This is a genomic window from Pseudomonas sp. MF4836 (assembly GCF_002018875.1).
Lineage (GTDB): Bacteria > Pseudomonadota > Gammaproteobacteria > Pseudomonadales > Pseudomonadaceae > Aquipseudomonas.
In genome coordinates, this window is sequence record NZ_MVOL01000002.1 from 112,334 (window position 1) to 167,278 (window position 54,945).

Consider the following 54,945-nt stretch of genomic DNA (forward strand, 5'->3'; position numbering starts at 1 on the left):
GCTGCTCTGGAAGCTCATGCCGGTGGCTGCGCGGATCTCGCCCAGCAGCGGGCTGATGGAGCTGAGGATCGGCCGCAGGTTCAGGCCCAGGGCAACCAGCAGCGCCCAGCCGCCCAGCTGGTTCAGGCGCGGTTTAGTGAGGGTCATGGCGCGCTTTCCAGTCCTGATAAATACCGGCCATCGCGGCTTGTGGCAGGTGCTCGACGGGCAGGCGCTGCTCGCTCAAAGGCAGGGCCAGTTCGGCGTAGAGGGCGGCGGTGGACAGGCCAAATGCCTCGGCCTGCTCGTTGGCCGCTGCGAACACCGCCCGCGACACCCCGCACAGGTACATGGCGCTCAGGCACATAGGGCAGGGCTGGCCGCTGGCGTAGATCACGCATCCCTCCAGACGCGGGCCGAGCTGGCGGCTGGCGCTGCGGATGGCCAGGAGTTCGGCGTGGGCGGTGGGGTCCTGGTCGAGGTGGATCCGGTTCACCGTTTCTGCCAGTACCTGGCCGTCGCGCACCAGCACCGCGCCGAACGGCCGGCCGCCTTGTTCGACGTTGCGCCGAGCCAGTTCGACGGCGCGTTGCAGGTAGTGCTGATCGTTATTCATGGTTCGATTCCTTGTGCGGTTTCACGATGCGCCGGCGTCGCGCAGCAGTTTGACGATAGCGCTCTGGCCCCGTTGTTCGGCCAGGCGCAACGGGCGGATGCCGGAGCGGTCCGGCAGGTCGAGGTCGGCGCCGGCGGCGATCAATTGCGCGACGATGTCCTGGTGCGCCGGCCCGCCGTCGGCCAGCACGATGGCTTCGATCAGGCAGGTCCAGCCCAGGCGGTTGACGTGGTTGAGGTCGGTCCCGGCCTTGATCAGCAAGGCCACGGTGGCGGCATGCCCGCGCTCGCAGGCCGGGATCAGGGCGGTGCCGCCGTAGCGGTTGGTGCTCTGCAGGTCGGCGCCGTGGGCCAGGGTCAGTTGCAGGATTTCATTGCGGCCGCTGGCGCCGGCCAACAGGTAGGCGCTGTCCTGGATCAGGTTTTTCTGGTTCACGTCGGCCCCGGCTTCGATCAGGGCCCGGGCGATGTCGATCTGGTTGGCCTGGGTCGCCAGCAGCAGCGCATTGCTGCCGTCCAGTGCCCGGGCGTTGACGTTCACGCCTTGCTCGAGCAGGTCCTGCACAGCGTGCAGTTGCCCGCTGCGCACCGCGTCGAGCAGGGCCTGGTCGTTGCCCTGGGCATACCCGGCCAGCAACAGGCCGCCCGCCAGGATGCCGCGCTTGAGCGATACCTTGAGTGCCATGTGAACCTCCGTTGAAGGTCAATAGAGGGGGGAGTATGGTCAGCGCCCAAGGTATTCTGAAATTAAATATAACCATGCCAAGCAGTGGCATCAGGAATGGTTGGGCCAATGTTCGATCCCGTGTTGTTGCGCAGTTTTGTCGCGGTTGCCGATTGCCAGAACTTCACCCGCGCTGCCGAACGCCTGCACCTGACCCAGTCCACCGTCAGCCAGCAAGTACGGCGGCTGGAGGAGGGCCTGGGTTGCCAGCTGCTCGACCGTGACCAGCGCCGGGTGGTGGCGACTGCCGAAGGTGAGCGGCTGCTGGCCTACGCCCGGCGCATCCTGGCCCTGCATGCGGAAGCCGCCGATGTCTTGATCCATCAACAAAGCGAGGGCGTGTTGCGCCTCGGGGTGCCCGAGGATTTCGCCGCCGAACGCCTGATGCCGCTGTTGTCGAGCTTTGGCCGCGACTATCCGGGGGTGCGCCTGGAGGTGACCAGCGGCCTGGGCCCCGAGTTGCGCCGGCAATACCAGCGCGGCGAGTTCGACCTGTTGCTGGTCAAGCAGATGGGCCACAGCGACGACTGCCTGGCCTCGTGGCCGGAGCCTTTGTGCTGGGTCGACAGCCTCGCCAGCCCGGCGTTTGGTCGCGACCCGCTGCCGCTGGTGGCGTTTCCGGTGGGCGGTTTGTATCGCCAGGAAATGCTCCAGCACCTGGAAGCGGGCGGTTGGCGTTGGCGCATTGGTTATTCCAGCGCGAGCCTGGCCAGTGTCTGTGCGGCGGTGGCCGCCGGTCTTGGCATCAGCCTGCTGCCGGTACGGGTGGTGGGCGCCGGGCATCGGGTTCTGGAAGCGGCCAGCGGCTTGCCGAATATCCAGGGCGTGCGCCTGGCGCTGTATGGCAACAGCGGCCTGAGTCGCGCCGGCAAGGCCCTGCAAAGCCAGTTGCGGGACCTGTGCGAGAGCCACCAGTTGCAGCCCTGAAGGGCTTGGCGCGTCATTCTGGCGCGCGAAAACCATGCCTTTAGCGAATATTTTTCATGCCTGTAAAGCATCGAGTTTTTGCTCCTGGGCGCAAACCCTTGGTGCACGGGGCTTTGCCGAGGGTGGTCGGTTCTTATATTCCTGTTCGGTCTATTCATAACCTTAAAGATTACTTTAAGAGATAAGCCTCAAGCGCCAATCATTCAGCCCTCGACGCCGCCGCGCGGGGGAAACAAGGCGCGGCTGTCGGGTTATTCGCAAAAGACCGTAGGGAGTAAATCAATGGGCAATGTCCAGACCGCCGCCAGTGCTCAAGAGGTGCTTTGGCGCCAGGCACCGAGCGGTGAGTTGGTCGACCTCGGCCGGCCGCACCGCCTGCCCTTGGGCCAACTGCGTCTGCAGAAGACGCCCAAGGGTGTGCTGCGCCGGCGTGAGGCGATCCTGCTCGGGATCTTCGCCCTGGCGCTGCACGGTGCGGTGATCTACTGGGTGAGCCAGAAGCCGACCCCGGTGTTGCCGATCGTGCCGCCGGAAATTCCGCCGATGACCATCGAATTTTCACGCCCGGCACCGCCGGTGGTCGAGCCGCCGCCACCGCAGCCGGTGCAGCCCGTGGTTGAGCCACCGCCTCCGGTAGAGGACGAATTGGCGGTCAAGCCGCCACCGCCCAAGCCGGTGCCCAAACCCAAGCCGAAACCGGTGCCCAAGCCTGAACCCAAGCCGGCTCCGAAACCGGTCCAGCAACCGCCAGCGCCGGCCCAGCCTGCGGCCCCGGTTGCCGCTCCGGCACCGCCCGCGCCACCGGCTCCGGCCCCCGTGACTCCCGCGTCGGCCAACGCCGCGTACTTAAAGAACCCGGCGCCGGAATACCCGTCGCTGGCCCAGCGTCGCGGTTGGGAAGGCACGGTGTTGCTGCGAGTGCATGTACTGGCCAGCGGCAAGCCGGGGGAAATCCAGATTCAGAAAAGCAGCGGTCGCCAGCAACTCGACGATGCGGCGCTGACCGCGGTGAAGCGCTGGAGCTTCGTCCCGGCCAAGCAGGGTGATGTCGCCCAGGACGGCTGGGTCAGCGTGCCCATCGACTTCAAGATTCATTGATCCGGTGTGCCGCGCACACCGCTATCGCCGGCCAGCCGGCTCCAACATTCGCGCTAAACGCTTACACAGAGGGACTACATCATGACGTTACTGGCATCTCCACTCGAATCCATCGAAAGCGCGGTGATCTGGCTGTTGGTGGTTTTTTCCGTCGCCACCTGGGGCCTGGCTTTGCTCAAGGGCGTGCAGTTCGCCCGCCTCAAGGCCCAGGATCGCAAGTTCCACAAACAGTTCTGGGCCGCCTCCAGCCTGGACTCGGCGGCTGAACTGGCAGAAACCCAGCCCGGCGCGGCGGCCCGCGTGGCTCAGGCCGGTTATGCGGCGATCCAGGTGGGCGAGGCGCCACAGGCCACCGACCTGAGCCAGGCGATCAACCACCAGGACCGCCTGGAACGTGCCTTGCGCCAGCAGATCGTGCGTGAGCGCCGTTCCCTGGAAACCGGCCTGGCCGTGGTTGCCAGTATCGGCAGCACCTCGCCTTTCATCGGCTTGTTCGGCACCGTGTGGGGCATCATGGAAGCCCTCAAAGGCATCAGTGCCGCCGGCTCCGCCAGCCTGGAAACCGTGGCCGGCCCGATCGGCGCGGCACTGGTCGCCACCGGCGTTGGGATCGCGGTCGCGGTGCCTGCGGTGCTGGTCTACAACTACTTCCTGCGCCGCCTGAAACTGACCGCCGCCGACCTCGATGACTTCGCCCATGACTTCTACAGCCTGGCGCAGAAGAGCTCGTTCCGCGTGCTGATCCACCCGGCCGCGCACAAGTCCGTGGCCCAGGGCAGCGCGCAGAAAGTGAAGGAGGCGTCCTGATATGGCCTTTTCCACCCAAGACAGCGATGAGGTCCTGAGCGAGATCAACGTCACGCCGCTGGTCGACGTGATGCTGGTGCTGCTGGTGGTGTTTATCGTCACCGCGCCGCTGCTGACCAACGCTATCCCGATCAACCTGCCCAAGACCGAGGCCGTGGCCCCGGTCGAGCAGAAAGACCCGCTGGTGGTGAGCATCGACGGCAGCGGCAAACTCTTTATCAACAAGGATGAGATCCAGCCCGATCTGCTGGAATTCAACCTCCAGGCAGCCAAAGCCAAAGACCCGGAAGTGCGCGTGCAACTGCAGGCGGACGACGGGGTGAACTACGGCGAAGTGGCGCGAGCCATGGCCTCCATCGAGCGTGCGGGCATCACCAAGCTGTCGGTGATCACCGCGCGCTGAACCCGAGCAACACACCACGACTTTTCAGGCCGTCTCCTTGGCAGGGTGCGGCCTTTTTTTATGCCTGGGGGGTTTGGTTGTGAGTCTGGCAGATGCTGCGCGGCGTCCCTGCTGGCCAGCGTAGCCTGCGGCAGCGGCTACAACGCCGGTAGCCGCTGCCGAGCCTGCGCTGGCCCTGTACGGCACCCATCTTCCACCTGGCTACTGGCCATTCCCCACCCCACAACCCGCAGCAATGAATCGGATTTCTAATATTCTTTATAGGTCTTAATAAATAGCTTCTTATTCCTTAACGAATATAAAACTACTCCCTATACTCGTTCGGGAACAGACACGCAGCAGGAGAGTTCCCCATGCGCAACGAATCAATTCGCTACCTGATTGTGCCGGGCTGGCAAGGATCGCCAGAAGATCATTGGCAAAGCCATTGGCAGAACAGTCTGCCGAACAGTGCGCGGGTGGAGCAGGCCGATTGGCTGACGCCGCGCCGTGAAGATTGGGTCGCGGCCCTGGCCGAGGCGATTGCTGCCGACAGCACGCCGGTGATCCTGATTGCCCACAGCCTGGGTTGCATCACCGTGGCCCATTGGGCGGCCCATGCGCCGGTGGCGGCGCTGCGCCAGGTGCGTGGTGCGCTGCTGGTGGCGCCCGCGGATGTGGAGCGCCCGGCGTGCGCGCCGGCGCTGCGTAATTTTTCACCGATCCCGACCGACCTGCTGCCGTTCCCGAGCCAGGTGGTCAGCTCCGACAACGACAGCGCCGTAAGTGCCCCGCGTGCCCTCGAACTGGCCCGCAACTGGGGCGCCGAAGCCGGGATTCTGTCCGGTGCCGGGCATATCAACGTCAAGTCCGGTCATCTGCGCTGGGAGCAGGGTTTCGCTTACCTGTATCGCCTGCAAAACCGCATGGAACAGCACGCCCTGCGTCGCGCCTGAATTCTTTCTTTTTGTTAAACGCCCCCGCCCCATGGCGGTTTTGGGCGGGAGCCTGCCATGAGTTTGCATGAGTCTTTCGGTCAGCCCCTGCTGACCTTTCCCGACGCCGAAAAGAGCCCGCTGAGCATTCGCGCCAAGGCCCTGGTGTTTGTCGATCCGCGTTCGCGGCAATTGCGTCATGAGCTGGAGCAACTGGCGCCGCGTTCGGTCTCGGTGCTGATCCGGGGTGAAACCGGCAGCGGCAAGGAGCTGCTGGCCCGACACATCCACCGTGCCAGTGATCGCGGTGGCCTGTTTGTATCGGTCAACTGCGGCGCCATCAGCCCGACCTACGCCGATGCCGAGCTGTTCGGTTATGCCGGCGGCAGTTTCAGCGGATCGGCCAGCAGCCGCGCCGGCTGGTTCGGCTCGGCCAACGGCGGAACCCTGTACCTGGACGAGATCGGCGATTTGCCGCTGCCGATCCAGATCAAGCTGCTGGCGGCCCTGGAGAACCACGAGGTGACCCGGGTGGGCGCCCATCAACCGAGCCCGGTGGATGTTCGCCTGGTGGCGGCCACCAGCATCGACCTGGCCCAGGCAGTGGCGGCCGGCAAGTTCCACGAGCGGCTGTACCGCTACCTCGGCGAAGGCCAACTGGACCTGCCGGCGCTGCGGGATCGGGTCGGCGACATCGAATCCCTGGCCGAGTACTTTCTCGGCATCTACAGCCAGCGCCTGGACCTGCCGGTGCCACTGATCAGCGAGGCCGCCCAGCAGGTACTTGAGCAGCACAGTTGGCCGGGCAATACCCGCGAACTGGAGAACGTCATTCACTTTGCCCTGCTGGTGAGCAGTGGCGACGAGATCCTGCCGGAGCACCTGAACCTGCCGGCGGCGCCATCGCCCCTGGAGCAGGTGCGGCAGTTGGTGCAGCGCATCAGTGAGCGTGGCACGGCGGCTGATCGCGAGGCGCTGAAGAGTCTTCTGCCCCGGTAAAGCCGGCGCCTGCCAGGGTTTGCAGGCGCGCAAGCGTCTGCGCTGAGCCTTCCAGGCTGTATGAACGAAATGGAATAACAACGTGAATAAAAGATATTGTTAGGGAATAAAAAATCTCGGTATCTTCCGCTCCACGCCAGCGATAGCACTTCACTGGCACTCTCATTGAAGCCGTCGTTCACGACACATTAAGGACACTGCATGAAAAAGGTTCTGTTGTTCACCGCACTGGCGGCAGCTCTGACCGCGGGCCTGGCCCAGGCTGGCGAGAAACTGGTCGTCGCCGCAACGCCGGTGCCCCACGCCGAGATCCTCGAGCTGATCAAGCCGACACTGGCCAAAGAAGGCGTGGACCTGGAAATCAAGGTCTTCACCGACTATGTCCAGCCCAACGTCCAGGTTGACCAGAAGCGTCTGGATGCCAACTACTTCCAGACCCTGCCCTACCTGAAAAGCTTCAACGAAGGCAAAGGCACGAATCTGGTGACCGTGATCGGCGTGCACGTCGAACCGTTCGGCGGCTACTCGAAGAAAGTCAAAACCCTGGCCGAGCTCAAGGACGGCGCGACCATTGCCATCCCTAACGAAGGCAGCAACAGCGGCCGTGCCCTGATCCTGCTGCAGAAAGCCGGCCTGATCGAGCTCAAGGACCCGAAAAACGCCCTGGCCACGCCAAAAGACATCGCCAAGAACCCGCACAACTTCAAGTTCAAGGAACTGGAATCCGCCATGCTGCCGCGGGTGCTGGATCAGGTTGACCTGGACATGATCAACACCAACTACGCGCTGGAAGCTGGCCTGAACCCAGCCAAGGACGCGCTGGTGATTGAAGGCGCCGATTCGCCCTACGTGAACTTCCTGGTAGCGCGTCCGGACAACAAGGACAGTGTTGCGATCCAGAAGCTGGCCAAAGCCCTGACCAGCCCTGAAGTCAAAGCCTTCATCGAGAAGAAATACAGCGGCGCCGTATTGCCGGCGTTCTGATCGACTACGCTGATGGAGTAGCAAACCCCTTCAAGGTTTAAACGCCGACGGCTCCCACAGCGTCGGCGTTTTTTATTGCCCGCTGGAAGGCGTGGTCGCCATCACCGGCTGCGCGGCAAATGAAAGGGTCGGGCAACCGGCCTGCATCGCCCGGCGCAGGGCGGTCAGCCATTTCAGCAGGTCGTGGGGATCGAGGGGCTGCGGGGTGTTGGCATCGGCCATGGTCAACGTCCTTGTGCGGCTGATGGGCAGCCTGGGCTGCGTCTCCTTGAGGCGCACCGGGGCAAAAGACACCCCGGCGTCCACGGCGGAAACGGTAGACCCTCGGCGCCAGCCCGGCAAATTCGCGGGTTAGTTTTTTGGGTGATATCAATATGCTTTAACGGTATTTAAATTCTCGTTTTTATACCTTTAAAGTCGGTACTTGCCGGGTGGTTATCCACTGCCCATGGACCGCACCGCCGCCGCTGTACCCCAGCGGCGTTCAGGATTCTCAATGACTCTCGATTACGCCTTTATCCTCGGCACCCTGCCGGCGTTTCTCAAAGCCGTGGGCGTGACCTTGCAGGTCGGCCTGATTGCCATCTGCACGTCGCTGCTGGTGGCCTTGATCAACGCCACGATCCTGGTATTTCGCACCCCCTACCTGTGGCGCCTGGTGGCGTTGTATGTGGAGCTGGCGCGCAATACGCCGCTGCTGATTCAGCTGTTCTTCGTGTACTTCGCCTTGCCCGCCCTGGGGATCAAGATTTCCGGGTTTGCGGCGGCAATCATCACCATGACCTTTCTCGGCGGCGCCTACCTCACCGAAGTGCTGCGCGCCGGTGTTGAGGCCGTGCCCCAGGCGCAACTGGAATCGGGGCGCTCCATTGGCCTGTCCCATTGGCAACTGCTGCGCTACGTGATTCTGCCGCAAGCCGGGATCCTCAGCCTGCCGTCGCTGTTCGCCAATTTCATTTTCCTGCTCAAGGAAACCACCGTGGTCTCGGCGGTGGCGGTGCCGGAGATTCTCTACACCACCAAGAGTTACATCGCGCTGTACTACAAGACCTACGAAATGCTCGCCGTGCTGACGCTGATTTGCGTGTTGCTGTTCTTGCCCCTGTCGCTGCTGCTCAGCCGCCTGGAAAGGAGGCTCCAGCATGGCCAGTTCGGGTCTTGAGTTGCTGTGGGTGTCGTTGCCGCAACTGGGCAAGGGCGCGCTGCAAACCCTGTCGATTTCCTTTTTGAGCATCGCCTTCAGCACCCTGGGCGGCGTGTTGTATGGCGTGTTGCGCAACCTGCCGAGCAAGTGGCTGAACGCCGTGCTGCGGGTCTACCTGGAACTGTTCCGGGCGATTCCGGTGCTGGTCTGGCTGTACCTGCTGTTCTTCGGCTTTCCGATCTTTTTCGGCATCAGCATTCCCAGCTTCACCTGCGCGGTACTGGTGCTGTCGCTGTGGGGCGCCAGCGAAGTGGGCGAGGTGGTGCGCGGCGCCCTGCATTCGCTGCCCCGTGGCCAGCGTGAGGCGGGCTTGTCGATCGGGTTGTCCGGCCCGCAACTGTTCATCTATGTCTTGCTGCCCCAGGCCCTGAAACGCATGACGCCGCCGACCATCAATGTCTACACGCGGATCATCAAGACCAGCTCGCTGGCGGTGCTGATCGGCGTGGTGGATGTGATCAAGGTCGGCCAGCAGATCATCGAGCGCACCTATGAGTCGGTGTTGATCTACGGCGCGCTGTTTCTGTTTTTCTTTTTTATCTGCTACCCGCTGTCGGCCGCTTCCCGCGTGCTGGAGCGGCGCTGGACGCAAGCATGAGCGCACTGATCGAGTTCCGGAGTTTCAACAAGTTTTTCGGCGAGCAGCAGGTGCTCGACCAGGTCGACCTGCGGGTCGAGTCGGGTGAAGTGATCGTGATCCTCGGCCCCAGCGGCTGCGGCAAAAGCACCCTGTTGCGCTGCCTCAACGGGCTGGAAGTGGCCCACAGCGGCAGCCTGACCTTCAATGGCCGGGAACTGCTGGACAAGGGCACCGACTGGCGCGACGTGCGGCAGCAGATCGGCATGGTGTTCCAGAGCTATCACCTGTTCCCGCACATGAGCGTGCTCGACAACATTCTGCTCGGCCCGCTCAAGGTGCAAAAACGCGAGCGCCGCGAGGCCCGCGAACAAGCCGAAGCCTTGCTCGCCCGCGTCGGCCTGCTGGACAAGCGTGATGCCTTCCCGCGCCAGCTCTCCGGCGGCCAGCAGCAGCGCATCGCGATCGTTCGTTCGCTGTGCATGAACCCGCAAGTGATGTTGTTCGATGAAGTGACCGCCGCCCTCGACCCGGAAATGGTCAAGGAAGTGCTGCAAGTGATCCAGGGCCTGGCCCGGGACGGCATGACCCTGTTGATCGTGACCCACGAAATGGCCTTCGCCCGTGCCGTGGCCGACCGCGTGGTGTTTATGGACGCCGGGCGCATCGTCGAACAGAACCCTCCCGAGATTTTCTTTACGAACCCGCAGACCGCACGCGCGCAGCAGTTCCTGGAGAAGTTCTCCTTCGTTGAAACACTGCCTAAAAAAGCACCTGAAAAGGAACTGGAGCGCTTATGAAAACTGCCAAGTCTTCGCTGTTGTTACTGCCGTTGTTCGGCCTGGCCCTGCTGGCCGGCTGCGATAAATCCACGGATGCCCCCAAGCCTGCGGCCAGCACGGCCAGCGCTGCGCCTGCGGCCGGCTACCTGGACAAGATCAAGGCTCGCGACAAGCTGATTGTCGGGGTGTTCACCGACAAGCCGCCGTTCGGTTTTGTCGATGAGGCCGGGCGTTATGTGGGGTTCGATACCGACATTGGCCGGCGTTTCGCCAAGGACCTGCTGGGTGATGAGAACAAGGTCGAGTTCGTGGCGGTCGAGCCGGCCAGCCGGATTCCATTCCTGCAAAGTGACAAGGTCGACCTGATCCTGGCCAACATGACCGTGACCCCGGAGCGCAAGGAGGCGGTGGAGTTCACCAACCCCAACCTCAAGGTGGCCGTGCAGGCGCTGGTGCCGAATGGCAGTGAGGTGAAAAAACTCGACGACCTGGCGAGCCGCACCACCATCGTCACCACCGGCACCACCGCCGATATCTGGCTGACCAAGACTCACCCGGACTGGAAACTGCTGAAGTTCGAGAAAAACTCCGAGTCCCTGCAAGCCCTGGCCAACGGTCGCGGCGACGCCTATGCCCAGGACAACCTGGTGCTGTTCAGCTGGGCCAAGCAGAACCCGGGCTACCGCGTGCTGGAAGAGAAACTCGGTGACGAAGCCCCCATCGCCCCGGCGGTGAAGAAAGGCAACATCGAACTGCGTGACTGGGTCAACGCCGAACTGGCCAAGCTGGGCGAAGAGAAATACCTGCTCAAGCTCTACGACCAGTACGTGCGCAAGGAACTGAGCGACGACACCAAGCCCGAGAGCGTGATCGTCGAAGGCGGAAAATGGCAGGGCTGATAACCCTGTAGCCGGTGCTGCGCGGTGATTTTCCAGGTGCCCCTGCGGCGCCTGCAAGGGCCAGCGCAGCCTTCGGCAGCGGCTACAGCACCGCCCTGTAGCCGCTGCCGAGCCCGCGAGGCTGCGCTGTGCCGCTATGCCAACTGACACCCAACGGGTCTAATCCGGCCAATGCCACGCCGGTTCGTCAAGCATGCCCTGGCCGACGATTTCGGTTTGACCGAAGTTCTTCTCCAGGACGATGGAGTTGCATTCGGGGTCCTGTTGCAAGGCGGCGATCAGTCGGCTGGCGTGGGACACCACCCACACCTGGCAGTGCTGCGAGGCACGGATGATCAGGCGCGCCAGGGCCGGCAGCAGGTCCGGGTGCAGACTGGTTTCCGGCTCGTTGAGCACCATCAGCGTCGGCGGCCGCGGGGTCAGTAACGCCGCGATCAGCAGCAGGTAGCGCAAGGTGCCGTCCGACAACTCGGCGGCTGACAGCGGACGCAGCAATCCTTCCTGATAGAACTCAATGGCGAAGCGCCCCCCTTGCAGCGGCGCGATCTGCAACCGTGCGCCCGGGAATGCATCGCCGATAGCCTGGTGCAACGCCTCGGGGTCGCCAATTTCGAGGATGGTCTGCAGGGCGGCCGCCAGGTCGCGACCGTCGTGGTGCAGCACCGGGGTCCGGGTGCCCAGTTGCGGCTGGCGTGCCGGTGCGTCGGCATCGCTGCGAAAGTGGTCATAAAAACGCCAGCCACGGATGCTCTCCCGCAGCAGCAACACCTCGGGCGAGGAGCGCAGGCTGCCGACTTGATCGAACAGGCTGTCAAAGGTCGCGGTGTGCTGCGCGATCACGTCCCAAGTGCGCCCTTCGCGGGTGCGGATCATCGGCCCGGCGCGACCCACCAGCAGGCTGGACGGGCGATACAGCGGCCCGGCCCAGATGCATTCCTTCTTGATTTCCGGATCGAGGGCGAAGGCCGACAGGTTCAGCGGTGGCGGCGGCTCGGGCAGGCCGAGGGAGATGGCGTAGCTGAAATCCTCCGCGGCGAACCCCAGGCGCAGGCGCGTGACTTTCTTGCGCGGCCCGCCGCCTTCAATCACCACTTCGCCGCTGCGCATGCGCCGGCTGATGCTTTCCGGCCCGGCCCAGAAGGTCGATTGCAAGCCACCTTCGCGAGCCAGGGCATTGACCACGCCGCCCTGGGCGGTCTCGGCCAGCAGGCGCAAGGCCCGGTACAGATTGGACTTGCCGCTGCCGTTGGGGCCGGTGATCAGGTTCAGCCGCTCCAGCGGAATCACCAGTTTGTTGATCGAGCGGTAATTGGCCACCGCCAGGGTCTTGAGCATGCCGGGTCTCCTTTTGCGTGGTGGGGAGTGTGCCTGATTTGGCGGGAAGGGAGGGTTGTGGCGAGGAGGCTTGCTCCCGCTCGCTCGCGCAGCGGACGCAAAACCTGAGGTCGCGGTTTGCTCAAAGGCCGGTATGGGCATGTTCCCTCACCCCGGTGAACACGGTGCGTGCAGCGATGGAACCCTGTTCTAAGCTCACAGTCGTAACGTCACTGGCACGACAGCATCACGCAAAGGAGCCTGCATGGCTGGTCTCGAATCGAAGTGGGTAGTGGCGTTGAGCTTGCTGGCTCTACTCTGCGGCTGTGGTGCGGAAAAGCCCGTGGAAAAGGAGCGCCCGCGCGTGCGGGTGATGGAAGTGCGCAGCAGCGACTTCGCCCCCTCCGTGACCCTTACCGGCGATATCCAGGCCCGGGTGCAGACCGAATTGTCGTTTCGCGTGGGTGGCAAGATCATCCAGCGTGCAGTGGATGTCGGCGACCGGGTTTCAGCCCAGCAAGTACTGGCCCGACTCGACCCCAAGGACCTGCAGACCAACGTCGACTCTGCCGCGGCCTCGGTATCGGCCGAGCAGGCGCGGGTCAAGCAGGCCGCCGCCGCTTTTGTGCGCCAGCAAAAACTCCTGCCCAAGGGCTACACCAGCCAAAGTGAATACGACTCGGCCCAGGCCGCCCTGCGCAGCAGCCAGAGCGCCCTGACCGCAGCCCAGGCGCAGTTGGCCAATGCCCGCGAGCAACTGAGCTATACCGCGCTGGTGGCCGAGGCCCCCGGCATCATTACCGCGCGCCAGGCCGAAGTCGGCCAGGTGGTGCAGGCCACGGTGCCGATTTTCAGCCTGGCGCGGGACGGCGAGCGCGACGCGGTGTTCAACGTTTATGAATCGTTGCTGATGGCCCCGCCGGATAACGCGCTGATCGTCATCAGCCTGCTGGACAACCCCCAGGTCAAGACCACCGGCACCATCCGCGAGGTGACCCCGGTGGTTTCGGCCGACAGCGGCACGGTGCAGGTCAAGGTGGCGCTCAAGGAGTTGCCGGCGGGCATGGACCTGGGCTCGGTGGTGAGTGCCACCGCCAGCGCGCCGGGCACCGCCAGCGTCGAGCTGCCCTGGTCGGCGCTGACCAAGAACTTAAGCGAGCCCGCCGTGTGGCTGGTGGGCGAGGACGGCAAGACCGAGCTGCACACGGTCAAGGTCGCGCGCTACCTGACCGGCAAAGTGATCATCGGCGAAGGCCTCAAGGGCGGTGAAAAAGTAGTGGTGGCCGGCGGGCAGTTGCTGCATCCGCAGATGTTCGTCGAGATCGCCGCCGAGGATAAAGCCCAGGGAGCCCAGCCATGATGCGCCTGTCGTTGCCGTTCGCCGCGCTGTTGTGCAGCGTGGCGCTGTTGCCGGGTTGCTCCAGGGAAGAGCCGGCGCCCGAGCCGGTGCGCCCGGTGCTGTCGATTGAAATCAAACCCGAGTCCGAGGAAAGCCTGGGGCGTTTTGCCGGGAGCATCCAGGCCCGCTACGAGACCCACCTGGGGTTTCGTGTGCCGGGGCGGATCGCCAATCGCAACGTGGATGTCGGCGCCGAGGTCGAGCAGGGCGCGCTGCTCGCGACCCTGGACCCCACCGATCAGCAGAACCAGTTGCGCGCGGCCCAGGGTGACCTGGCGCGGATCGAGGCCCAGTGGATCAATGCCCAGGCCAATGCCCGGCGCCAGCAGGAGCTGTTCGATCGCGGGGTAGGCGCCCAGGCCCAGCTGGACATCGCCCTGACCGATCTGCAAACCACCGGCGCCTCCCTGGCCCAGGCCAAGGCCTCGGTGAGCCAGGCCCGGGACCAGCTCACCTACAGCGAGTTGCGCACCGATCACGGCGGCGTGGTCACCGCCTGGAACGCCGAGGCTGGCCAGGTGGTCACCGCCGGCCAGCAAGTGGTGACCCTGGCCCGCCCGGACATCAAGGAAGCGGTGATCGACCTGCCGGCCAGCCTGGTGGATCAACTGCCGGCGGATGTGGTGTTCAAGGTCGCGGCGCAGCTGGACCCGAGCATCAACACCACGGCCATCGTCCGCGAGATCGAACCCCAGGCGCAGAGCGCGACCCGCACCCGCCGCGCACGCCTGACCCTGACCGAGACCCCCGATGGCTTCCGCCTGGGCACGGCGATCAGCGTCAGCCTCAGTTCGGCCATCGAACCGCGCACCGAGCTGCCGCTGTCGGCGGTGCAGGAGGTCGACGGCAAGACCCGGATCTGGGTCATTGATACCCAGAACCAGACCGTGGCCCCACGGGAGGTCACGGTGCTGCGTCGCGACGCGAACTCGGCCCTGATCGGCAAGGGCGTCAAGGCCGGTGAGCGGGTGGTCAGCGCCGGCGTCAACAGCCTCAAACCGGGGCAGAAAGTCAAAATCGACGAGGACGCCCCGCGATGAAAGGGAGCTTCAATTTATCCGAGTGGGCCATCAAGCATCAGTCGTTTGTCTGGTACCTGATGTTCGTCGCGCTGCTGATGGGCGTCTTCTCCTACCTCAACCTGGGCCGCGAGGAAGACCCTTCCTTCACCATCAAGACCATGGTGATTTCCACCCGCTGGCCGGGGGCGACCCAGGAAGAAACCCTGAAGCAGGTCACCGACCGCATCGAGAAAAAACTCGAAGAACTCGATTCCCTCGACTACGTGAAAAGCTACACCCGCCCCGGCGAGTCCACGGTGTTCGTCTACTTGCGCGACACCACCAGTGCCAAGGACATCCCCGAGATCTGGTACCAGGTGCGCAAGAAGATCAACGACATTCGCGGCGACTTCCCCCAGGGCATTCAGGGCCCCGGGTTCAACGACGAGTTCGGCGATGTGTTCGGTTCGATCTACGCCTTTACTGCCGACGGCCTCAGCCTGCGGCAACTGCGCGACTATGTGGAGCAGGTGCGCGCCGAGATCCGCCAGGTGCCGAATCTGGGCAAGGTGGAGATGGTCGGCGAGCAGGATGAAGTCATCTACCTGAACTTCTCGACCCGCAAGCTGGCGGCCCTGGGCATCGATCAGCGCCAGGTCCTGCAAAGCCTGCAATCACAGAATGCGGTGACCCCGGCCGGGGTGATCGAGGCCGGGCCGGAGCGGATTTCCGTGCGTACCTCGGGGCAGTTCGCTTCCGAGAAGGACCTGGCCACGGTCAACCTGCGGCTCAATGACCGCTTCTATCGCCTGGCGGATATTGCCGACATCAGCCGCGGCTACGTCGACCCGTCGACGCCGATGTTCCGCTTTAACGGCCAGCCGGCCATCGGCCTGGCGATTGCGATGAAGAAGGGCGGCAACATCCAGGACTTCGGCAAGGCGCTGCACGCGCGCATGAGCGAGCTGACCGCCGACCTGCCGGTGGGGGTCGGGGTGCACAAGGTCTCGGACCAGGCCGAAGTGGTGGAAGAGGCGGTGGGCGGCTTTACCAGCGCGCTGTTCGAGGCGGTGGTGATCGTGCTGGTGGTGAGTTTCATCAGCCTTGGCGTGCGCGCCGGGTTGGTGGTGGCCTGCTCGATTCCGCTGGTACTGGCCATGGTCTTCGTGTTCATGGAGTACAGCGGCATCACCATGCAGCGCATCTCCCTCGGCGCCCTGATCATCGCCCTGGGGCTGCTGGTGGACGACGCCATGATCACGGTGGAGATGATGGTCACGCGCCTGGAAATGGGCGAGACCAAAGAGCAGGCGGCGACCTTCGCCTACACCTCGACCGCGTTTCCCATGCTCACCGGGACCCTGGTCACGGTGGCCGGTTTTGTGCCCATCGGCCTCAACGCCAGCTCTGCCGGCGAATACACCTTCACCCTGTTTGCGGTGATCGCGGTGGCGATGCTGGTGTCCTGGGTGGTGGCGGTGCTGTTCGCGCCGGTGATCGGCATTCACATTCTCAGCAGCAAGGTCAAACCCCACTCCAATGAACCGGGGCGGGTTGGCCGGGCCTTCAACGGCGGCCTGCTGTGGGCCATGCGCAACCGCTGGTGGGCCATCGGCATCACCGTGCTGCTGTTCGCGCTGTCGGTGTTTTGCATGCGTTTCGTGCAGAACCAGTTCTTCCCGTCTTCCGACCGCCCGGAAATCCTGGTCGACCTCAACCTGCCGCAGAACGCCTCGATCAACGAGACGCGCCTGGCCGTGGATCGCCTGGAGGCGACCCTCAAGGACGACCCGGATATCGAGCGCTGGAGCACCTACATCGGCGAAGGCGCGATCCGCTTCTACCTGCCCCTGGACCAGCAACTGCAAAACCCCTATTACGCGCAGCTGGTGATCGTCAGCAAAGGCCTGGAACAGCGCACGGCCCTGACCCAGCGCCTGCAGAAGCGTCTGCGTGAAGACTTCGTCGGCATCGGCAGCTACGTGCAGGCCCTGGAAATGGGCCCGCCGGTGGGGCGGCCGATCCAGTACCGGGTCAGCGGCAAGGACATCGATCAGGTGCGCAAGCACGCCATCGAACTGGCCACCGAGCTGGATAAGAACAGCCATATCGGCGAGATCATCTACGACTGGAACGAGCCGGGCAAAGTGCTGCGCATCGACATCGCCCAGGACAAGGCGCGGCAGCTGGGGCTGTCTTCCGAAGACGTGGCGCGCTTGATGAACAGCATCGTCAGCGGCTCCACCGTGACCCAGGTGCATGACGATATTTACCTGATCAATGTGGTCGGGCGTGCCGACGATAACGAACGCGGTTCGCCGGAGACCCTGCAGAACCTGCAGATCGTCACCCCCAACGGCACCTCGATTCCGCTGCTGGCCTTCGCCACCGTGCGTTACGAGCTGGAGCAGCCGCTGGTCTGGCGTCGCGACCGCAAGCCGACCATCACCATCAAGGCCGCGGTGCGCGACGAGATCCAGCCCACCGACCTGGTCAAGCAACTCAAGCCGACCATCGACCGGTTCTCGTCGGCGTTGCCGGTGGGTTACTCGGTGGCAACCGGCGGTACGGTGGAGGAGAGCGGCAAGGCCCAGGGGCCGATTGCCAAGGTGGTGCCGCTGATGCTGTTCCTGATGGCGACCTTCCTTATGATCCAGTTGCACAGCGTGCAGAAGATGTTCCTGGTGGCCAGCGTCGCGCCCCTGGGCCTGATCGGCGTGGTCCTGGCCCTGGTGCCGACGGGCACGCCCATGGGCTTTGTGGCGATCCTCGGGATCCTTGCGCTGATCGGCATCATCATCCGCAACTCGGTGATCCTGGTGACCCAGATCGATGCCTTCGAGAAGGACGGTTATTCACCCTGGGATGCGGTGGTGGAAGCCACCCAGCACCGGCGCCGGCCGATCCTGCTGACCGCAGCGGCGGCGAGCCTGGGGATGATCCCCATCGCCCGCGAAGTGTTCTGGGGGCCGATGGCCTACGCCATGATCGGCGGCATTATCGTCGCCACCCTGCTTACCCTGTTGTTCCTGCCGGCGCTCTATGTGGCCTGGTACAAAATCAAGGAACCGCAGCAGCAGGCGTGAGCCGCCGGCCGCGTCAGGCCTTGCGCCAGACGCTGGCCAGCCATGGCTGCTGCTCGCGCGGTAATCCGGCGGGGCGGTAGTAGTGTTCCAGTTCGACGAAGCCGGCGGCGGTCAGCAAAGCCTGCCAGGCCGGCAGATCGTGGTACGAGCCGTAGCGTTCGCCGTTCCAGCCCTCGCGGTTGTCGCCCCGCGGATTGGAACTGAACAGCACGCCACCCGGTTTCAGCGTGGCGTGCAGTTGCTTGAGGATCCGAGGCAGCTCCTGCAACGGGATGTGAAACAGCACCGCGTTGGCAAAGATTCCGTCGAAGTGGGCGGCGGGCAGCTCGAGCTTGAGAAAGTCCTGTTGCCAGACCTCACAGCCACTGTCGTCGCGGGCCATTTGCGCAAAGCGTTCGGAGCCATCGAGGCCGACCGCGACATGGCCCATGCGGGTGAAAGTCTGTAAATCGCGGCCCGGGCCGCAGCCGAAATCCAGCACGGTAAACGGAGCCGTGCCCTGGATATGCCGCAGCAGCGCATCGATGTTCTGGCTCACATCATGATCGCGCGTACCTTCGCGAAAGCCTTCGGCAACCTGGTTGTAATGGCCGAGGGTGGTGGCGGTGATCTGGTCGAGGTCGTCGGGGGCGAGTTTCATGGCAGCTGCGCGAAGAAGGGAGAGGGGCCGAATATACCCCAAGTCGCCCAGGGGCAACGTTCAACCAATGACCAACGCGGCGACGAGTTGTAGCCGCTGCCGCAGGCTGCGCTGGCCATCCTTAAGGGCCAGCCTCGCAGGCTCGGCAGCGGCTACGTGCGGCTACCGTCAGCGTTTGTTGAGGATTCGTGCCAGGCGGTCGCCGCCCAGTTGGATGGCGGCAACCAGGATCACCAGCAGCACGATGACGGTGAGCATCACCTGGCTGTCAAAACGCTGGTAGCCGTAGCGGTAGGCGATGTCGCCCAGGCCGCCGGCACCGATGGCGCCGGCCATGGCCGAGGAGTTGATCATGGTCACCAGGGTAATGGTGAAGCCCCCCACGATCCCCGGCAGTGCCTCGGGCAGCAGCACGTGCCAGACGATGTGCCAGCGTCGGCAGCCCATGGCCTGCGCTGCTTCGATCAACCCATGGTCGACCTCCCGCAGGCTGACTTCGGCGATCCGCGCGAAGAACGGCGTCGCGGCGATGGTCAGCGGCACCACGGCGGCCCAGACGCCATAAGTGGTGCCGACAATCAGCCGGGTAAAGGGGATCAGCGCCACCATCAGGATCAGGAACGGGATCGAGCGAAACAGATTCACAAACGCCCCCAGCGCCCGATTCAGGGCCGGAGCTTCATAGATCCCGCCCTTGGAGCTGGTGACCAGGATCACCGCCAGCGGAATCCCCGCCAGCAGGGCGATCAGCGAGGACACGCCGACCATCAAAAAGGTGTCGATGACCCCTTGCAGCAAACGGTCAAACCACATAACCCAGCACCTCCACCTGTTGTGCCCAGTCGCCCGCGCGCTGGCGCAGTTCTTCAGCGCCCAGGGACGAACCGCTCACCGCCAGCAGCAATTGCCCCAGGGCATGCCCCTGGATCCGTTCCACACCGCCCTGCAACAGCCGCACGCGCCCGCCCAGGGCACTGAACAGCGCCGCCAGGTCCGGCTCGTCGCCGCTGGCGCCGGTGAACTGCAAGCGCAGTACCACGGCGGCCTGGGCCGACTCCGGTTGCGCCCGCAGGCGCTGCTGCAGCTCCTGCGGCAAGCCATGCTGCAAGGGTGCGAGCAGGGTTTTGCTGACCTCGTGCTGCGGGTTGCCGAACACTTCCCAGACCGGGCCCTGCTCGACAATGCGCCCGTGTTCAAGCACCACCACCCGGTCACAGATATCGCGGATCACTGCCATCTCGTGGGTGATCAGGACGATGGTCAGGCCCAGGCGCTGGTTGATCTCCTTGAGCAGGCCGAGGATCGACTGGGTGGTCTCCGGGTCCAGGGCCGAGGTGGCCTCGTCGCACAGCAGAATCGCCGGGTCATGCACCAGGGCCCGGGCGATCCCGACCCGCTGCTTCTGCCCGCCCGACAACTGCGCCGGGTAAGCCTTGTGTTTGTCCTGCAGGCCCACCAGCTCCAGCAGCTCGCGGACTTTGTTCTGGCGTTGCTCCTTGGGCACGCCGGCCACCTTCAGCGGCAGCTCGACGTTCTGCCACACGGTCTTGGCCGACATCAGGTTGAAGTGCTGGAAGATCATGCCGATGCGCCGGCGCAGTTCCACCAGGCGGTCTTCGTCGAATTCGCCGATGTCCACATGGTCGATCAGTACCCGGCCGCTGCTGGGTTGCTCCAGGCGGTTGATGGTGCGGATCAGCGACGACTTGCCGGCGCCGCTGCGGCCGATGATGCCGAACACCTCGCCGTGCTGGATCGCCAGGTCGATGCCCTGCAGGGCCGGCACCGGGCCTTGCGCGCCCTGGTAGGTCTTGCCCAGGCCGACGAAGCGCACGTGGGCGCGGTTGAGCTGCGGGTGCAGCTCAGCCTGCTGGGCGCTGTGGGGCTGTTGTTCGGGCAGCTTGCGCTGCAGGCTGGCGACGCTCATCTCAGCCTTCCCAGCCGGCTTGGTAGAGCTTGCCGTGGGCTTTATCCAGGGCGGCGCGCACAGCCGGCGAATGCTGGTAGATATCGACGAACTTGATCAGCCGCGGGTCGGTCTTGCTCTTGGGCTGGATCACGAACTGGATCACGTACTCCTTGTGGTCCAGGCCGTCGAACAGCAGGGCGGAGCCGGCATCGAAGGTCTTGGCCAGGCGGATGTACGCCGGGTAGCCCTGGACCAGATCGGCATCGTCATAGGCGCGTACCAGTTGCACGGCCTCGACCTGGAGGATCTTGATCTTTTTCGGGTTGGCGATGATGTCGTCTTCGGTGGCCTTGTAGCCCACGCCCGGCTTGAGGGTGATCAAACCGGCCTTGGCCAGCAGTTGCAGGCCGCGCCCGCTGTTGATCGGGTCGTTGGCGATGGCGACGCTGGCGCCTTCGGGCAGTTCGTCGAAGCTTTTGTATTTCTTCGAGTACAGGCCGACGTTGTTGATGATCCCCGGGGCGAAGGGCACCAGGTCAAAACCGGCGGCGGCCTTGGCGTTTTCCAGGAACGGGATGTGCTGGAAGTAGTTCACATCGATGTCGCCGGCCGCGAGGCTGACGTTGGGCGCGATCCAGTCGGTGAACTCCACCAGCTCGACTTTCAGGCCCTGTTTGCCAGCCTCTTCAACGGCGGCTTCCAGGGGGATGGCAAAGGCCGCGGTGGTGCCGACCTTGAGGGGTTTGTCGGCGGCAAACACGGCGCCGCTGAAGAGTCCGAGGGCGAGGACCAGTGCTTTGACTGGGTGGCTCAGGAGTTTGCTTTTCATGGTGGTTATGTCCAGTCAATACGAATGAGTTGAGCAATTTTTGTGGACGCAGCGAAGACCGCTGTCTGTGGCGAGGGAGCGTGCTCCCGCAGGCTTGCGAAACAAGCCCAAACCCTGATGACTCGGTATTCCTGGAGAAACTGCGTCGCCCGGATTTGGGGCCGCTACGCGACCCAGCGGGAGCAAGCTCCCTCGCCACAAGGGCCTCAGTGGCGGTAGGCCGCGCCGGTGTGTTGTTCAGGCAGCTTGCGGTCCTGGCGGAACAGCTTTTCGCGCAAGGTGCCGTTGTCGTAGGCGGTCTTGTACGAGCCGCGTCGTTGCAGTTCCGGGATCACCAGGTCGATGAAATCGACGTAGCTTTCCGGAGTCACGATGCGGGTCAGGTTGAAGCCGTCGAGGCCGGTTTCGGCGATCCACGATTCCAGTTCATCCGCCACTTGCTGCGCCGAGCCGACCACGGTGATGTAGCGCCCGCCGAGGGCGTGCTGGTCGAGCAATTTGCGTCGGGTCCAGTCGTTGTTCTGCAGGTTCTTGGTGGCCGACTGGATGGCGTTGCTCTTCACGTACTGGATCGGCTCGTCGATTTCATACTGGGCGAAGTCGATGCCGGTCGAAGCCGAGAAGTGCGCGACACCGGCTTCGGCGCTGGCGTGGCTGCGGTACTCGGCGTGCTTGGCCCAGGCGGCTTCCTCGGTCTCGCCGACAATCACGTTGAGGCCCATGAACAGCTTGATGTCCTCGGGATTGCGCCCGGCGGCCACGGCGCTGGCGCGGACCTTGTCCACCTGGGCCTTGGTCGACGGCTTGTTCTGGCCGCTGATGAAGACGCACTCGGCATGACGTCCGGCGAACAGCAACCCACGGTCCGAACTGCCGGCCTGGAACAGCACCGGGGTCCGCTGGGGCGAAGGCTCGCAGAGGTGATAACCCTCGACCTGATAGAACTCGCCCTTGTGCTCGACCTTGTGCACTTTGTCCGGCTGGGCGTAGATCCGCTGCACCGGGTCGTTGAGCACCGCGTCGTCTTCCCAGCTGCCTTCCCAGAGTTTGTACAGCACCTCCAGGTACTCATCGGCCTGGTCGTAGCGCCGGTCGTGTTCCACCTGTTCCGACAGGCCCATGGCCTTGGCCGCGCTGTCCAGGTAGCCGGTGACGATGTTCCAGCCGACCCGGCCGCTGCTCAGGTGGTCAAGGGTCGACATGCGCCGGGCGAACAGATACGGCGGCTCGTAGGTGAGGTTGGCGGTCAGGCCGAAACCGAGGTTTTTCGTCACGGCGGCCATGGCCGAAACCAGCAGCAGCGGGTCATTGACCGGCAGCTGGATCGACTCTTTCAGCGTGACGTCCACTGAGTTCTGATAGACGTCGTACACGCCGACGATGTCGGCGATAAACAGTCCGTCGAACAGCCCGCGCTCCAGCAACTGGGCCAGTTCGGTCCAGTAGGCGAGGGTTTTGTATTGGGTCGAGTTGTCCCGTGGGTGAGTCCACAGACCGTGGTTGATATGCCCGATGCAGTTCATGTTGAAAGCATTGAGCAGGATCTTTTTCTTCGCCCCCATCAGATCGTCCCCCGCAGTGGCGGGTTCGTTTCATTCAGGTAGTAATTGCCCACGGCGTGGTACTTCCAGCGCACCGGGTCGTGCAGGGTGTGCACCCGGGCGTTGCGCCAGTGACGGTCAAGGCCGTGCTCGGCCAGGGTTGCCTGGCTGCCGGCCAGCTCGAACAGGGTGCTGCCGGCGGCCAGGGAAATTTCGGTGCTCAGGGCGCGGGCTTCGGCGACCGCGATCGAGGCGGCGGCCACGGTCTCGGCGTTGGTCTGGGCCTGGGCCAGGTCGAGGAACTCCCCTGAGCGTTCCAGCAGCGCCTCGGTGGCGTGCAGGCGGATGCTCAGGTGGCCGAAACTCTTGAGGGTCAGCGGGTCTTCGGTGGCCTTGTCGCTGGTGGCGTCGATCCACGGCCGGGTCTTGGTCCGCACGAAATGCAGCGCGTCCTCATAAGCGGCGCGGGCGATGCCGGTGTCGATGGCGGCGTGGAGGATCTGCGCCAGCGGGCCGACCGTGGTCGGGCGCTCGAAGGCGCTCTGGAACGGGACCACGTCCTGGGCGGCGACGTAGACGTTTTCAAACAGCACCGAGCCGCTGCCGGTGGTGCGCTGGCCAAAGCCTGACCAGTCATCGATCACGCTCAGGCCCTGGCTGTCACGCTGGACGAAGGCCAATTGCTGCACACCCTGTTCATCCACCACCGAGGTCGGGATGCGCTGGGCGTAGATGGCGCCGGTGGCGTAGAACTTGCGGCCATTGATGCGGTAGCCATCGCCGTCACGGGTCAGGGCCGTGGTGCGGTCGTGGGCGGTCTTGGTCCCCAGTTCCGCCAGGGCATTGCCGAAGCGGCGGCCGGCCAGGACTTCGGCGTACAGCCGTTGTTTCTGCTCGGGGCTGCCATTAACCCGCAGCACCTCCAGGGCGTAAAAATGGTTTTGCGGGATCTGCCCGAGGGAGGCATCCGCCTGGGCGATCAGCGCGGTGACCTTGGCCAGGGTGACATTGGATACGCCGGCACCGCCGTACTCCTTGGGCACGCTGATGCCCCACAGGCCCGAGCGGGAAAACACTTCCAGTTCCGGGTGCGGCAGGCGACGTTCGCGATCGCGCAGGGCGCTGTCGCGTTTGAAATCTTCGGCCAGGTCGCTGGCGACAATCAGGGCTTGCTCATCGCTGGTTATGACCGCGACGTGTTGGGAAAGAGTCATGTACTTCTCCAGTGGTCTGGTTGTCAGATCCAGGAATGGCGAGCAGGCAACGTGCCGTTCAGGTGATAAGCGCCTACGGCGTGGTATTTCCAGCGCACCGGGTCGTGCAGGGTGTGTACTCGCGCGTTGCGCCAGTGGCGGTCGAGGTTGAATTCGGCGAGGGTGGCGCGGCTGCCGGCCAGTTCGAACAGCTTCTCGCTGGCCTGCAACGAGATTTCGGTGGTCAGCACTTTGGCTTCGGCCACGGCAATCGAGGCGCGGGCTGCGGACTCGGCGGTGATCGGCGCCGCGTTGACCTGGTCCAGCACCCGGCCGGCCTTGCGCAACAGGGCCTCGGCGGCGTGCAGTTCGATTTTCAGCTTGCCGATATCGGCGATTACATACAGGTCATCGCTGGCGCGCTCGACGTTGGCGTCGACCCAGGGCCGCGCTCGTTCACGGACAAAACTGATGGCGTCGTCGATCGCCGCCCGGGCAATGCCGGCGTCGATGGCGGCCTGGATCAGTTGCGACACCGCGCCCTGGATATTGGGCACCTCGTTGATCCGCCAGTTGTCCACCACCAGGTCGGCGTCAACCCGCACGTTGTTGAGCAGGATGGTGCCGCTGGCGGTGGTGCGCTGGCCGAAGCCCGACCAATCGTCGACGATGCGCAGGCCCGGGGTGCCGCGACGCACGAACGCCAGCACTTGCTTGCCGTCATCGTTGAGGGCCTTGACCGCTACCCAGTGCGCGAACAGCGCGCCGGTGGAGTAGAACTTCTGGCCGTTGATCACGTAGCCGTCACCATCGGCGGTGATGCGTGCCTTGAGTTCCAGGGTATTTTTGGTGCCGCGCTCGGGGCCGGCATTGCCGATGCGCCAGCCTTCGAGCACGCTCTGGAACAGGTGTTTTTTCTGCCGTTCGGTGGCGCTGGCCAGGACCAGGTTGAGCACGCCGAACTGGTTTTGCGGGATCTGCCCCAGGGCCGGGTCGGCGGCGGAAACAATGGCGAAGACCTCGGCCAGGGTCACGAATGAAACCTGCGGGCCACCGTATTCGCGGGGGATGGCAATACTGCCCAGGCCGCTGCGGGTGAATTGCTCGATCTGCGCCCAGGGCAGCTTGCGCTGGCGATCGCGCTGCGCGGCCTGCTGGCGCGCGGCAGCGGCCAGTTCATGAGCGGCTTGCAGGGCTTGGGCGTCGTTGAGCAAGACCTGTGCGGGCAGCAACAGGGGGGCGATATCCAGATCGCTCTGGACTTTTGCATCGGCCAGATTGGACATCAGCGCCACTCCTTGGCTGCACGCAATGCCCTGGCGATCTGCACTGGGGTGATTGTGTTCCGGACCATACCTACCTCACATCTCATGGATATGCCGCGGTCGTGCGGCGAAATCAGAATCAAAGAATGTCCGGTGGTCCGGTGCATATACCCTATGCGTGTATAAAAATTAAATAAACTAACTTTTAGGAATATACATAGAAGGGGTTTACGTATACGGCAGGATGACAGGTTGCGGCCCAGCGGCTGCGGGCTGGCGCGGCGTGTGGCTGCCGCCGGCGAGCATTTTTCGTCGGCAGCGAAGAGGACGGGCGGGGGGTGAAAACACCCGATGGCAGGCGATCAGCGGTGGACGTTCAGGCGGCGTCCCAGGCGTTACTGGTACTGATCCAACTCGTCGGTGAGCGATTGCAGCAGCGATTCGGGGGGCAGCAACAGGCCTTGCCCGTGCGCATCTGCAAACACCAGGCAAAGCGTGGCGTCGCGCTGCATGCCGGGCAGCCAGTGGGAGAGGAAATGGGTCAGTTCAATGGGCTTGGGTTGGAAGCCCTGCCATGGGCCATGGGCGCACAAGGCGGCGAAGTCCGCCTCCGGCCAGAATGGTATGGCGCTGGCCTGGGCAGAGCCCGCAGTGGCCCAGCCGTCCGCGAACAGCCCCCAGATGACCTGGAAATCCGCCACCTTGCGAATCAGGTAGTCGCACCGGGCCTGGGGTGAGAGCCGGAGCAGGTTGTGGATTTTCTGCGGGGCCAGCATCAGGCATCCATGGTCTGGAATGGGAGCGGGTAGTCGGCTGTAGAAGTTCGAAGCTTCATGTGCCGGGGTTGAGAAACTTGCTCAGAAACTGCTGAGTGCGTTCTTCCTTGGGGTGGGCGAACAGCTCCTTGGCGTCGCCCTGTTCGACGATCACGCCCTTGTCGAAGAAGATCACCCGGTTGGCCACGTCGCGGGCGAAGCTCATCTCGTGGGTGACGATGACCATGGTGCGTTTTTCTTCAGCCAGGCTGCGGATGGTCGCCAGCACCTCGCCCACCAGTTCCGGGTCCAGGGCTGAAGTGGGCTCGTCGAAGAGGATCACTTCCGGCTCCATGGCCAGTGCCCGGGCAATCGCCACGCGCTGTTGCTGACCACCGGACAGGCGCCGGGGGTAGGCGTCTTCCTTGCCCGCCAGGCCGACCTTGAGCAGCAGCCGACGGCCCAGGGCTTCGGCCAGGTGGCGCGGTGTTTTTTTCACCACCAGCGGGCCTTCGATCACGTTCTCCAGCGCGGTGCGATGGGGAAACAGGTTGAAGTTCTGGAACACGAAACCCACCTGCTGGCGCAATTTGCGCACCAGGCCCTGTTGCTGGCTCAGGGGCCGGCTGCCGTCGATTTCGATATCGCCGACCTTGATCCGGCCGCTGCTGGGTTCTTCGAGAAAATTCAGGCAGCGCAGGAAGGTGGTCTTGCCCGAGCCGCTGGGGCCGATGATGGCGACCACTTCGCCGGCGGCGACGGTCAGGTCGATGCCATTGAGCACAGTCTGACCCTTGAATTGCTTGGTCAGTTTTTCAACCACGATCATGGGTTCAAGACTCCTGGTCATGCCGATTGACCCGCGCTTCCAACCGGTTCTGCAGGTGCGCCAGGGCGCTGGCAAGAATCCAGTAGATCAGGGCGGCGGCAAGATACATGGTGAAAATTTCGAAGGTCCGGGCGGTAATCAGCTGCGCCTGGCGGAACAGTTCTGGCACCTGGATGGTGGCGGCCAGGGCCGTGTCCTTGACCAGTGAAATAAAACTGTTGCCCAGGGGCGGCAGCGCGGTGCGCATGGCTTGGGGCAGGATCGCCCGGCGCAGGGTCTGCGCGCGGGTCATGCCGATGCTGGCGGCGGCTTCCCATTGGCCGCGCTCGATGGAGCTGATGGCGGCCCGCAGGATTTCACAGGCGTAGGCGGCCATGTTCAGCGAGAAGCCGATCAGTGCCGCCGGCAGTGGGTCCAGTTCGATGCCCAATTGCGGCAAGCCGTAATAGATCACGAACAGTTGCACCAGCAGCGGCGTGCCGCGAAAGAACGACACATAGACCCTGGCGGTCCAGCTCAGCAGCTTGAAGCGCGACAGGCGCATCAGCGCCAGGCCGAAGCCCAGCAGCAAGCCGAAAAACATGCCGCCCAGGCTGAGAATGACCGTGTAGTAGGCGCCCTTGAGCAGAAAGGGCGCCGAATCCAGCGCCAGTTGAAGGCCTGCTTCCATTATTGAGTGACGTCAGCGTTGAAGTATTTTTCCGAGAGTTTTTTCAGCGTGCCATCGGCGCGCAGTTCCTCGATGGCCTTGTTCACTGCGGCCAGCAGTTCGGGTTCGCCTTTGCGCAGGGCGATACCGGCTTCCTGACGGGAGAACGGAGCGCCGGAGACGGCCAGGGTGTCATTGGTTTTCTTGATCAGTTCGAAGGCGGCCAGGCGGTCCACCAGGATCGCTTCGATGCGGCCTACGCGCAGGTCCTGGTACTTGGTCGGATCATCGTCATAGGTCTTGATGATCGCGGTCGGTACGTTGTCCTTGAGCCATTGCTCGTAGTTGGTGCCCAGGCCGACACCGACCTTGTGGCCACCCAGGTCGGCGGCGGTCTTGAATTTGCCTTCGTCTTTTTTCTGGGTCAGGGCCTGGATCCCGGAGACGGTGTACGGCACCGAGAAGTCGTACTTCTTCTTGCGTTCCTCGGAAATGGTGACCTGGTTGACTACGGCGTCGAGACGCTTGGATTCCAGGGCGGCGAGGATGCCGTCCCACTTGGTCGGCTGCAGCTTGACCTTGACCCCGAGCTTTTGCGCCAGGGCTTCGGAGAATTCCACTTCAAAGCCGGCCAGCTTGCCGTTTTCATCGACGTAACTGAAAGGCGGGTAGGTGCCTTCCAGGCCGACGTTGATCACGCCGGCGTCCTTGATCTTTTGCAGTTGCTCACCGGCAACCGCCTGCCCCAGCATTCCGGCGCCGATGGCCAGACCCAGTGTGCCAATAAGCAGATTTCGACGTAGTGCAGAAAAATTCATGACAAGCCCCTGTGGTTTCTTATGCGCAATGCGGGTGGGAGATGCAGGTCAATCGAGGAACGTGACGAGCGCTCATCCTGCCTTAAATGCAGCCTGCGCGTCTCGCGGCAAATGAGCCTGCGGCGCGACTATAAAGCGCGTTTTATAGGTTTAAAAATAATATAAATTTAGTTTGTTATTCCTTTTGGTTTGGTTGGTTGAGTTGTGTACTCACCTCGCAAACTGTAGCCGCTGCCGAGCGGGCTCGGCAGCGGCTACAGCGGCTACGGAAGCTCAGGCGAAGGCGCCGGTGTAAGCGAATAGGGCTGGGGCGCCGCCGGTGTGGAGGAAGATGATCGGGCCGTCATTGAAACGCTGGCGGCCGACCCCGTCGAGCAGGCCGGCCATGGCTTTGCCGGTGTAGACCGGGTCCAGCAGCAGGCCCTCCTGGCTGGCCAGCAATTTCACCGCGGCCAGGGTGCCGGCATTCGGCTCGCCATAGCGCGGGGCGAAATATTCGTCCCACAGTTCCACCTTGAAACTCGCCGGCAGCTCGACGCCCAGCAATTGGGCAGTGCGTTCGGCCAGGCCCTGGACCTTTGGCCGTTGGGCTTCATCGGTGCGCGACACGGTCACTCCGATCACCGGCAACTGTGGCAACGCCTCGCTCAACGCCAGGGCCAGGCCGCTGTGGGTGCCGGCGCTGCCCGAAGCCAGGACCACGGCGGCGAATTCCAGGCCGCTGTCCTTGATCTGCTCGGCCAGCTCCAGGCCCGCACGCACATAACCCAGGGCGCCGAGAGCGTTGGAACCGCCAATCGGCACCAGATAGGGCTTCTTGCCATTGCTGCGCAGGCGCTCGGCCAGGGCCTGCAATTGCTCGTCGGCGTGGTCCAGGTTGTCCACCAACTCGACCTTGGCGTCGAACAGGTCCAGCAGCAGGCGGTTGCCGCTGTGCAGGTAATGGCTGTCTTCGGTGCCGATGGGGTTTTCCAGCAGGGCGACGCAACCCAGGCCCAGCTTGGCCGCCAGGGCGGCGGTCTGGCGCACGTGGTTGGACTGGATGGCCCCGGCGGTAATCAGGGTGTCGGCGCCCGCCGCCGAGGCATCCGCCGCCAGGTATTCGAGCTTGCGCAATTTATTGCCGCCCATGGCCAGCGGCGTGGTGTCGTCGCGTTTGACGTAGATATCGCGCCCGAGCCAGGTGGACAGGCGTTCGAGTTTTTCCAGGGCGGTGGCGTGGCCAAGCAGGTCGAGTCGGTCGAAGCGGGCTAGCTGTTGTTTGATCATGGGGGCGCACGGGCTGATGGGATGCGGGGACTATAGGCAGCGATATTTGCCCGGGCAACCGTCAATCGCATATGTCAAAAAGTGCTAAGGCCCGCACAATTAGTTCTTAATTTTGCCTGCGGCCCATACCGTAAAGTGGATGCCGTTTCCGTAGCCAGACTGTCCGGCTACCTGAGTGAGGAGTGTTGAGCGTGAGCGAGCGATCCAGCCATTGGCAACTGCAGACCATCGTCGGCCAACTGCGTGATGCCCGCGACCAGTGGCGTACCCGCAATGGTCGTGTCAGTGGCGAACAGGGCGGCCGGGAACTGCCGTCCCGAGCGGCCATGGCCGAGATTCTCGAAGCCTTGTGCGGTGCCTTGTTCCCCATGCGCCTGGGCCCGGTAGACCTGCGCGAGGAAAGCGAAGACTTCTACGTCGGCCACACCCTGGACGCCGCCCTCAATGCGCTGCTGGCCCAGACTCGCCTCGAACTGCGCTACGCGACCCGCCATGGCGGTGAGCAGGCCGAGGACGTCGAGGCCAAGGCCATCCGCATCATCCAGGACTTCGCCCTGGCCCTGCCGGGCCTGCGGGTGCTGCTCGATACCGACGTGCTGGCGGCCTACCACGGCGACCCCGCGGCGCGCAGCGTGGATGAAGTGCTGCTGTGCTACCCGGGGATTCTGGCGGTGATTCACCATCGCCTGGCGCACCACCTGTACCGCGCCGGGTTGCCGCTGCTGGCGCGGATCAGCTCGGAAATTGCCCACTCGGCGACCGGTATCGATATTCACCCGGGGGCGCAGATCGGCCGCAGTTTCTTTATCGACCACGGGACCGGCGTGGTGATCGGTGAAACCGCGATCATCGGCGAGCGGGTGCGGATTTATCAGGCTGTGACCCTGGGCGCCAAACGCTTCCCGGCGGACGAGGACGGGCAGTTGCAGAAGGGCCATCCCCGGCACCCGATCGTCGAGGACGATGTGGTGATCTACGCCGGCGCGACGATTCTGGGGCGCATCACCATCGGCCAGGGTTCGACCATCGGCGGCAACGTCTGGCTGACCCGCAGCGTGCCGGCCGGCTGCAACCTGACCCAGGCCAATCTGCAGCATGACGATGGGACGCAAAAGTAACACTGCGCCCACCTGACGCCACGCGCAGCCCTGTAGCCGCTGCCGAGCCCACGAGGCTGCGCTGGCCCTGTGCAACACCTTGCGCCCACCTGACACCCCTCGGCGCTCTCGCGGCCCAGCGGCAGCGGCCACGGTCGACAATGATTTTTCTGCGGAACGATCCCGTCACGCCTACGTCATACCCTTCCTTGAGCTAGCGTACTGAAGGTACCGCTGAGCCTTGCGATTAGTCCTCGAACCCCCATCCATGTTTAACTTGAACGCTCGTTCAAGTTAAATCGGTAGTTCGCTGCCCGCTCACAACAGGAGGCTTGCCTTTGCTGAGTCCGTTTATTTCAGCCACGTCCAACCCGTTTGAGGTGCACCTTTCATGAGTGCGTCGCCTACTCCCGTCAACAGTCAAATTCGCATGAATCCGCCGGTGTTCTACTTCGCGGCGAGCTTTATCCTGATCTTCGGCCTGGTGGTCATCACCCTGCCGCAACAGGCCGGCGCCTGGCTCCTGGCAGCGCAAAACTGGGCGGCCAACACGGTCGGCTGGTACTACATGCTGGCGATGACCCTGTATCTGGTCTTCGTGGTGGTCACCGCCTTGTCCGGCTACGGCAAGATCAAGCTCGGTGCCGACCACGACGAACCCGAATTCAGTTACCTGTCCTGGGCCGGCATGCTGTTCGCCGCCGGGATCAGCATCACCCTGTTCTTCTTCTGCGTCTCCGAACCCCTGACCCACATGCTGCAACCGCCCCAGGGCGAGGCCGGCACCGCCGACGCCGCGCGCCAGGCCATGCAGTTGCTGTTCCTGCACTGGGGCCTGCACGGCTGGGGCGTGTTCGCCTTTGTCGGCATGGCCCTGGCGTACTTCGCCTACCGGCATAACCTGCCGCTGGCCCTGCGTTCGGCGCTGTACCCGCTGATCGGCAAGCGCATCAACGGCCCCATCGGCTATGCGGTGGATGGCTTCGGCATCATCGCCACGGTGTTCGGCCTGGGCGCCGACATGGGCTTTGGCGTGCTGCACCTCAACTCCGGGCTGGATTACCTGTTCGGCATCGCTCATACCCAGTGGATCCAGGTCGGCCTGATCACCCTGATGATGGGCGCGGCGATCCTGGTCGCGGTGGCCGGGGTCGACAAGGGCGTGCGGGTGATGTCCGACATCAACATGCTGTTGGCGGTGGCGCTGCTGCTGTTCGTGTTGTTCGCCGGGCCGACCCAGCACCTGCTCAACACCTTGATCCAGAACATCGGCGACTACCTCGGCGCGCTGCCGACCAAGAGTTTCGACGTCTACGCCTACGACAAACCCAGCGACTGGCTGGGTGGCTGGACGGTGTTCTACTGGGCCTGGTGGATTGCATGGTCGCCATTCGTGGGCTTGTTCATCGCACGGATTTCACGTGGCCGCACCATCCGTGAGTTCGTCTTCGGCGTGCTGCTGATTCCCCTGGGTTTCACCCTGGCCTGGATGTCGATCTTCGGCAACAGCGCCATCGACCAGGTGCTCAACCACGGCATGAGCGCCCTGGGCATGAGCGCGCTCGACAACCCGTCGATGACCCTCTACCTGCTGCTGGAAACCTACCCCTGGGGCAAGACCGTGATCGCGGTCACGGTGTTTATCAGCTTTGTGTTCTTCGTCACCTCGGCCGACTCCGGCACCGTGGTGCTCTCGACCCTGTCGGCCAAGGGCGGCAGTGCCGATGAAGACGGGCCGAAGTGGCTGCGGGTGTTCTGGGGCGCGATGACCGCGCTGGTGACCAGCGCGCTGTTGTTCGCCGGCAGCATCGATTCGCTCAAGTCAGCGGTGGTGCTGACCTCGTTGCCGTTCTCGCTGATTCTGTTGTTGATGATGTGGGGGCTGCACAAGGCCTTCTACCTCGAATCGCAGAAGCGCATCGCCCAGTTGCATTCCCTGGCACCGGTGGCGGCCTCGTCGCGTCGGGGCAAGGGTGGCTGGCGCCAGCGCCTGAGCCAGGCGGTGCACTTTCCATCGCGTGACGAGGTGTACCGCTTCCTCGACCAGACGGTGCGCCCGGCGATCGAAGAGGTGAGTGCGGTGTTCGTCGAGAAGGGCCTGAATGTGGTGACCCAGCCCGACCCGGCCAACGACAACGTCAGCCTCGAAATCGGCCACGGCGACCAGCATCCGTTCATCTACCAGGTGCAGATGCGCGGCTACTTCACGCCGTCCTTTGCCCGTGGCGGCATGGGCCCGAAAGAGCTGCGCAACCGCCGCTATTACCGGGCCGAGGTGCACCTGAGCGAGGGCAGCCAGGATTACGACCTGATGGGCTACACCAAAGAGCAGATCATCAACGACATCCTCGACCAGTACGAACGCCATATGCAGTTCCTGCACCTGGTGCGTTGATCGGGAGCGCCGTGGCGGGGGCACAGGCTCCCCGGCACGGCTTCAGGGCCGGGTCGACAGCAGATACAGGGCCAAGGCCACCACCGGCACCACGAACACCAGGCTGCCGACCACCAGTTCCGAGCGCAGGGGCTGGTTGGCGGTGACCACACCCACCGCCCCGTTGATCACCGTCAGCGCCAGCCACAGGCCGACGAAGCCGTAGGTCAGGGCCTGGCGGTTGATACCGATCTTGTTGCCGATAAACAGCATCAGCGCCAGCAGAAGCAGGCCGAAGGTGATGACGATGGTGGTGTGCATGATGGATACCGCCCTATGGGAAAACCGGCTGGCCAGTGACAGGGCGGCCGTGGCGCACCCTTCAACGAGCATAGGCCCCAGCGCCGCGCTCGACCTCAAACCAGCCCGCCGTTGGTGCGCAAAATCTGCCCGTTCACCCAATCCGCCGCCGGGCTCACCAGGAAGGCAATGACCTGGGCGATGTCTTCCGGCTGACCGAGGCGTTCCAGAGGCGGCATCTTGGCGAAGGCCTGAATCTGCTCCTCGCTCTTGCCCTGCAGGAACAGCTCGGTCGCCACCGGCCCCGGCGCCACGGCGTTGACCGTGATGTTGCGCCCGCGCAGTTCCTTGGCGAACACCTGGGTCAGGGATTCCACCGCGGCCTTGCTGGCGATGTACACCGCATAGCCCGGCAGGTTGAGACCGACCGTGCTGCTGGAAAAATTGACGATGCGGCCGCCGTCATTCAGGCGCGTGGCGGCTTCGCGCAGGGTATTGAAAGTGCCCCGGGTGTTGATGGCGAAGGTCTGCTCGAACAGCTCGTCGCTGTGTTGCGCCAGGGGCAGGACCTTGAGGATGCCGGCGTTGTTGATCAGTACATCGACCTTGCCCAGCTTGGCTTCCGTCTCATCGAACAGCCGACGCACGTCCTCGCCATTGGCCACGTCGGCCTTGATCGCGATGGCCTGGTGCCCGGCCTGGCGCAGCTCCACCACCAGCCTTGAGGCTTCGTCGGCGCTGTTGGCGTAATTGATCGCGACGGCCAAACCCTGGCTCGCCAACTGCCGGGCGATCACCGCGCCGATACCGCGGGAGGCGCCGGTGACGATGGCTACTTTGCGTTGTTCAGTGGTCATGGTTCAGGTTCCTGTGGCTCAAGGTGGATGTGGGTGTGGCAGCAGATTCACATGGTTGCCCGGATCGATAAATGCAGCGAAGTTGCCTTGACTGTTCAATAATCGCCAACAATCGAAGCTCTGGAGGTGCTGATGGATCAGGTCAAGGCGATGAAGGTTTTTGTGCGCATCTACGAGCGCAGCAGTTTCACTCTAGCCGCCGCGGACCTGAACCTGCCGCGGGCGACCCTGACCCACACCCTCAACCAGTTCGAGGCCTGGCTCGGGACGCGGTTGCTGGAACGCAGCACGCGCCGGGTGCGCCCGACCCTGGATGGTGAGGCCTACTACCGGCGTTGCGTGCAGTTGCTGGCGGAGCTGGAGGAGGCCGAACTGGCGTTTCGCGAGGTGGCGCCCAAGGGGCTGCTGCGGGTCGATCTGCACGGGACCCTGGCCAAGTACTTTGTGATTCCGGCGTTGCCGCAATTCATGGCGCGTTATCCGCAGATCCAGCTATCGCTCAGCGAATCCGATCGTTTTGTCGACCTGATCGCCGAAGGCGTGGACTGCGTGCTGCGGGCGGGCACCCTCGGGGATTCGGCGCTGATCGGCCGGCGGGTCGCCAACTTGCGCCAGGTGACCTGTGCCAGCCCCGATTACCTGCGGCGCTTTGGCGAGCCCGAGCGCCTTGCCGATCTGAGCCACCATCGCGCGGTGAACTACGTATCGCGCACCACGGCCAAGCTGTTCCCGTTCGAATTCATGGTGGCGGGCCAACGGCAGGAAGTGGCCATCGACGGTGCGCTTTCAGTATTCGGCGCCGAGGTCTACAAGGCGTCGGCGGTGGCCGGCCTGGGCATCATCCAGTGCCCGCATTACGGCGTCGCGCAGCAGATGGCCCAGGGCCTGTTGCAGGAAATCCTGGTCGAGACCCCACCGCCGCCGATGCCGGTGTCAGTGCTCTACCCGCACAATCGCCATATGTCGCCCAGGGTCCGGGTGTTTGTCGACTGGCTGGCGCAGGTGTTTGCCCAGGCGGATTGAACGGACGCCCGCCCCGGCAAAATTTGATTGCTTGATGTGTATAGTGTGTATTAGTCTCTGGCTGTTGGTTAGAGTGCCTGTTCGATGGGTATCGAAGGGCAGGGATATGCGCAGTCGCGACATGATCAGGATGATCGAGGCCAATGGTTGGTATCGGGTTGCAATCAAGGGCAGTCACCATCAGTACCGGCATCCGTACAGGCCGGAGCGGGTGACGGTTCCGCTTCCTGATTCGGATCTGCCCAGGGGCACGATCAACAGCATATTGAGACAGGCGGGCTTGAGATGAGCTGCGACCTGCAAGAGGAGCCCAACGTCATGAAATTCCCAGTCGTACTGCACAAGGACGCCGACTCCGAATACGGCGTGACAGTCCCGGATGTGCCGGGTTGTTTTTCTGCCGGGAAAACCGTGTCCCTGGCGTTCGAGAACATCAAGGAGGCCCTGTCCCTGCACTACGAGGGGTTGGTGGCCGATGGCGAGCCGCTGCCCCAGGTGCATGAAATTGACGACCACCTGCACAACCCCGACTACGCGGGCGGCGTATGGGGCGTGGTGGAGTTTGATGTGGCGCCCTATTTCGGCAAGTCGGTGCGCTTCAACGCCACCTTGCCCGAGCAACTGCTGGAGCGCATCGACCAGACCGTAAAGCGCGACCAGCGCTACCGCTCGCGCTCGGGCTTCCTCGCCGCCGCCGCCCTGCGCGAGCTCGCCCTGTAGCCGCCGTACCCGCTGCCGAGCGCGCGAGGCTGCGCTGGCCCTCCAGATCGCCGTTCAAGTGTCAGGTGTACAACCGGCATCCGAACGCCCCCCGAGCCTGCGGCAGCACCCACAGCCCAGCAGAAGTCAGGTGCTTTCGCGCTCGATCACTTGGCACTGCAACAGGTTCAGGCGTTGTACTTCGTCTGCCACCGGCAACACGCCCAGGCTCTGCAGGACGCGGGTGGCGGCGAGTACGCCGATCTCCAGGGCGGGTGGCTTGATGGTGCTCAGGCTGGGCAGCAGCATCTCGGCGAAAGGGTAGTCGCCAAAGCCCAGTACCGCGCAATCGGCGGGGATCTGCAGGCCGGCCCGTTGCGCAGCCAGCGAGCCGCCGGCGGCCAGGTTGTCGTTGGCGAAAATGATTGCGTCAGGTCGCGGGCTGGCCTGCATCAGCGCGTGCATCGCCTGTTTGCCGGCCTCGAACGGCGCGCGGTCGGCGTCCGGGGTAAAGATCCAGGGTTCCAGCCCTAACCCGCGCAGTGTGGCGGCGTAACCCTCGCTGCGCTCCAGGGCGCTGAGGTCGCCGGGCGCGCTGTTGAGCACGAAAGCGACGCGTCGATAGCCTTTTCCGTGCAGGTAGTTCGCCGCGCTGACCCCGACCTGATGATGGGAAAATCCGATCTGCACCGGCGCCCGATCCGGCTGGTAATCCCAGGTTTCGATCAGCGGGATATCGGCCTCGGCGAGCATCTTCTCCGTGCCCGGGCTATGAAAGTGGCTGGTCAGCACCAGCGCCGCCGGTGACCAGCCGAGAAAGGCCCGCACGGCGCTTTCTTCCTGGGCCACGTCGAAATAACTGGAGGCCAGCAGCAGTTGATAGCCATGGCGGCTGAGGGTGTCGCTGAAGCCCTGGATGGTGCTGGCAAAGATTGGCCCGGAGATGTTCGGGATCACCATGGCCACGATCCTGCCCCGCGCCGAGGCCAGGCCGCCGGCCACCAGATTGGGCACATAGCCCAGTTCCGCCACCACCTGGGCGATGCGTTCGCGAAGCTCGGCGGACACGCTCTCGGGCTGGTTGAAGTAGCGCGATACGGTGATGGCCGAGACCTCGGCCTGCCTGGCCACGGTGTTCAGGGTCACCCGTCCGGCGCCGCGGCGTTTGCGGCCTGGAGTGTTCTCGGTGGTCAAGGGCGTGATCCTTTATTCAAACCAAAAAGCATATAAAAGTAATTTTTCAGTATTGGACGGTCTATGACCGTCTTGCAGATACTGCCGATGTTAGCGCTAACAAGGCGTCGTGTCTGCTACTCGCTCGAGCGAATGCCCAAGACAGATATTCAGGCGCTGCCGGCGTAGATCGGCAGCGGTTCAGGGCATTTTTCCAGCAGGCAGACCATGCATAACATTCTTGGGGATCAGCAAAAACTGGCGCAATCGATTCGCGCCGCCACACCGCGCCGGCCGCACCTGGGCTGGTTGCTGGCAGGGCTGGCCGCACTGCCGCTGCCGGGGGCATATGCCGCTGACCCCGCGACCGCTGTCGCAGAGCAGGAGCCGACCCTGAAGTCGGTGACCGTCACCGCCACCCGCCGCGAAGAGTCGCTGCAAAAAGTGCCGGTTGCAGTCTCGGTGGTGGATGGCGAACAGCTCGAGCGGGACAACCGCAATGGCGTGGCGAGCATCGTGCAGCAGGTGCCGTCGCTGAACTTCCGCACTGGCGCCTCGAACAAGGACACCTCGCTGTTCATTCGTGGCGTGGGCACCATTTCCACGTCGCCGGGCGTCGAGCCGACCGTGGCCACTGTGATCGACGGCGTGGTCTACGCCCGTCCGGGCCAGGCCACCCTCGACCTGCTGGACCTGGAGCGCATCGAAGTCCTGCGCGGGCCCCAAGGCACCCTGTTCGGCAAGAACGCGTCGGCCGGGGTGCTGAACATCGTGACCAAGGCGCCCACCGCCGATACCCACGGCTATATCGACCAGGCCTATTACAGCGGCAATGAAAGCCGCACCCGCTTCGGCATCGGCGGCAGCCTGATTCCCGATACGCTCAAGGGCTCGCTGACCACCTTGTTTGGCAGCTACGACGGTAACGTCGACAACCAGCACAACGGTCAGGAGGTCAACGGCTACAATCGCAAAGGCGTGCGCGGCAAGCTGGAATTCACCCCCAGTGACGACCTCAAGCTGACCCTGGCCGCCGACTACATGCAGTCCCATGACGACGCGCCCAATGGCGTGGTGAGCAAGGCGCTGACGCCGGCTTTTGCCGGTGCCCTGAACCCGGTGCGGGCCAGCAGTGACAACCGCGATATCAACACCGACACTCGCAGCCATGTTGAAGACATCAACAAGGGCCTGTCGGCCCAGCTCGACTGGAACCTGGGCGATTACACCCTGACCTCAATCACCGCCTGGCGCGGTTGGAACAACACCCAGTACCAGGATGGCGACCGCTTGGGCACCGTCACCGCAGCCTTCCCCGGCACCGCCGACAAGGGCGACCTGGACTTCAACCAGTACTCGCAAGAGCTGCGCCTGGCTTCACCCAAGGGGCAGTTCCTGGAGTACGTCGGCGGCGTGTTCTACATGCATGTCAAGGATGAAGAAACCTACCAGCGCACCCTGACCACGACCACCAGCGTCAACCGCGGCATTGCCGACTACAGCACCCGCAGCGACAGCTACTCGGCGTTCGGCGAGACCACCCTGAACTTCACCTCCAGCCTGCGGGGCATCGCCGGCCTGCGCTGGACCCATGACCAGCTGGAATACGAGCACCGCCGCAGTTCCACCTCGGCGGTGCAGGTCAGCGGCATCCAGCCGGCCACCAGCAGCTCCGGCTCGGTGGATGAAGACGGCTGGTCCGGGCGCCTGGGTCTGCAATACGACCTGAGCGACACGGTGACCACTTACCTGACCTATTCCCGTGGCTACAAGGGCCCGGCCTACAACGTGTTCTTCAATATGCAGCCGCGTGACACCGATGCGCTGAAGCCGGAAACCTCCAATACCTGGGAGGTCGGGATCAAGGCCACCAGCTGGAACAACCGCCTGACCACCAACCTTGCGGTGTTCCACAGCGCCTACGACAACTATCAGGCCAACTTCTTCGACACCGTGGCCGGGCAAGTCGTGACGCGCCTGATCAACGCCGGCAGCGTCAGCACTGAGGGGGTCGAGCTGGACTACGCGTTGCAGGCCACCCAGCAACTGAAGCTGTCCGGGGCCCTGGCCTACACCCGGGCGCGCATCGATGAGTTCGCCTGCCCCGCGGGTGCGGCGGCCTCGTGCAACGTCAATGGCAAGCCGCTGCCCTTCAGCCCGGACTGGAAAAGCTACGTGCGTGCCGATTACACCATCCCGCTGGATAACGGCCTGGATATCGAATTGGGCACCGACTACAGCTGGCAAAGCGAGGTGCAGTACGACATCAGCCAGAACGTCGACACCAAACAGGGCGCCTACGGCATCTGGAACGCCAGCGTGGCCCTGGCCGACTACAGCAACGGCTGGCGCGTGGCCCTCTTGGGTAAGAACCTGGCCGACAAGTCCTATTCGCCCTTGCTGGCCAGCGGCGGCAGCTACATTTACCGCGCTGTACCACGGGATGACGAGCGTTACTTCGGTGTACAGCTGCGCAAGGATTTCTAAGGAGCGGCCGGCTTGGCTCGGGAGTGCGTCCTGCTCTCGGGCCCTGGCTGCTGCGCCCCGTTATGCGTGAATCAAGGAGTGCTGCATGACCCAACCTGCTCGCCAACTCAAGCTGGGTGCGTTTTTGATGGCTACAGGCCATCACGTGGCTGCCTGGCGCCACCCGTACGTACCGGCAGACGCCGGACTGGACTTTGCCGCGTACAAGCAGCTGGCGCAGATTGCCGAGAGCGCGTTGTTTGACGCGCTGTTCGTGGCCGATAGCATCGCCGCGCCAACAGGCGCCATCGCCAGTCGTATGGCGCGTTCAGACCACTTCGAGCCCCTGACCCTGCTCTCTGCCTTGAGCGCTGTGACCCAGCATATAGGGCTTATTGCCACGGCTTCGACCAGTTATAACGATCCGTACCACGTAGCACGTAAGTACGCATCATTGGATCATTTGTCGGGTGGCCGGGCCGGTTGGAACCTGGTGACTTCCGATAATGCCGCCGAAGCGCAGAACTTCGGCCGCGACCAGCACATCGGTCACGCTGAGCGCTACAGCCGGGCCCGGGAGTTTCATCAGGTGGTCACCGGGCTATGGGACAGTTGGCAGGATGATGCCTTTGTCCGCGACAAGGCCAGCGGCCAGTACTACGACCCGGCCAAGCTGCATGTGCTGAACCACCGGGGCGAGCACTTTCGGGTCCAGGGGCCGCTGAACGTGGCGCGCCCGCCCCAGGGCTACCCGGTGATTGTCCAGGCCGGCTCGTCGCCCATCGGCCGCGAGCTGGCGGCGCAGACCGCCGAAGTGGTGTTCACCGCGCAAAGCTCCCTGGCCAGTGCCCAGGCGTTCTATGCCGACCTCAAGGGGCGCCTGGCGCAGTACGGGCGCAGCCCTGAATCACTGAAGATCATGCCGGGAGTGTTTGTGGTGGTAGGGCAAAGCGAGAGCGAGGCCCGGGACAAGTTCGAGTCGTTCCAGGCACTGGTCGAGCCTGAGGTGGGCGTGGCTTTGCTCGGGCGGATGCTGGGTAACTTCGACCTGTCGCATTACCCGCTGGATGGCCCGTTGCCTGAGTTGCCGTTGACCGAAAGCGGCCAGCAGAGCCGGCAGAAACTGCTCACCGATCTGGCTGGGAAGGACAACCTGACCCTGGCCGAACTGGGGCGAAAAATCGCCGGCGGCCGGGGTCATTACAGCCTGATCGGCACCCCGTCGCAGATTGCCGACGAGCTGCAAGCCTGGTTCGAAGAGGGCGCCGCCGATGGCTTCAACGTGCTGGTGCCGCACCTGCCGGGAGGGTTGCAGGACTTTGCCGAGGGCGTGGTCCCGGAACTGCAACGCCGTGGCCTGTTCAGAACAGAATACGAAGGCCGCACGCTGCGGGAGAACCTGGGGCTGGCGCGGCCAAACAATCAGTTTCAGCCTCAATGACGCCGGGGTCGCCGCAAGGCGGCGACCCCGGTAAATCCAAGTTTCAGCAACACCCAAACGAGAGAGGATTCGATGACTTACCTGGCTGCCGAAAACCGCTACGACTCCATTCCTTACCGCCGCGTCGGCCGCAGCGGGCTGGTGCTGCCGGCACTGTCCCTGGGCCTGTGGCACAACTTCGGCGACAGCACGCCGATCGACACCCAGCGCGCGCTGCTGCGCACAGCCTTTGACCTTGGCATCAACCATTTCGATCTGGCCAACAACTACGGCCCGCCCTACGGCAGCGCCGAAATCAACTTCGGCCGCCTGCTGCGTGAAGACTTCAAGCAGTATCGCGACGAGCTGATCATTTCCAGCAAGGCCGGCTGGGACATGTGGCCGGGCCCTTACGGCCAGGGCGGCGGTTCGCGCAAATACGTGCTGGCCAGCCTCGACCAGAGCCTGCAGCGCCTCGGGCTGGACTACGTGGATATCTTCTATTCACACCGCTTCGACCCGGACACCCCGCTGGAAGAAACCGCCAGCGCCCTGGCCACGGCGGTGCAGCAGGGCAAGGCCCTGTACATCGGCATCTCCTCGTATTCCGGGGTCAAGACCCGCGAGATCGCGGCCCTGCTCAAGGAGTGGAAAGTGCCGCTGCTGATCCACCAGCCGGCCTACAACCTGCTCAACCGCTGGGTGGAAAAAGACCTGCTGGACACCACCGAGGAACTGGGTGCAGGCGTGATTGCGTTCACCCCGCTGGCCCAGGGGCTGTTGACCGACAAGTACCTCAACGGCATCCCCGAAGATGCACGGGTCAACCGCCCGGGGGGTGGCTCGTTGCAGGCGGCTCATCTGTCAGAGGCCAATATCACCCACGTCCGCGCCTTGAATGAAATTGCCAAGCGCCGTGGCCAAAGCCTGGCGCAACTGGCCCTGGCCTGGACCCTGCGCGACCCGCGGGTGACCTCGGCGCTGATCGGCGCGAGCCGCCCGGAGCAGATCATCGAAAACGTCGGGGCGTTGCAGAACCTGAACTTCAGCGCTGAAGAACTGGCGGAAATTGATCGCTTTGCCCTGGAAGGCGGGATCAACCTCTGGGAAAAACCGTCGACCGCCGAATAGTCCTCGATGGGGCTGGCGCCGGCCCGGCGGGTCGGCGTTCAGTGCTGCGGCGGGAGGCTAAATCTCCAGCGGCCGCCAGGGATTGATCAGGTCCACGCCCGACTCTTCGAAATCCCTGATATTGCGTGTGGCCAGGGCGGCGTCGTGGGTGCGGCAGATCGCTGCGATCTGCGCGTCGGCCATGCTCATGGGGCGTCCGGCTTGACCTCGGGTGGTCATCAGGTGGGCGTAGTACAAGGCTGCGGGGGTATCGAAGGGCAGTATCCGTTCGCCAAAATCCTCTTCGAACATGATCATGGCCGACTCGTGGAGGTCCCGTTGACGCTGGCCCTTGGGCAGGTGCGCCACGCCGTGGAGAATCTCGGCCATGGTGATCGAACTTATGCACAGGTCATCGGTGCGTTGCGTGCTTATCCACAGGACAACCGTCGGTTCGGGCTTGGGTCGCATCAGCTCCGAGAGCACGTTGGTATCGAGCAGGATCATTGGCCAAGATCCACCAACCGTCCCGGCTCCTTGCGTTCAGGCAGATCAAGCTCGACCCCGCCAAGACCCGCAAAGCGCGAGCGGATCCGGCTGGCCAGGTCTTGATCGTTCGAGGGTTTTGTCAGCGCCCTGCGCAAAATCAACCGCGCCTCTTCCTCCATGGAATGGCCGTTATGTGCGGCCTCGATGCGCAGGCGCTCTTTGATCTGATCGTCCAGGTTGCGGATGGTGAGGCTGGCCATGGGCGTGCTCCGAATGCAATCAATGAAATCATTGCGAGCATAATCGTTTTTTTCGCAGAGGACGGGCCGTTGGTCGTACCGGCGGTGGTGGCCGTCCTAGAACGGCACATCCCCGACAATGGTCGCGCGCTGCATCACCCGGCGTTGTGGGCGGTAGTCGTCGACGGCGTAGTGCTGGGTCACGCGGTTGTCCCAGAACGCCACGTCGTTTTTCTGCCAGCGCCAGCGGATGGTGAATTCCGGGCGGGTGGCGTGGGCGAACAGCAGTTTCAGAATGGCTTCGCTTTCGGTCTCCGACAGCTCGTTGATCCGGGTGGTGAAGCCTTCGTTGACGAACAGCGACTTGCGCCCGCTGACCGGGTGGGTGCGGATCACCGGATGGGACAGGGGCGGGTTGTTGCGCCGGGTCTGTTCCCAGCGCGCCAGGTCTTCGGGGGTATTGCCGAAGCGCTCCAGGGGAAAGGACTTGGTGAAGTCGTGGGTCGCGGTCAGGCCCTGCAGCAGCCCTTTGAGCGGTGCCGACAGGGCCTCATAGGCAGCGATGCCGCTGGCCCACAGGGTGTCGCCGCCAAACTCCGGCAGCAGCTTGGCGCTGAGCACGGCGCCCAGGGCCGGGGTCGGCAGGAAGGTGACGTCGGTGTGCCAGATGGCGTTGTCGCGCACGTCGGTTTCGGCGGTGTCGAGGATCAGCACCTCGGGTTGCTCCGGCACATTGGGGTAGATCGGGTGAATGTGCAGATCGCCAAAATTCGCTGCGAACCGCGCCTGCTGCTGCGGGGTGATCGGCTGGTCGCGCAAGAACAGCACCTGGTGCTTGAGCAGCGCCTGCTCGATGGCATCGCGCTGTTCCACATTCAGCGGCTGGCTGAGATCGACGCCACTGATCTGGGCGCCGAGGGCGGAGCTTAAGGGGGTGATGGTCAGGCTCATGGTCATTCTCGAAGTCGGCGCCGAAGGAGTGGCGTGGTCAGATAGCGTGTCATTGCCGGTCTACGGACCCGTAATCGCTGTCGATAGGCTGCGCTGGCCCTGGAGAACGCCCTGTGTACACCTGACACACTCACGGTGTTCTTGGGGGGCAGCGCAGCCTGTGGCAGCGGCTACAGGGGTTCAGTGGGACTGGCCGTGCCAGGGCACGAGTTTGCGTTGCAGGGCGCGCAGGCCCATTTCCATGCTGAAGGCGATCAGGGCGATAACCAGGATCCCCAGCACCACCACGTCGGTGACCAGGAACTGCGCTGCGGACTGCACCATGAATCCCAGGCCGCTGGTGGCGGCGATCAATTCGGCGGCGACCAGGGTCGACCAGCCCACACCCAGGCCAATCCGCACCCCGGTGAGGATATCCGGCAGGGCGCTGGGCAAAATCACATGGCGAATCAGCTGTGCCCGGGTCGCACCCAGGGACTGCGCCGCGCGCAGTTTGGCCGGATCCACGGTGCGCACGCCGGTGGCGGTGGCGATGGCAATCGGGGCGAAGATCGCCAGATAGATCAGCAGCACCTTGGACAACTCGCCAATGCCGCACCAGATCACGATCAGCGGCAGGTAGGCCAGGGGTGGAATCGGCCGGTAGAACTCGATCAGCGGGTCGAGCACGCCACGGGCGATGCGGTTGGCGCCGATGGCGATGCCCACCGGAATCGCCGTCAGCACGGCAAAGCCCAGGGCCAGGCCGATGCGTTGCAGGCTCGCCGCCAGGTGCTGCCACAGGGTGGAATCCATATAGCCGCTGGTTGCCAGCAGCCAGCCTTTTTGCAGCACGGCAGCAGGCGGCGGCAGGAACAGGGGCTCGATCCAGCCGCTGGCGGTCACTGCCCACCACAGGGCGAGCAGGGTGACCAGGGTCAGCAGGCTGATCCAGCGCGTACTCAGGTTGCGGCGCACGGGGATCACCGCGGTGGGCTGGGCAGGGGCGGTCGCGGTGGCGGGAATCTGGTAGCTGCTCATGCGCGCTCCTGGCGCTCGGCGGCGCCGCGTTGGGAAAACACTCTGGACAGCACGTGTTCGCGGGTTTCGATAAAACGCGGATCAGACTTGATGGCCCGCGCCGATTCACCGGCCGCGTAGCGCTGGCCGAAGTCCAGGCTCAGGCGCTCGACGATCTGCCCCGGATTGGGCGCCAGCAGAATCAGATCGGTGGCGAGAAATACCGCCTCTTCGATGTCATGGGTAATCAGGAATGTGGGCTTGGCGGTGCGCTGCCAGACTTGCAGCAGCAGCTCCTGCATCTGTTCGCGGGTAAAGGCATCGAGGGCGCCGAAGGGTTCGTCCATCAGCAGTACCCGTGGGTCGGCCGCCAGGGCGCGGGCCAGGCCGACGCGTTGTTTCTGGCCGCCGGAAAGCTGCCAGATACGCCGCGTGTCAAACCCGGCCAGGTCCACCAGGGCAAGCATTTCCCGGGCGCGGGTTTCGCGCTTGTCGCGGGCGATGCCGGCCAGCTCCAGGCCGAAGCCGACGTTGGCCAGCACGTCCTGCCAGGGCAGCAGGGCATCGTCCTGGAACACCACGCCGCGCTCGGCGCTCGGCCCCTTGATGGGCACGCCATCGAGGGTGATGCGCCCGGCACTGGGCTCGACGAACCCGGCAATCAGGTTCAGCAGCGAGGTCTTGCCGCTGCCCGAGGGGCCCAGGGCGACCAGCAGTTGCTGTGGCCCAAGGCTCAGGGAAATATCCGCCAGCACCGGCTCGGCCGCGCCGGGGTACTGTGCGCTGATGCGCTCCAGTTGTAGCAAGGCCATGACGGCTATCTCCTCTCCCGACGGGTTTCAGTTAGTGATGAACTTGGCGCTGACAAAGGGCGCGTAATCCGGCAGCACGGCTTCAACCTTGCCTTGCTCCTTGAGGAACACCGCGGTGTCGGTGATGGCCTTGGTGGTCGGTGCGCCCAGGCTGATGACCTGATCGGCGGCCAGTGGGTAGACGTTGCCTTGCAGCAGCAGCGGAATGTCGCTGGCCTTGGCGCCGGAGAGTTTCACCAGCTTGTCGACATTGCTCTGATTGGCCAGCCAGGCTTGTGGATCTTTACGGTAATCGGCGTAGGCATCCAGGGTGACTTTGGCGAAAGCCGTGACGATTTCCGGGTGCTTCTCGGCAAAATCCTTACGCACGATCCAGGCATCGAAGGTCGGAGCGCCGAATTTGGCCAGTTCGCCAGAGGTGATCAGCACCTTGCCGTTTTCCTTGGCCACGCCCAGTGCCGGATCCCAGACATAAGTCGCGTCGATGTCGCCGCGTTTCCAGGCCGCGATGATCGCCGGGGGGGCCAGGTTGAGAATCTGTACTTTCGAAGGGTCGATGTTCCAGTGCTTGAGCGCTGCCAGCAGGCTGTAGTGCCCGGTGGAGACGAAGGGCACGGCGATTTTCTTGCCGATCAGGTCCTGCGGGCCTTTGATCCCCGAACCTTCGCGAGCCACCAGGGCTTCGGCCGCGCCGATCTGGGTGGCGATCAGGAAGGTCTGTACCGGCACCTTGCGGGTGATTGCCGCGGTCAGGGGGCTGGAACCGAGGTAGCCGATCTGCACGTCGCCGGAGGCGATGGCGGCAATGATGTCGGCGCCGTTATCGAATTTGCGCCAGTCGATCTTGGCTTGGGTGGCTTTCTCATAAGCGCCGTCGGCCTGGGCGACTTTGGCCGGGTCGACGGTGGTCTGGTAGGCAACGGTAACGTCGGCCGCCTGGGCGAACAGACTCGCAGCCGCCAGGGAAGCGGCCGCCAGGAGGCGAAGGGGGAAATGCAGTTTCATGGAGGTGCTCCTCATAGGCGGCCGGTGATCGGCGTGGGAGGAGACTAAATGATCTAAGAATGCAGAAATAAATAACTTATTTGCATTAGCTTATGAGGGGAAGTACGCGGACCTGGCCCGGAGGCTGTTGTGGCGAGGGAGCAAGCTCCCTCGCCACGGTTTCAGTTGCTGATAGCCAGGATGCTGGCCTGGTAGGAACCCACGAACACATCGAAATCACCGACTTCGTTCTGCTCCAGCTCAGCCTGTTGCGCCAGGGATTTGCGCGCCGCTTCTTCGAACGCGGCCTGTTCTTCCTTGCCCAGCCCCGGGCTGCGGAAGAACTCGGCGTGGGCCTGGCTCTGGCGCAGGGAGAACTGGGTAAAGCTCTCCTTGCGTTCCTGCATGGCCGCCAGCACTTGGGCCGATGGGGTCAGGGACGAATCCTTGACCTTGGCCAGTTGCGCATCCAGGGCCTTGCTGTGGGCGTCGCCGCCATGGCTCTGGTCGAGCAGGGCGGCCAGTGGCGCGATCTGCTCCAGCAACTGGGCTGCCCATTCCTTCATGTCCACGGCCTGGCCCTTGCGCTGCAATTGCAGGCCCGGGCGCCGGCCTTCCTTGACCACGCTGAGGAAGTTCGAGGTGGCATTGCCGCACTCGTTGTTCTCGAACAGCGGGCTGTCGCTCAGGGCGCAGTACAGGAGGAAGGCGTCGAGGAAGCGGGCTTCCTGCAGGTCGATGCCCATGGGCAGGAACGGGTTGATATCCAGGCAGCGCACTTCAACGTACTGGATGCCACGGGCCATCAGCGCCTGGATCGGCCGCTCGCCGGTGTAGGTCACGCGCTTGGGGCGGATGTTGGAGTAGTACTCGTTTTCGATCTGCAGGATGTTGGTATTGAGCTGTACCCACTCGCCATCCTTGTGGGTGCCGACTGCCACATAGGGTGCGTAAGGCGTGGCCACGGCCTCGCGCAGGCTGTCGGTGTAGCTGGCCAGATCGTTGTAGCAGGGCGTCAGGCCGGCCTGGGCATTGCTCTGGTAACCCAGGTCGCTCATGCGCAGGCTGGTGGCGTAGGGCAGGTACAGGGTGTCCGGGTCCAGCTGTTCGAGCTGGTGCGAGCGCCCGCGCAGGAAGCCCGCGTCCAGCGCCGGCGAGGCGCCGAACAGGTACATCAGCAGCCAGCTGTAGCGGCGGAAGTTGCGGATCAGCGCGATATAGGCAGTGGACTGGTAGTCGCGATCGGTACCGACAAAACCTTCGGCTTCCTTGAGCAGCGGCCAGAGCTTTTCCGGCAGCGAGAAGTTGTAGTGGATCCCGGCAATGCATTGCATGGTCTTGCCGTAGCGCAGGGCCAGGCCCTTGCGATACACGTACTTGAGCTGGCCGATGTTGGAGGTGCCGTAGTAGGCGATCGGAATATCTTCCTCGGCCGGCAACGGGCACGGCATCGATGGACTCCACAGGTACTCGTTGCCGAGCTTGCTGTAGGCGAAGCGGTGAATCTTGTCGAGGCTGCTGAGGGTGTCTGCCGGATCAGGCAGCGCGGGAGTGATGAACTCCAGCAGCGACTCGGAATAGTCGGTGGTGATCTGTTCGTTGGTCAGCGCGGAACCCAGTTCCTCCGGGTGCGGAGTCTGTGCCAGGCGGCCTTCGCCGGTCACACGCAGGCATTCACGTTCGATGCCGTGCAGGCACTGCTCGAGCAGGGATAGGTTAGCGCGCTCGCCGAGCAGAGCCAGGCGGCGGTTGAGAAGTTCGCTCAAGTTGGATTCCTTCACGCGTCAGTCGCCCCAATATGGGGGTGGGCAGGACGGTCTACAAGGGTGAAGTTAAAACTGGCGTTTTCGCCTTGTTCGTAAGCCCATGGGCTCATCTGGAAACGCCAACACTCCATCCTTGAATCTGGCTCTGGCGCCGGCAAAAAATTCCGACGCCGCTTTCGCAGCGCCGAAATTAACCCAATTTGATGGCGGGCAGCTATAGGACCGCGAAGGTGCCTTGTGCTTTTGCGACCAGTTTGTCGCCTTGCACCACATCCGCCTCGACCACCAGGGTCCGGCGGCCGGGATGGATGACCCGGGCGCGGCACAGCACCTCGCCCTCGGCCACCGCACGGATGTAGTTGATCTTGCACTCGATGGTCGCGCTCTGCTGGTCGAAGCCGTGGGTGCTGGAGCAAGCCAGGCCCATGGCGATGTCCACCAGGCTGAAAATCGCCCCGCCGTGCAGTTTCTGCCCTCGATTGCGCAGTTCTGGCGTCAGCGCCAGGGCAACGTCGGCCTCTCCGATTTCCAGGCGCTGCAAGCGACAGCCCAGCAGTTGGAAGAAGGCGCTTTCGGTCAGGCCGGCGGGGATTTCCATCAGCGTTTCTTCAACTGTTTGGCATTGGCGAACAGAGACGCCATGGCGTTGTTGGCCGGGGCTGCCGTGGCGGTTTCCTTGCGCGGCGCGCTGTTTTGCGACTGGCGCGGTGCCGAGCCCGGGCGTGAGCCACGGGCACCGTCGATTTTCTCGCCCGGGGTGTCGCTCATGCGCATCGACAGGCCCACGCGTTTGCGCGGGATGTCGACTTCCATGACCTTGACCTTGACCACATCGCCAGCCTTGACCGCTTCACGCGGGTCCTTGATGAACTTCTCGGACAGCGCGGAGATGTGCACCAGGCCGTCCTGGTGGACGCCGATGTCGACGAAGGCACCGAAATTGGTGACGTTGGTCACCACGCCTTCGAGGATCATCCCCAGTTGCAGGTCCTTGAGGTCTTCGACGCCTTCCTGGAACTCGGCGGTCTTGAACTCGGGGCGCGGGTCGCGGCCCGGCTTGTCCAGTTCCTGGAGGATGTCGGTGACGGTTGGCAAACCGAAGGTCTCGTCGGTGAACTTCTTCGGGTCCAGGCGCTTGAGGAAGCCGCTGTCGCCGATCAGCGAGCGAATATCGCGGTCGGTCTCGGCAGCGATCCGTTGCACCAGTGGATAGGCCTCAGGGTGCACCGCCGAGGCGTCCAGCGGGTTGTCGCCGTTCATCACGCGCAGGAAGCCGGCGGCCTGTTCGAAGGTTTTTTCGCCCAGGCGTGCGACTTTCTTCAGCGCGGCGCGGGTCTTGAATGCGCCGTTCTCGTCGCGGTGGCTGACGATGTTCTGCGCCAGGGTCGCGTTGAGGCCCGAGATCCGCGCCAGCAGGGCCACGGACGCGGTGTTGACGTCGACGCCCACGGCGTTCACGCAGTCCTCGACCACGGCGTCCAGGCCGCGTGCCAGTTTCAGCTGCGACACATCGTGCTGGTACTGGCCGACGCCGATGGATTTCGGATCGATCTTCACCAGTTCGGCCAGTGGATCCTGCAGGCGACGGGCAATCGACACCGCGCCACGGATGGTCACGTCCAGGTCCGGGAACTCGCGGGCGGCCAGTTCCGAGGCCGAGTACACCGAGGCGCCGGCTTCGGACACCATGACCTTGGTCATCTTCATGGCTGGGTATTTTTTGATCAGTTCGGCAGCCAGCTTGTCGGTTTCACGGCTGGCAGTGCCGTTGCCGATGGCGATCAGGTCCACCGAATGCTTGGCGCACAGGGCGGCCAGCACGGCGATGGTCTGGTCCCACTTGTTGTGCGGCACGTGGGGGTAGACCGTGGCGTGGTCCAGCAGCTTGCCGGTGGCATCCACCACCGCTACCTTGCAGCCGGTACGCAGGCCCGGGTCCAGGCCCAGGGTGGCGCGCGGGCCGGCCGGGGCGGACAGCAGCAGGTCGTGCAGGTTGTGGGCGAACACGTTGATCGCCTCGGTTTCCGCGCCATCGCGCAGCTCGCCCAGGAGGTCGGTTTCGAGGTGGGTGTAGAGCTTGACCTTCCAGGTCCAGCGCACCACTTCGCCGAGCCATTTGTCGGCCGGGCGATTCTGGTTCTGGATGCCGAATTGCTGGCCGATCATGCCTTCGCACGGGTGCATGGTGCCCGGCAGTTCGTCGCCGACTTTCAGCGCGGAACTGAGGATGCCTTCGTTGCGGCCACGGAAAATCGCCAGGGCGCGGTGCGACGGCATGCTTTTCAGGGGTTCGTCGTGTTCGAAGTAGTCGCGGAACTTGGCGCCTTCCTCTTCCTTGCCGGCGATCACGCGGGCACTGAGGGTGGCTTCCTGCTTGAGGTAGTTGCGCAGTTTGTCCAACAGGCCCGCGTCTTCGGCGAAGCGTTCCATGAGGATGTATTTGGCGCCTTCGAGGGCGGCCTTGACGTCAGCCACGCCTTTTTCGGCGTCGACAAAGCGTGCGGCTTCGGTTTCCGGGGCCAGGCTCGGATCGTTGAACAGGCCGTCCGCCAGCTCGCCGAGGCCGGCTTCCAGGGCGATCTGGCCCTTGGTGCGGCGCTTCTGCTTATACGGCAGGTAAAGGTCTTCGAGGCGGGTCTTGGTGTCGGCGAGCTTGATGTCGCGAGCAAGTTCCGGGGTCAGTTTGCCTTGCTCTTCGATGCTGGCCAGGATGCTGATCCGCCGTTCGTCGAGTTCTCGCAGGTAGCGCAGGCGCTCTTCCAGATGACGCAGCTGGGTGTCATCGAGGCTGCCGGTGATTTCTTTCCGGTAGCGGGAGATGAAGGGCACGGTGGAGCCTTCATCCAATAGAGCGACGGCCGCTTCGACCTGTTGTGGGCGTACGCCGAGTTCCTCGGCGATGCGGCTGTTGATGCTGTCCATAAAACCACCTGACAAATTGTGAAAGCAGGCTCGCAGGCGCGGATTGAGGGGCCCGGCGAGCCTGGTTGAGCGGCCTGACCAGCGCCGCCACCTGGGTCAACAGGCAGCCTGTTGACCCGCGAAATCGAAAAATTACTGCCGGCCATGAAAAATAAAAAAGCGGCCATTGGCATAACGATCAGATAATGCCCGACACAAAAGGCGGCGCATTATAACCAGCGTTCTGCTGTTCCGGGGTATTGCGCGGCGCCGGCCGACGGCGGGTTTGCTGGCGACCGAGGAAAAATCTGCTAACAATGCACACGGTGCGTATAACGGCAGCTACGCCATAATGCGCACCGAGATTAGAGGAGCATCCAATGAGCAGCACTGCACAAACTGCTGAAGGCGAAAAAATTCTTATTGTTGACGACGACCCCGGGCTGAGCAGCCTGCTGGAGCGTTTCTTCGTCAGCAAGGGCTACCGTGCCCGCGCAGTCCCGAACACCGAACAAATGGACCGCCTGCTGGGCCGCGAGGTCTTCAACCTGGTGGTCCTTGACCTGATGCTGCCTGGCGAAGACGGCCTGACCGCTTGCCGCCGCCTGCGCAACGCCAACAACCAGATCCCGATCATCATGCTCACCGCCAAGGGCGACGAGCTGAGCCGCATCAAGGGCCTGGAACTGGGTGCCGACGATTACCTGGCCAAGCCCTTCAACCCGGACGAGCTGATGGCGCGGGTCAAGGCCGTGCTGCGTCGCCAGTCGGCGCCGGTGCCAGGGGCTCCGGGCAGCGAAGACGAAAGCGTGACCTTCGGTGACTACGAATTGTCCCTGGCGACCCGCGAACTCAAGCGCGGCGATGAAGTACACATGCTCACCACCGGTGAGTTCGCGGTACTCAAGGCGCTGGTGATGAACGCCCGCCAACCGCTGACCCGCGACAAGCTGATGAACCTGGCCCGTGGCCGTGAATGGGACGCCCTGGAGCGCTCCATCGACGTGCAGATATCCCGCCTGCGCCGGATGATCGAGCCTGATCCTTCCAAGCCGCGTTATATCCAGACCGTCTGGGGCGTGGGTTATGTGTTCGTGCCGGATGGCACCGCGACCAAGTGATCGGTGATTTGTAGGAGCGAACGCCCGGGCCATCAACGCCCGGGCGTTCGCATTCCGCAACGCTGCGAGTGCGACTCGCTCCTGCAAAGTGTGTATGGGCTGTTATGAAAACCCCGCTGTGGTTCCCGCAAAGTTTCTTCTCCCGCACCCTGTGGCTGGTGCTGATCGTGGTGCTGTTCTCCAAGGCCCTGACCCTGGTTTATCTGCTGATGAACGAGGACGTGCTGGTGGACCGCCAGTACAGCCACGGCGTGGCCCTGACCCTGCGTGCCTACTGGGCCGCCGATGAGTCCAACCGCGACCAGATCGCCGAAGCCGCCGGGTTGATCAAGGTGGTCGGCAGCGGCGTGCCGGCCGGCGAACAGCACTGGCCCTACAGCGAGATCTACCAGCGGCAGATGCAGGCCGAGCTGGGCGCCGACACCGAAGTGCGGTTGCGCATGCATGCACCCCCCGCCCTCTGGGTCCGGGCACCGAGTCTGGGATATGGCTGGCTGAAAGTACCGCTGTACCCGCACCCGTTGCGCGGGCAGAAGATCTGGAGCGTGCTGGGCTGGTTCCTTGCCATCGGCCTGTTATCCACTGCGTCGGCCTGGATTTTCGTCAGCCAGCTCAACCAGCCGCTCAAGCGCCTGGTGTATGCCGCCCGGCAGCTGGGGCAGGGGCGCAGCGTGCGCCTGCCGATCAGCGATACCCCGAGCGAGATGACCGAGGTCTACCGTGCCTTCAATCAGATGGCCGAGGATGTGGAGCAGGCCGGGCGCGAGCGCGAGCTGATGCTGGCCGGGGTCTCCCATGACCTGCGCACACCGCTGACGCGCTTGCGCCTGTCGCTGGAGCTGATGGGCAACCACAGCGACCTGAGCGACGACATGGTGCGCGACATCGAGGACATGGACGCGATTCTCGATCAGTTCCTGGCGTTTATCCGCGACGGGCGTGACGAGTCGGTGGAAGAGGTCGACCTGAGTGACCTGGTGCGGGAAGTGGCAGCGCCCTATAACCAGAACGAAGAGCGGGTGCATCTGCGCCTGGAGCCGATCCAGCCGTTCCCGCTGCGTCGGGTGTCGATGAAGCGCCTGCTCAATAACCTGATTGGTAACGCGCTGAATCACGCCGGCACTGAAGTGGAAGTGGCGGCCTATGTGTCCGGCGACACCAACGCGCCGTACGTGGTGCTGAGCGTGATGGACCGTGGGGCCGGGATCGACCCTTCGGAGCTGGAGGCGATCTTCAACCCGTTCACCCGCGGCGACCGCGCCCGTGGCGGCAAGGGCACCGGCCTCGGGCTGGCGATCGTCAAGCGCATCGCCTCGATGCACGGCGGCAATGTCGAGCTGCGCAACCGCGCCGGTGGCGGCCTGGAAGCACGAGTACGCCTCCCACTAGGCCTGCTGCTCCCCCGCGACGCCGATTGAATCCGCTGTAAGCGGCAAGCCGTTCTTTCCTTGCCGCTTACAGCTTGAAGCGTGTAGCTGCTCCTATCCCTTGCCTTTGGTGCGGGTCATGTTCGGCCCGCCGTTCTTTTCCAGGTGCTCGATGATGATCCCCGCCACGTTCTTGCCGGTGGTGGTCTCGATGCCTTCCAGGCCTGGCGAGGAATTGACTTCCATCACCAGTGGCCCGTGGTTCGAGCGCAGGATGTCCACGCCGGCCACCGCCAGCCCCATGACCTTGGCTGCGCGCAGGGCGGTCATGCGTTCCTCGGGGGTGATCTTGATCAGGCTGGCGCTGCCGCCACGGTGCAGGTTGGAGCGGAATTCGCCGGGCTTGGCCTGGCGCTTCATGGCGGCAATCACCTTGTCGCCGACCACGAAGCAGCGAATATCGGCACCGCCGGCTTCCTTGATGTACTCCTGGACCATGATGTTCTGCTTCAGACCCATAAAGGCCTCGATCACCGATTCTGCCGCAGTGGCGGTTTCGCACAGGACCACGCCGATGCCCTGGGTGCCTTCCAGCACCTTGATCACCAGTGGCGCGCCGTTGACCATTTCGATCAGGTCGGGGATGTCGTCCGGTGAGTGAGCAAAGCCGGTCACCGGCAAGCCGATGCCCCGGCGCGACAGCAATTGCAGCGAGCGCAGTTTGTCCCGCGAGCGGGCGATCGCCACCGACTCGTTGAGGGGAAACACCCCCATCATTTCGAACTGGCGTAGCACCGCGCAGCCATAGAACGTCACCGAGGCGCCAATCCGCGGGATCACCGCATCGAAGCCTTCCAGTGGCTTGCCGCGGTAGTGGATCTGCGGCTTGTGGCTGGCGATATTCATGTAGGCGCGCAGGGTATCGACCACCACCATTTCATGGCCACGCTCGGTGCCGGCTTCGACCAGACGACGAGTGGAATACAGACGCGGGTTACGCGACAGCACAGCGATCTTCATGCAACACCTGTGGCAGAGGTAGTGGACACCGGGAACACCGGCTTGTCTTGAACGTATTTGATCCCTGGATTGACCACCAACTGGCCGTCGATCAGGGCTTTGGATCCCAGCAACAAGCGGTAACGCATGGACTTGCGGCAGGCGAGGGTGAACTCGACCCGCCAGACCCGATCGCCCAAGGCCAGGGTGGTGCTGATCACATAACGCACCTGGGCCTGGCCGTTGGAACTCTTGATGGTCTTCATCGCCACCAGCGGCGCTTCACAGCGTCGATGTCGCAGCTGCACCACGCTGCCCAGGTGCGCGGTGAAGCGTATCCAGCGCTCACCGTCGCGCTCGAATGGCTCGATCTCGGTGGCATGCAGGCT

55 protein-coding genes (2 of these 55 only partly in view) are annotated in these 54,945 nt (G+C 63.8%); 24 read left to right on the forward strand and 31 right to left on the reverse strand.

From position 1 onward, the window contains the following. The 3 genes in view from MF4836_RS03885 to MF4836_RS03895 are tightly spaced (at most 21 nt apart) and all read right to left on the reverse strand, a layout consistent with a single transcriptional unit that may run on beyond the window. On the reverse strand, nt 1–147 hold the 5' end (the start) of the coding sequence (locus MF4836_RS03885) for a CynX/NimT family MFS transporter (protein ID WP_078469238.1). Its footprint begins 1,059 nt before the window's first position; only the first 147 of its 1,206 coding nucleotides appear in the window; its start codon is at nt 145–147; its stop codon lies off the left edge, out of view. Beyond that, on the reverse strand, nt 134–595 hold the full coding sequence (locus MF4836_RS03890; RefSeq protein ID WP_078469239.1) for a nucleoside deaminase: 462 nt from the start codon (nt 593–595) through the stop codon (nt 134–136). Before MF4836_RS03890 ends, MF4836_RS03885 begins: the two co-directional genes overlap by 14 nt. A 21-nt stretch (nt 596–616) precedes the next feature. Next, nucleotides 617–1,279: an ankyrin repeat domain-containing protein gene (locus tag MF4836_RS03895; protein WP_078469240.1), complete on the reverse strand. Its 663-nt coding sequence runs from the start codon at nt 1,277–1,279 to the stop codon at nt 617–619. A 108-nt stretch (nt 1,280–1,387) separates the two neighbouring features. On the opposite strand from MF4836_RS03895, the gene MF4836_RS03900 reads away from it, so the two are divergent. From MF4836_RS03900 to MF4836_RS03930, 7 genes are all read left to right on the forward strand, one after another. After that, nucleotides 1,388–2,245 (forward strand): LysR family transcriptional regulator, encoded by an 858-nt coding sequence (locus MF4836_RS03900; RefSeq protein WP_078469241.1) that lies wholly within the window; start codon nt 1,388–1,390, stop codon nt 2,243–2,245. A gap of 282 nt (nt 2,246–2,527) precedes the next feature. Next, on the forward strand, nt 2,528–3,343 hold the full coding sequence (locus tag MF4836_RS03905) for an energy transducer TonB (RefSeq protein ID WP_078469242.1): 816 nt from the start codon (nt 2,528–2,530) through the stop codon (nt 3,341–3,343). Between the two features lie 81 nt (nt 3,344–3,424). Continuing rightward, nucleotides 3,425–4,150, forward strand: coding sequence for a MotA/TolQ/ExbB proton channel family protein (locus tag MF4836_RS03910; RefSeq protein WP_078469243.1), 726 nt, complete (start codon nt 3,425–3,427; stop codon nt 4,148–4,150). A gap of 1 nt (nt 4,151) precedes the next feature. Then, a complete protein-coding gene (locus MF4836_RS03915) occupies nt 4,152–4,553 on the forward strand; it encodes an ExbD/TolR family protein (protein WP_078469244.1) in 402 nt (133 codons plus the stop codon). 353 nt (nt 4,554–4,906) lie between these two features. Further along, nucleotides 4,907–5,488 (forward strand): alpha/beta hydrolase, encoded by a 582-nt coding sequence (locus MF4836_RS03920; protein WP_078469245.1) that lies wholly within the window; start codon nt 4,907–4,909, stop codon nt 5,486–5,488. A 57-nt stretch (nt 5,489–5,545) separates the two neighbouring features. Next, nucleotides 5,546–6,466 (forward strand): sigma 54-interacting transcriptional regulator, encoded by a 921-nt coding sequence (locus MF4836_RS03925; RefSeq protein WP_078469246.1) that lies wholly within the window; start codon nt 5,546–5,548, stop codon nt 6,464–6,466. A gap of 201 nt (nt 6,467–6,667) precedes the next feature. After that, nucleotides 6,668–7,450 carry a MetQ/NlpA family ABC transporter substrate-binding protein gene (locus MF4836_RS03930; protein WP_010464830.1) on the forward strand — a complete coding sequence of 261 codons (783 nt, stop codon included), beginning with the start codon at nt 6,668–6,670 and terminating at the stop codon, nt 7,448–7,450. 72 nt (nt 7,451–7,522) lie between these two features. Here MF4836_RS03930 and MF4836_RS35475 read toward each other — a convergent pair whose 3' ends face one another. Continuing rightward, nucleotides 7,523–7,672 carry a hypothetical protein gene (locus MF4836_RS35475; RefSeq protein WP_178102911.1) on the reverse strand — a complete coding sequence of 50 codons (150 nt, stop codon included), beginning with the start codon at nt 7,670–7,672 and terminating at the stop codon, nt 7,523–7,525. A gap of 274 nt (nt 7,673–7,946) precedes the next feature. On the opposite strand from MF4836_RS35475, the gene MF4836_RS03935 reads away from it, so the two are divergent. Genes MF4836_RS03935 through MF4836_RS03950 form a run of 4 tightly spaced genes read left to right on the forward strand, consistent with a single transcriptional unit; the run spans nt 7,947 to nt 10,912 of the window. Continuing rightward, nucleotides 7,947–8,612, forward strand: coding sequence for an amino acid ABC transporter permease (locus MF4836_RS03935; protein ID WP_078469247.1), 666 nt, complete (start codon nt 7,947–7,949; stop codon nt 8,610–8,612). Further along, entirely contained in the window at nt 8,593–9,252 is a 660-nt protein-coding gene (locus MF4836_RS03940) for an amino acid ABC transporter permease (RefSeq protein ID WP_078469248.1), read from the forward strand. The genes MF4836_RS03935 and MF4836_RS03940 overlap by 20 nt, the downstream gene beginning before the upstream one ends. After that, complete coding sequence (locus tag MF4836_RS03945) at nt 9,249–10,031, forward strand: amino acid ABC transporter ATP-binding protein (protein ID WP_078469249.1); 783 nt, start codon at nt 9,249–9,251, stop codon at nt 10,029–10,031. Before MF4836_RS03940 ends, MF4836_RS03945 begins: the two co-directional genes overlap by 4 nt. Beyond that, entirely contained in the window at nt 10,028–10,912 is an 885-nt protein-coding gene (locus tag MF4836_RS03950; RefSeq protein ID WP_078469250.1) for a transporter substrate-binding domain-containing protein, read from the forward strand. Before MF4836_RS03945 ends, MF4836_RS03950 begins: the two co-directional genes overlap by 4 nt. A gap of 159 nt (nt 10,913–11,071) precedes the next feature. On the opposite strand, the gene MF4836_RS03955 is transcribed toward MF4836_RS03950, so the two are convergent. Further along, nucleotides 11,072–12,247, reverse strand: a complete 1,176-nt coding sequence (locus MF4836_RS03955; protein ID WP_078469251.1) for an AAA family ATPase — start codon at nt 12,245–12,247, stop codon at nt 11,072–11,074. A gap of 244 nt (nt 12,248–12,491) precedes the next feature. On the opposite strand from MF4836_RS03955, the gene MF4836_RS03960 reads away from it, so the two are divergent. From MF4836_RS03960 to MF4836_RS03970, 3 genes are read left to right on the forward strand one after another with little or no spacing between them, the layout of a single operon-like run. Then, complete coding sequence (locus MF4836_RS03960) at nt 12,492–13,586, forward strand: efflux RND transporter periplasmic adaptor subunit (RefSeq protein ID WP_078469252.1); 1,095 nt, start codon at nt 12,492–12,494, stop codon at nt 13,584–13,586. Next, on the forward strand, nt 13,583–14,665 hold the full coding sequence (locus tag MF4836_RS03965; RefSeq protein WP_078469253.1) for an efflux RND transporter periplasmic adaptor subunit: 1,083 nt from the start codon (nt 13,583–13,585) through the stop codon (nt 14,663–14,665). Before MF4836_RS03960 ends, MF4836_RS03965 begins: the two co-directional genes overlap by 4 nt. Next, entirely contained in the window at nt 14,662–17,712 is a 3,051-nt protein-coding gene (locus MF4836_RS03970) for an efflux RND transporter permease subunit (RefSeq protein WP_078469254.1), read from the forward strand. Before MF4836_RS03965 ends, MF4836_RS03970 begins: the two co-directional genes overlap by 4 nt. 13 nt (nt 17,713–17,725) lie before the next feature. Here the strand turns inward: MF4836_RS03970 and MF4836_RS03975 are convergent, their stop codons facing one another. The 12 genes from MF4836_RS03975 to MF4836_RS04030 form a co-directional block, all read right to left on the reverse strand. After that, on the reverse strand, nt 17,726–18,352 hold the full coding sequence (locus MF4836_RS03975; protein ID WP_078469255.1) for a class I SAM-dependent methyltransferase: 627 nt from the start codon (nt 18,350–18,352) through the stop codon (nt 17,726–17,728). Nucleotides 18,353–18,520: 168 nt separating this feature from the next. After that, nucleotides 18,521–19,165, reverse strand: a complete 645-nt coding sequence (locus MF4836_RS03980; RefSeq protein WP_078469256.1) for a methionine ABC transporter permease — start codon at nt 19,163–19,165, stop codon at nt 18,521–18,523. Beyond that, on the reverse strand, nt 19,155–20,279 hold the full coding sequence (locus tag MF4836_RS03985) for a methionine ABC transporter ATP-binding protein (RefSeq protein ID WP_078469257.1): 1,125 nt from the start codon (nt 20,277–20,279) through the stop codon (nt 19,155–19,157). Before MF4836_RS03985 ends, MF4836_RS03980 begins: the two co-directional genes overlap by 11 nt. A 1-nt stretch (nt 20,280) precedes the next feature. Next, nucleotides 20,281–21,090: a MetQ/NlpA family ABC transporter substrate-binding protein gene (locus MF4836_RS03990; protein WP_078469258.1), complete on the reverse strand. Its 810-nt coding sequence runs from the start codon at nt 21,088–21,090 to the stop codon at nt 20,281–20,283. 206 nt (nt 21,091–21,296) lie between these two features. Continuing rightward, the gene (locus MF4836_RS03995) at nt 21,297–22,652 is read right to left on the reverse strand and encodes an LLM class flavin-dependent oxidoreductase (RefSeq protein ID WP_078469259.1); all 1,356 of its coding nucleotides are present in this window, start codon (nt 22,650–22,652) and stop codon (nt 21,297–21,299) included. Then, the gene (locus MF4836_RS04000; RefSeq protein WP_078469260.1) at nt 22,652–23,845 is read right to left on the reverse strand and encodes an SfnB family sulfur acquisition oxidoreductase; all 1,194 of its coding nucleotides are present in this window, start codon (nt 23,843–23,845) and stop codon (nt 22,652–22,654) included. Before MF4836_RS04000 ends, MF4836_RS03995 begins: the two co-directional genes overlap by 1 nt. Nucleotides 23,846–23,868: 23 nt before the next feature. After that, nucleotides 23,869–25,110, reverse strand: coding sequence for an SfnB family sulfur acquisition oxidoreductase (locus MF4836_RS04005; protein ID WP_078469261.1), 1,242 nt, complete (start codon nt 25,108–25,110; stop codon nt 23,869–23,871). 374 nt (nt 25,111–25,484) lie between these two features. Then, complete coding sequence (locus tag MF4836_RS04010) at nt 25,485–25,865, reverse strand: DUF2750 domain-containing protein (protein ID WP_078469262.1); 381 nt, start codon at nt 25,863–25,865, stop codon at nt 25,485–25,487. A gap of 55 nt (nt 25,866–25,920) precedes the next feature. Next, entirely contained in the window at nt 25,921–26,673 is a 753-nt protein-coding gene (gene tcyN, locus MF4836_RS04015) for an L-cystine ABC transporter ATP-binding protein TcyN (protein ID WP_078469263.1), read from the reverse strand. 4 nt (nt 26,674–26,677) lie between these two features. Beyond that, nucleotides 26,678–27,343 (reverse strand): cystine ABC transporter permease, encoded by a 666-nt coding sequence (gene tcyL, locus MF4836_RS04020; RefSeq protein ID WP_020299787.1) that lies wholly within the window; start codon nt 27,341–27,343, stop codon nt 26,678–26,680. Then, the gene (gene tcyJ / locus MF4836_RS04025; RefSeq protein WP_043230463.1) at nt 27,343–28,140 is read right to left on the reverse strand and encodes a cystine ABC transporter substrate-binding protein; all 798 of its coding nucleotides are present in this window, start codon (nt 28,138–28,140) and stop codon (nt 27,343–27,345) included. Before tcyJ ends, tcyL begins: the two co-directional genes overlap by 1 nt. Before the next feature lie 273 nt (nt 28,141–28,413). After that, nucleotides 28,414–29,409 (reverse strand): D-cysteine desulfhydrase, encoded by a 996-nt coding sequence (locus MF4836_RS04030; protein WP_078469264.1) that lies wholly within the window; start codon nt 29,407–29,409, stop codon nt 28,414–28,416. 191 nt (nt 29,410–29,600) lie between these two features. Here MF4836_RS04030 and epsC point away from each other — a divergent pair, with 191 nt between their 5' ends. Then, entirely contained in the window at nt 29,601–30,527 is a 927-nt protein-coding gene (gene epsC / locus MF4836_RS04035) for a serine O-acetyltransferase EpsC (protein WP_020299790.1), read from the forward strand. A gap of 409 nt (nt 30,528–30,936) precedes the next feature. Further along, entirely contained in the window at nt 30,937–32,901 is a 1,965-nt protein-coding gene (gene betT / locus MF4836_RS04040) for a choline transporter BetT (protein WP_020299791.1), read from the forward strand. Nucleotides 32,902–32,943: 42 nt separating this feature from the next. Here betT and MF4836_RS04045 read toward each other — a convergent pair whose 3' ends face one another. Together MF4836_RS04045 and MF4836_RS04050 are read right to left on the reverse strand one after the other, a co-directional pair. Beyond that, on the reverse strand, nt 32,944–33,201 hold the full coding sequence (locus MF4836_RS04045) for a hypothetical protein (protein ID WP_078469266.1): 258 nt from the start codon (nt 33,199–33,201) through the stop codon (nt 32,944–32,946). Nucleotides 33,202–33,296: 95 nt separating this feature from the next. Further along, complete coding sequence (locus MF4836_RS04050; protein ID WP_078469267.1) at nt 33,297–34,037, reverse strand: SDR family oxidoreductase; 741 nt, start codon at nt 34,035–34,037, stop codon at nt 33,297–33,299. A gap of 132 nt (nt 34,038–34,169) precedes the next feature. Here MF4836_RS04050 and MF4836_RS04055 point away from each other — a divergent pair, with 132 nt between their 5' ends. The 3 genes from MF4836_RS04055 to MF4836_RS04065 all read left to right on the forward strand — a co-directional run bounded on the left by MF4836_RS04055 (nt 34,170) and on the right by MF4836_RS04065 (nt 35,780). Further along, complete coding sequence (locus MF4836_RS04055; protein ID WP_078469268.1) at nt 34,170–35,060, forward strand: LysR family transcriptional regulator; 891 nt, start codon at nt 34,170–34,172, stop codon at nt 35,058–35,060. Between the two features lie 106 nt (nt 35,061–35,166). Then, nucleotides 35,167–35,349 carry a type II toxin-antitoxin system HicA family toxin gene (locus tag MF4836_RS04060; RefSeq protein WP_078469269.1) on the forward strand — a complete coding sequence of 61 codons (183 nt, stop codon included), beginning with the start codon at nt 35,167–35,169 and terminating at the stop codon, nt 35,347–35,349. 29 nt (nt 35,350–35,378) lie between these two features. After that, nucleotides 35,379–35,780, forward strand: coding sequence for a type II toxin-antitoxin system HicB family antitoxin (locus tag MF4836_RS04065; RefSeq protein WP_043230523.1), 402 nt, complete (start codon nt 35,379–35,381; stop codon nt 35,778–35,780). 126 nt (nt 35,781–35,906) lie between these two features. Here the strand turns inward: MF4836_RS04065 and MF4836_RS04070 are convergent, their stop codons facing one another. Further along, nucleotides 35,907–36,953: a LacI family DNA-binding transcriptional regulator gene (locus MF4836_RS04070; protein ID WP_078469270.1), complete on the reverse strand. Its 1,047-nt coding sequence runs from the start codon at nt 36,951–36,953 to the stop codon at nt 35,907–35,909. Between the two features lie 207 nt (nt 36,954–37,160). Between MF4836_RS04070 and MF4836_RS04075 the strand changes: the two genes are divergently transcribed. From MF4836_RS04075 to mgrA, 3 genes are all read left to right on the forward strand, one after another. After that, nucleotides 37,161–39,419, forward strand: a complete 2,259-nt coding sequence (locus tag MF4836_RS04075; RefSeq protein WP_078469271.1) for a TonB-dependent receptor — start codon at nt 37,161–37,163, stop codon at nt 39,417–39,419. A gap of 85 nt (nt 39,420–39,504) precedes the next feature. Next, nucleotides 39,505–40,839 (forward strand): LLM class flavin-dependent oxidoreductase, encoded by a 1,335-nt coding sequence (locus tag MF4836_RS04080; RefSeq protein WP_078469272.1) that lies wholly within the window; start codon nt 39,505–39,507, stop codon nt 40,837–40,839. A gap of 72 nt (nt 40,840–40,911) precedes the next feature. Further along, nucleotides 40,912–41,949, forward strand: a complete 1,038-nt coding sequence (mgrA, locus tag MF4836_RS04085; RefSeq protein WP_078469273.1) for an L-glyceraldehyde 3-phosphate reductase — start codon at nt 40,912–40,914, stop codon at nt 41,947–41,949. A gap of 57 nt (nt 41,950–42,006) precedes the next feature. Here mgrA and MF4836_RS04090 read toward each other — a convergent pair whose 3' ends face one another. The 9 genes from MF4836_RS04090 to MF4836_RS04130 all read right to left on the reverse strand — a co-directional run bounded on the left by MF4836_RS04090 (nt 42,007) and on the right by MF4836_RS04130 (nt 51,090). Next, complete coding sequence (locus tag MF4836_RS04090; RefSeq protein ID WP_078469274.1) at nt 42,007–42,435, reverse strand: type II toxin-antitoxin system VapC family toxin; 429 nt, start codon at nt 42,433–42,435, stop codon at nt 42,007–42,009. Continuing rightward, nucleotides 42,432–42,677 (reverse strand): FitA-like ribbon-helix-helix domain-containing protein, encoded by a 246-nt coding sequence (locus MF4836_RS04095; protein ID WP_078469275.1) that lies wholly within the window; start codon nt 42,675–42,677, stop codon nt 42,432–42,434. The genes MF4836_RS04090 and MF4836_RS04095 overlap by 4 nt, the downstream gene beginning before the upstream one ends. Nucleotides 42,678–42,773: 96 nt before the next feature. Further along, the gene (tauD, locus tag MF4836_RS04100; protein ID WP_020299803.1) at nt 42,774–43,607 is read right to left on the reverse strand and encodes a taurine dioxygenase; all 834 of its coding nucleotides are present in this window, start codon (nt 43,605–43,607) and stop codon (nt 42,774–42,776) included. Nucleotides 43,608–43,787: 180 nt separating this feature from the next. Beyond that, a complete protein-coding gene (gene tauC / locus MF4836_RS04105; RefSeq protein WP_078469276.1) occupies nt 43,788–44,627 on the reverse strand; it encodes a taurine ABC transporter permease TauC in 840 nt (279 codons plus the stop codon). Then, nucleotides 44,624–45,418: a taurine ABC transporter ATP-binding subunit gene (gene tauB / locus MF4836_RS04110; RefSeq protein WP_078469277.1), complete on the reverse strand. Its 795-nt coding sequence runs from the start codon at nt 45,416–45,418 to the stop codon at nt 44,624–44,626. Before tauB ends, tauC begins: the two co-directional genes overlap by 4 nt. Before the next feature lie 27 nt (nt 45,419–45,445). Further along, nucleotides 45,446–46,423, reverse strand: coding sequence for a taurine ABC transporter substrate-binding protein (gene tauA, locus MF4836_RS04115; protein ID WP_078469278.1), 978 nt, complete (start codon nt 46,421–46,423; stop codon nt 45,446–45,448). 161 nt (nt 46,424–46,584) lie between these two features. After that, complete coding sequence (gene gshA, locus MF4836_RS04120) at nt 46,585–48,168, reverse strand: glutamate--cysteine ligase (protein ID WP_078469279.1); 1,584 nt, start codon at nt 48,166–48,168, stop codon at nt 46,585–46,587. Nucleotides 48,169–48,382: 214 nt separating this feature from the next. Next, nucleotides 48,383–48,766 (reverse strand): PaaI family thioesterase, encoded by a 384-nt coding sequence (locus tag MF4836_RS04125; RefSeq protein WP_078469280.1) that lies wholly within the window; start codon nt 48,764–48,766, stop codon nt 48,383–48,385. Next, entirely contained in the window at nt 48,766–51,090 is a 2,325-nt protein-coding gene (locus MF4836_RS04130; protein ID WP_078469281.1) for a Tex family protein, read from the reverse strand. The genes MF4836_RS04125 and MF4836_RS04130 overlap by 1 nt, the downstream gene beginning before the upstream one ends. A 359-nt stretch (nt 51,091–51,449) precedes the next feature. On the opposite strand from MF4836_RS04130, the gene ompR reads away from it, so the two are divergent. Both ompR and MF4836_RS04140 read left to right on the forward strand, forming a co-directional pair. Then, nucleotides 51,450–52,190, forward strand: a complete 741-nt coding sequence (ompR, locus tag MF4836_RS04135) for an osmolarity response regulator transcription factor OmpR (RefSeq protein ID WP_078469282.1) — start codon at nt 51,450–51,452, stop codon at nt 52,188–52,190. A 104-nt stretch (nt 52,191–52,294) separates the two neighbouring features. Then, nucleotides 52,295–53,608 (forward strand): ATP-binding protein, encoded by a 1,314-nt coding sequence (locus tag MF4836_RS04140; protein ID WP_078469283.1) that lies wholly within the window; start codon nt 52,295–52,297, stop codon nt 53,606–53,608. 63 nt (nt 53,609–53,671) lie between these two features. Here MF4836_RS04140 and rimK read toward each other — a convergent pair whose 3' ends face one another. Both rimK and rimB read right to left on the reverse strand, forming a co-directional pair. Continuing rightward, nucleotides 53,672–54,577, reverse strand: coding sequence for a 30S ribosomal protein S6--L-glutamate ligase (gene rimK, locus MF4836_RS04145; protein WP_007972871.1), 906 nt, complete (start codon nt 54,575–54,577; stop codon nt 53,672–53,674). Next, a protein-coding gene (gene rimB / locus MF4836_RS04150) for a retropepsin-like aspartic endopeptidase RimB (RefSeq protein WP_078469284.1) crosses the window boundary here: on the reverse strand, nt 54,574–54,945 show its 3' portion. 111 nt of this gene lie beyond the right edge of the window; only the last 372 of its 483 coding nucleotides appear in the window; its start codon lies beyond the right edge, outside the window; the stop codon is at nt 54,574–54,576. Before rimB ends, rimK begins: the two co-directional genes overlap by 4 nt.

Excerpts from the sequence above, each read along its gene's own strand:
- MF4836_RS04125 (WP_078469280.1), bottom strand. The coding sequence starts at position 48,766 with ATGGAAATCCCCGCCGGCCTGACCGAAAGCGCCTTCTTCCAACTGCTG.
- MF4836_RS04050 (WP_078469267.1), bottom strand. The coding sequence starts at position 34,037 with ATGACCACTGAACAACGCAAAGTAGCCATCGTCACCGGCGCCTCCCGC.
- MF4836_RS04090 (WP_078469274.1), bottom strand. The coding sequence starts at position 42,435 with ATGATCCTGCTCGATACCAACGTGCTCTCGGAGCTGATGCGACCCAAG.
- MF4836_RS04005 (WP_078469261.1), bottom strand. The coding sequence starts at position 25,110 with ATGTCCAATCTGGCCGATGCAAAAGTCCAGAGCGATCTGGATATCGCC.
- MF4836_RS03900 (WP_078469241.1), top strand. The coding sequence starts at position 1,388 with ATGTTCGATCCCGTGTTGTTGCGCAGTTTTGTCGCGGTTGCCGATTGC.
- MF4836_RS04075 (WP_078469271.1), top strand. The coding sequence starts at position 37,161 with ATGCATAACATTCTTGGGGATCAGCAAAAACTGGCGCAATCGATTCGC.
- MF4836_RS03970 (WP_078469254.1), top strand. The coding sequence starts at position 14,662 with ATGAAAGGGAGCTTCAATTTATCCGAGTGGGCCATCAAGCATCAGTCG.
- MF4836_RS03975 (WP_078469255.1), bottom strand. The coding sequence starts at position 18,352 with ATGAAACTCGCCCCCGACGACCTCGACCAGATCACCGCCACCACCCTC.
- MF4836_RS03895 (WP_078469240.1), bottom strand. The coding sequence starts at position 1,279 with ATGGCACTCAAGGTATCGCTCAAGCGCGGCATCCTGGCGGGCGGCCTG.
- MF4836_RS03960 (WP_078469252.1), top strand. The coding sequence starts at position 12,492 with ATGGCTGGTCTCGAATCGAAGTGGGTAGTGGCGTTGAGCTTGCTGGCT.
- betT (WP_020299791.1), top strand. The coding sequence starts at position 30,937 with ATGAATCCGCCGGTGTTCTACTTCGCGGCGAGCTTTATCCTGATCTTC.
- MF4836_RS03920 (WP_078469245.1), top strand. The coding sequence starts at position 4,907 with ATGCGCAACGAATCAATTCGCTACCTGATTGTGCCGGGCTGGCAAGGA.
- MF4836_RS03990 (WP_078469258.1), bottom strand. The coding sequence starts at position 21,090 with ATGAAAAGCAAACTCCTGAGCCACCCAGTCAAAGCACTGGTCCTCGCC.
- MF4836_RS03915 (WP_078469244.1), top strand. The coding sequence starts at position 4,152 with ATGGCCTTTTCCACCCAAGACAGCGATGAGGTCCTGAGCGAGATCAAC.
- tcyN (WP_078469263.1), bottom strand. The coding sequence starts at position 26,673 with ATGATCGTGGTTGAAAAACTGACCAAGCAATTCAAGGGTCAGACTGTG.
- MF4836_RS04140 (WP_078469283.1), top strand. The coding sequence starts at position 52,295 with ATGAAAACCCCGCTGTGGTTCCCGCAAAGTTTCTTCTCCCGCACCCTG.
- MF4836_RS03980 (WP_078469256.1), bottom strand. The coding sequence starts at position 19,165 with ATGTGGTTTGACCGTTTGCTGCAAGGGGTCATCGACACCTTTTTGATG.
- MF4836_RS03985 (WP_078469257.1), bottom strand. The coding sequence starts at position 20,279 with ATGAGCGTCGCCAGCCTGCAGCGCAAGCTGCCCGAACAACAGCCCCAC.
- MF4836_RS03905 (WP_078469242.1), top strand. The coding sequence starts at position 2,528 with ATGGGCAATGTCCAGACCGCCGCCAGTGCTCAAGAGGTGCTTTGGCGC.
- MF4836_RS03945 (WP_078469249.1), top strand. The coding sequence starts at position 9,249 with ATGAGCGCACTGATCGAGTTCCGGAGTTTCAACAAGTTTTTCGGCGAG.
- tauD (WP_020299803.1), bottom strand. The coding sequence starts at position 43,607 with ATGAGCCTGACCATCACCCCCTTAAGCTCCGCCCTCGGCGCCCAGATC.
- MF4836_RS04030 (WP_078469264.1), bottom strand. The coding sequence starts at position 29,409 with ATGATCAAACAACAGCTAGCCCGCTTCGACCGACTCGACCTGCTTGGC.
- MF4836_RS03930 (WP_010464830.1), top strand. The coding sequence starts at position 6,668 with ATGAAAAAGGTTCTGTTGTTCACCGCACTGGCGGCAGCTCTGACCGCG.
- ompR (WP_078469282.1), top strand. The coding sequence starts at position 51,450 with ATGAGCAGCACTGCACAAACTGCTGAAGGCGAAAAAATTCTTATTGTT.
- mgrA (WP_078469273.1), top strand. The coding sequence starts at position 40,912 with ATGACTTACCTGGCTGCCGAAAACCGCTACGACTCCATTCCTTACCGC.
- tauC (WP_078469276.1), bottom strand. The coding sequence starts at position 44,627 with ATGAGCAGCTACCAGATTCCCGCCACCGCGACCGCCCCTGCCCAGCCC.
- MF4836_RS03890 (WP_078469239.1), bottom strand. The coding sequence starts at position 595 with ATGAATAACGATCAGCACTACCTGCAACGCGCCGTCGAACTGGCTCGG.
- rimK (WP_007972871.1), bottom strand. The coding sequence starts at position 54,577 with ATGAAGATCGCTGTGCTGTCGCGTAACCCGCGTCTGTATTCCACTCGT.
- MF4836_RS03995 (WP_078469259.1), bottom strand. The coding sequence starts at position 22,652 with ATGGGGGCGAAGAAAAAGATCCTGCTCAATGCTTTCAACATGAACTGC.
- MF4836_RS04080 (WP_078469272.1), top strand. The coding sequence starts at position 39,505 with ATGACCCAACCTGCTCGCCAACTCAAGCTGGGTGCGTTTTTGATGGCT.
- MF4836_RS04095 (WP_078469275.1), bottom strand. The coding sequence starts at position 42,677 with ATGGCCAGCCTCACCATCCGCAACCTGGACGATCAGATCAAAGAGCGC.
- MF4836_RS04060 (WP_078469269.1), top strand. The coding sequence starts at position 35,167 with ATGCGCAGTCGCGACATGATCAGGATGATCGAGGCCAATGGTTGGTAT.
- MF4836_RS03965 (WP_078469253.1), top strand. The coding sequence starts at position 13,583 with ATGATGCGCCTGTCGTTGCCGTTCGCCGCGCTGTTGTGCAGCGTGGCG.
- MF4836_RS03935 (WP_078469247.1), top strand. The coding sequence starts at position 7,947 with ATGACTCTCGATTACGCCTTTATCCTCGGCACCCTGCCGGCGTTTCTC.
- MF4836_RS03950 (WP_078469250.1), top strand. The coding sequence starts at position 10,028 with ATGAAAACTGCCAAGTCTTCGCTGTTGTTACTGCCGTTGTTCGGCCTG.
- MF4836_RS03925 (WP_078469246.1), top strand. The coding sequence starts at position 5,546 with ATGAGTTTGCATGAGTCTTTCGGTCAGCCCCTGCTGACCTTTCCCGAC.
- tcyJ (WP_043230463.1), bottom strand. The coding sequence starts at position 28,140 with ATGAATTTTTCTGCACTACGTCGAAATCTGCTTATTGGCACACTGGGT.
- tauA (WP_078469278.1), bottom strand. The coding sequence starts at position 46,423 with ATGAAACTGCATTTCCCCCTTCGCCTCCTGGCGGCCGCTTCCCTGGCG.
- MF4836_RS04010 (WP_078469262.1), bottom strand. The coding sequence starts at position 25,865 with ATGCTGGCCCCGCAGAAAATCCACAACCTGCTCCGGCTCTCACCCCAG.
- MF4836_RS03910 (WP_078469243.1), top strand. The coding sequence starts at position 3,425 with ATGACGTTACTGGCATCTCCACTCGAATCCATCGAAAGCGCGGTGATC.
- MF4836_RS35475 (WP_178102911.1), bottom strand. The coding sequence starts at position 7,672 with ATGGCCGATGCCAACACCCCGCAGCCCCTCGATCCCCACGACCTGCTG.
- MF4836_RS03940 (WP_078469248.1), top strand. The coding sequence starts at position 8,593 with ATGGCCAGTTCGGGTCTTGAGTTGCTGTGGGTGTCGTTGCCGCAACTG.
- MF4836_RS04065 (WP_043230523.1), top strand. The coding sequence starts at position 35,379 with ATGAAATTCCCAGTCGTACTGCACAAGGACGCCGACTCCGAATACGGC.
- MF4836_RS04000 (WP_078469260.1), bottom strand. The coding sequence starts at position 23,845 with ATGACTCTTTCCCAACACGTCGCGGTCATAACCAGCGATGAGCAAGCC.
- MF4836_RS04055 (WP_078469268.1), top strand. The coding sequence starts at position 34,170 with ATGGATCAGGTCAAGGCGATGAAGGTTTTTGTGCGCATCTACGAGCGC.
- tcyL (WP_020299787.1), bottom strand. The coding sequence starts at position 27,343 with ATGGAAGCAGGCCTTCAACTGGCGCTGGATTCGGCGCCCTTTCTGCTC.
- MF4836_RS04045 (WP_078469266.1), bottom strand. The coding sequence starts at position 33,201 with ATGCACACCACCATCGTCATCACCTTCGGCCTGCTTCTGCTGGCGCTG.
- MF4836_RS03955 (WP_078469251.1), bottom strand. The coding sequence starts at position 12,247 with ATGCTCAAGACCCTGGCGGTGGCCAATTACCGCTCGATCAACAAACTG.
- MF4836_RS04130 (WP_078469281.1), bottom strand. The coding sequence starts at position 51,090 with ATGGACAGCATCAACAGCCGCATCGCCGAGGAACTCGGCGTACGCCCA.
- tauB (WP_078469277.1), bottom strand. The coding sequence starts at position 45,418 with ATGGCCTTGCTACAACTGGAGCGCATCAGCGCACAGTACCCCGGCGCG.